Source organism: Micromonospora sp. WMMA1996 (assembly GCF_002573675.1).
Lineage (GTDB): Bacteria > Actinomycetota > Actinomycetes > Mycobacteriales > Micromonosporaceae > Micromonospora > Micromonospora sediminicola.
Map to the genome: position 1 here is coordinate 397,182 of NZ_PDHU01000005.1, position 55,022 is coordinate 452,203.

Annotated in this window: 64 protein-coding genes, 1 pseudogene and 1 riboswitch (2 of these 66 cut by a window edge); of the genes and pseudogenes, 57 read left to right on the top strand and 8 right to left on the bottom strand. The window is 72.2% G+C overall.

Features of this window, described 5'->3' with window-relative positions:
* The 40 genes from COO58_RS27400 to truA form a co-directional block, all read left to right on the top strand.
* A protein-coding gene (locus tag COO58_RS27400; protein WP_091570040.1) for a DNA-directed RNA polymerase subunit beta' crosses the window boundary here: on the top strand, positions 1–1,600 show its 3' portion. Its footprint begins 2,288 nt before the window's first position; 1,600 of the gene's 3,888 nt are visible here — the last part of the coding sequence; the start codon falls outside the window, past its left edge; the stop codon is at positions 1,598–1,600.
* A 100-nt stretch (positions 1,601–1,700) separates the two neighbouring features.
* A complete protein-coding gene (locus tag COO58_RS27405; protein ID WP_176558989.1) occupies positions 1,701–2,069 on the top strand; it encodes a hypothetical protein in 369 nt (122 codons plus the stop codon).
* A gap of 716 nt (positions 2,070–2,785) precedes the next feature.
* A complete protein-coding gene (locus tag COO58_RS27410) occupies positions 2,786–3,166 on the top strand; it encodes a hypothetical protein (RefSeq protein WP_091576935.1) in 381 nt (126 codons plus the stop codon).
* Positions 3,167–3,666: 500 nt separating this feature from the next.
* A complete protein-coding gene (rpsL, locus tag COO58_RS27415) occupies positions 3,667–4,041 on the top strand; it encodes a 30S ribosomal protein S12 (RefSeq protein WP_007465318.1) in 375 nt (124 codons plus the stop codon).
* Position 4,042: 1 nt separating this feature from the next.
* The gene (rpsG, locus tag COO58_RS27420; protein ID WP_013735957.1) at positions 4,043–4,513 is read left to right on the top strand and encodes a 30S ribosomal protein S7; all 471 of its coding nucleotides are present in this window, start codon (positions 4,043–4,045) and stop codon (positions 4,511–4,513) included.
* Positions 4,514–4,588: 75 nt separating this feature from the next.
* Entirely contained in the window at positions 4,589–6,685 is a 2,097-nt protein-coding gene (gene fusA / locus COO58_RS27425) for an elongation factor G (protein ID WP_091570045.1), read from the top strand.
* Between the two features lie 223 nt (positions 6,686–6,908).
* Entirely contained in the window at positions 6,909–8,102 is a 1,194-nt protein-coding gene (gene tuf, locus COO58_RS27430) for an elongation factor Tu (protein WP_091570050.1), read from the top strand.
* A 355-nt stretch (positions 8,103–8,457) separates the two neighbouring features.
* Complete coding sequence (gene rpsJ, locus COO58_RS27435; RefSeq protein WP_007073037.1) at positions 8,458–8,766, top strand: 30S ribosomal protein S10; 309 nt, start codon at positions 8,458–8,460, stop codon at positions 8,764–8,766.
* Between the two features lie 11 nt (positions 8,767–8,777).
* The gene (gene rplC / locus COO58_RS27440) at positions 8,778–9,443 is read left to right on the top strand and encodes a 50S ribosomal protein L3 (RefSeq protein WP_091570055.1); all 666 of its coding nucleotides are present in this window, start codon (positions 8,778–8,780) and stop codon (positions 9,441–9,443) included.
* On the top strand, positions 9,440–10,105 hold the full coding sequence (gene rplD / locus COO58_RS27445) for a 50S ribosomal protein L4 (protein ID WP_098747836.1): 666 nt from the start codon (positions 9,440–9,442) through the stop codon (positions 10,103–10,105). Before rplC ends, rplD begins: the two co-directional genes overlap by 4 nt.
* Positions 10,102–10,404, top strand: coding sequence for a 50S ribosomal protein L23 (gene rplW, locus COO58_RS27450; RefSeq protein ID WP_091317975.1), 303 nt, complete (start codon positions 10,102–10,104; stop codon positions 10,402–10,404). The genes rplD and rplW overlap by 4 nt, the downstream gene beginning before the upstream one ends.
* 12 nt (positions 10,405–10,416) lie before the next feature.
* Entirely contained in the window at positions 10,417–11,256 is an 840-nt protein-coding gene (gene rplB / locus COO58_RS27455; RefSeq protein WP_091570064.1) for a 50S ribosomal protein L2, read from the top strand.
* A gap of 12 nt (positions 11,257–11,268) precedes the next feature.
* Complete coding sequence (rpsS, locus tag COO58_RS27460; protein ID WP_007073032.1) at positions 11,269–11,550, top strand: 30S ribosomal protein S19; 282 nt, start codon at positions 11,269–11,271, stop codon at positions 11,548–11,550.
* A gap of 40 nt (positions 11,551–11,590) precedes the next feature.
* Complete coding sequence (rplV, locus tag COO58_RS27465; RefSeq protein ID WP_091570068.1) at positions 11,591–12,043, top strand: 50S ribosomal protein L22; 453 nt, start codon at positions 11,591–11,593, stop codon at positions 12,041–12,043.
* Positions 12,043–12,924, top strand: coding sequence for a 30S ribosomal protein S3 (gene rpsC / locus COO58_RS27470; protein ID WP_091570073.1), 882 nt, complete (start codon positions 12,043–12,045; stop codon positions 12,922–12,924). The genes rplV and rpsC overlap by 1 nt, the downstream gene beginning before the upstream one ends.
* A 3-nt stretch (positions 12,925–12,927) precedes the next feature.
* Positions 12,928–13,353, top strand: a complete 426-nt coding sequence (rplP, locus tag COO58_RS27475; RefSeq protein WP_073834927.1) for a 50S ribosomal protein L16 — start codon at positions 12,928–12,930, stop codon at positions 13,351–13,353.
* Positions 13,353–13,589, top strand: coding sequence for a 50S ribosomal protein L29 (gene rpmC / locus COO58_RS27480; protein ID WP_013288628.1), 237 nt, complete (start codon positions 13,353–13,355; stop codon positions 13,587–13,589). The genes rplP and rpmC overlap by 1 nt, the downstream gene beginning before the upstream one ends.
* Positions 13,586–13,864 (top strand): 30S ribosomal protein S17, encoded by a 279-nt coding sequence (gene rpsQ, locus COO58_RS27485; RefSeq protein WP_098747837.1) that lies wholly within the window; start codon positions 13,586–13,588, stop codon positions 13,862–13,864. The genes rpmC and rpsQ overlap by 4 nt, the downstream gene beginning before the upstream one ends.
* Positions 13,865–13,961: 97 nt before the next feature.
* A complete protein-coding gene (rplN, locus tag COO58_RS27490) occupies positions 13,962–14,330 on the top strand; it encodes a 50S ribosomal protein L14 (RefSeq protein ID WP_007073026.1) in 369 nt (122 codons plus the stop codon).
* Positions 14,327–14,647: a 50S ribosomal protein L24 gene (rplX, locus tag COO58_RS27495; protein ID WP_172836497.1), complete on the top strand. Its 321-nt coding sequence runs from the start codon at positions 14,327–14,329 to the stop codon at positions 14,645–14,647. Before rplN ends, rplX begins: the two co-directional genes overlap by 4 nt.
* Complete coding sequence (gene rplE, locus COO58_RS27500; RefSeq protein ID WP_091065804.1) at positions 14,647–15,216, top strand: 50S ribosomal protein L5; 570 nt, start codon at positions 14,647–14,649, stop codon at positions 15,214–15,216. The genes rplX and rplE overlap by 1 nt, the downstream gene beginning before the upstream one ends.
* 1 nt (position 15,217) lies before the next feature.
* A complete protein-coding gene (locus tag COO58_RS27505; protein WP_007073023.1) occupies positions 15,218–15,403 on the top strand; it encodes a type Z 30S ribosomal protein S14 in 186 nt (61 codons plus the stop codon).
* 98 nt (positions 15,404–15,501) lie between these two features.
* Positions 15,502–15,909: a 30S ribosomal protein S8 gene (gene rpsH, locus COO58_RS27510; protein ID WP_013288624.1), complete on the top strand. Its 408-nt coding sequence runs from the start codon at positions 15,502–15,504 to the stop codon at positions 15,907–15,909.
* 16 nt (positions 15,910–15,925) lie between these two features.
* Complete coding sequence (gene rplF / locus COO58_RS27515) at positions 15,926–16,468, top strand: 50S ribosomal protein L6 (RefSeq protein WP_098747838.1); 543 nt, start codon at positions 15,926–15,928, stop codon at positions 16,466–16,468.
* Entirely contained in the window at positions 16,465–16,854 is a 390-nt protein-coding gene (gene rplR / locus COO58_RS27520) for a 50S ribosomal protein L18 (protein WP_091570085.1), read from the top strand. Before rplF ends, rplR begins: the two co-directional genes overlap by 4 nt.
* Before the next feature lie 33 nt (positions 16,855–16,887).
* On the top strand, positions 16,888–17,502 hold the full coding sequence (rpsE, locus tag COO58_RS27525) for a 30S ribosomal protein S5 (RefSeq protein ID WP_013288621.1): 615 nt from the start codon (positions 16,888–16,890) through the stop codon (positions 17,500–17,502).
* Positions 17,502–17,684 carry a 50S ribosomal protein L30 gene (gene rpmD / locus COO58_RS27530; protein WP_013473693.1) on the top strand — a complete coding sequence of 61 codons (183 nt, stop codon included), beginning with the start codon at positions 17,502–17,504 and terminating at the stop codon, positions 17,682–17,684. The genes rpsE and rpmD overlap by 1 nt, the downstream gene beginning before the upstream one ends.
* Complete coding sequence (rplO, locus tag COO58_RS27535) at positions 17,684–18,127, top strand: 50S ribosomal protein L15 (RefSeq protein WP_091570089.1); 444 nt, start codon at positions 17,684–17,686, stop codon at positions 18,125–18,127. Before rpmD ends, rplO begins: the two co-directional genes overlap by 1 nt.
* A 234-nt stretch (positions 18,128–18,361) precedes the next feature.
* The gene (secY, locus tag COO58_RS27540) at positions 18,362–19,687 is read left to right on the top strand and encodes a preprotein translocase subunit SecY (protein ID WP_091570092.1); all 1,326 of its coding nucleotides are present in this window, start codon (positions 18,362–18,364) and stop codon (positions 19,685–19,687) included.
* A complete protein-coding gene (locus COO58_RS27545; protein ID WP_091570097.1) occupies positions 19,688–20,341 on the top strand; it encodes an adenylate kinase in 654 nt (217 codons plus the stop codon).
* A gap of 95 nt (positions 20,342–20,436) precedes the next feature.
* Positions 20,437–21,288, top strand: coding sequence for a type I methionyl aminopeptidase (map, locus tag COO58_RS27550; protein WP_091570100.1), 852 nt, complete (start codon positions 20,437–20,439; stop codon positions 21,286–21,288).
* Between the two features lie 526 nt (positions 21,289–21,814).
* Positions 21,815–22,357 carry a DUF1707 domain-containing protein gene (locus COO58_RS27555; RefSeq protein WP_098747840.1) on the top strand — a complete coding sequence of 181 codons (543 nt, stop codon included), beginning with the start codon at positions 21,815–21,817 and terminating at the stop codon, positions 22,355–22,357.
* Positions 22,358–22,617: 260 nt separating this feature from the next.
* Positions 22,618–22,839: a translation initiation factor IF-1 gene (gene infA / locus COO58_RS27560; RefSeq protein ID WP_007073013.1), complete on the top strand. Its 222-nt coding sequence runs from the start codon at positions 22,618–22,620 to the stop codon at positions 22,837–22,839.
* 92 nt (positions 22,840–22,931) lie between these two features.
* A complete protein-coding gene (gene rpmJ / locus COO58_RS27565) occupies positions 22,932–23,045 on the top strand; it encodes a 50S ribosomal protein L36 (RefSeq protein ID WP_012184307.1) in 114 nt (37 codons plus the stop codon).
* 151 nt (positions 23,046–23,196) lie between these two features.
* Positions 23,197–23,577 carry a 30S ribosomal protein S13 gene (gene rpsM / locus COO58_RS27570; protein WP_013288614.1) on the top strand — a complete coding sequence of 127 codons (381 nt, stop codon included), beginning with the start codon at positions 23,197–23,199 and terminating at the stop codon, positions 23,575–23,577.
* Positions 23,578–23,595: 18 nt separating this feature from the next.
* The gene (gene rpsK, locus COO58_RS27575) at positions 23,596–24,003 is read left to right on the top strand and encodes a 30S ribosomal protein S11 (protein WP_014440747.1); all 408 of its coding nucleotides are present in this window, start codon (positions 23,596–23,598) and stop codon (positions 24,001–24,003) included.
* Between the two features lie 14 nt (positions 24,004–24,017).
* Entirely contained in the window at positions 24,018–24,644 is a 627-nt protein-coding gene (rpsD, locus tag COO58_RS27580) for a 30S ribosomal protein S4 (protein WP_091570104.1), read from the top strand.
* A gap of 95 nt (positions 24,645–24,739) precedes the next feature.
* The gene (locus COO58_RS27585; RefSeq protein WP_007073009.1) at positions 24,740–25,762 is read left to right on the top strand and encodes a DNA-directed RNA polymerase subunit alpha; all 1,023 of its coding nucleotides are present in this window, start codon (positions 24,740–24,742) and stop codon (positions 25,760–25,762) included.
* 34 nt (positions 25,763–25,796) lie between these two features.
* A complete protein-coding gene (gene rplQ / locus COO58_RS27590) occupies positions 25,797–26,357 on the top strand; it encodes a 50S ribosomal protein L17 (RefSeq protein WP_091570109.1) in 561 nt (186 codons plus the stop codon).
* 73 nt (positions 26,358–26,430) lie between these two features.
* On the top strand, positions 26,431–27,264 hold the full coding sequence (gene truA / locus COO58_RS27595; RefSeq protein ID WP_098747842.1) for a tRNA pseudouridine(38-40) synthase TruA: 834 nt from the start codon (positions 26,431–26,433) through the stop codon (positions 27,262–27,264).
* A 58-nt stretch (positions 27,265–27,322) separates the two neighbouring features.
* Here truA and COO58_RS27600 read toward each other — a convergent pair whose 3' ends face one another.
* Positions 27,323–28,471, bottom strand: a complete 1,149-nt coding sequence (locus COO58_RS27600) for a hypothetical protein (protein ID WP_255292784.1) — start codon at positions 28,469–28,471, stop codon at positions 27,323–27,325.
* Between the two features lie 126 nt (positions 28,472–28,597).
* On the opposite strand from COO58_RS27600, the gene COO58_RS27605 reads away from it, so the two are divergent.
* The 4 genes from COO58_RS27605 (at position 28,598) to COO58_RS27620 (ending at position 32,944) form a co-directional block, all read left to right on the top strand.
* The gene (locus COO58_RS27605) at positions 28,598–29,203 is read left to right on the top strand and encodes a class I SAM-dependent methyltransferase (RefSeq protein WP_098747888.1); all 606 of its coding nucleotides are present in this window, start codon (positions 28,598–28,600) and stop codon (positions 29,201–29,203) included.
* 41 nt (positions 29,204–29,244) lie between these two features.
* A complete protein-coding gene (locus COO58_RS27610) occupies positions 29,245–30,924 on the top strand; it encodes an ABC-F family ATP-binding cassette domain-containing protein (RefSeq protein WP_091570116.1) in 1,680 nt (559 codons plus the stop codon).
* Positions 30,921–31,718: a nucleotidyltransferase domain-containing protein gene (locus tag COO58_RS27615; protein WP_098747843.1), complete on the top strand. Its 798-nt coding sequence runs from the start codon at positions 30,921–30,923 to the stop codon at positions 31,716–31,718. Before COO58_RS27610 ends, COO58_RS27615 begins: the two co-directional genes overlap by 4 nt.
* A 263-nt stretch (positions 31,719–31,981) precedes the next feature.
* Positions 31,982–32,944 carry an aldo/keto reductase gene (locus COO58_RS27620; protein WP_176558990.1) on the top strand — a complete coding sequence of 321 codons (963 nt, stop codon included), beginning with the start codon at positions 31,982–31,984 and terminating at the stop codon, positions 32,942–32,944.
* A gap of 631 nt (positions 32,945–33,575) precedes the next feature.
* Here the strand turns inward: COO58_RS27620 and COO58_RS27625 are convergent.
* A complete protein-coding gene (locus COO58_RS27625; RefSeq protein WP_098747846.1) occupies positions 33,576–34,487 on the bottom strand; it encodes an endonuclease domain-containing protein in 912 nt (303 codons plus the stop codon).
* 119 nt (positions 34,488–34,606) lie between these two features.
* Positions 34,607–34,718: riboswitch (TPP riboswitch) on the top strand.
* On the opposite strand from COO58_RS27625, the gene COO58_RS27630 reads away from it, so the two are divergent.
* The 7 genes and pseudogenes from COO58_RS27630 (at position 34,713) to thiC (ending at position 40,684) form a co-directional block, all read left to right on the top strand.
* Positions 34,713–35,339 carry a thiamine phosphate synthase gene (locus tag COO58_RS27630; protein WP_091570130.1) on the top strand — a complete coding sequence of 209 codons (627 nt, stop codon included), beginning with the start codon at positions 34,713–34,715 and terminating at the stop codon, positions 35,337–35,339. Its footprint overlaps the riboswitch before it by 6 nt.
* Positions 35,333–36,463, top strand: coding sequence for a glycine oxidase ThiO (gene thiO, locus COO58_RS27635; RefSeq protein WP_176558991.1), 1,131 nt, complete (start codon positions 35,333–35,335; stop codon positions 36,461–36,463). The genes COO58_RS27630 and thiO overlap by 7 nt, the downstream gene beginning before the upstream one ends.
* Positions 36,454–36,654 carry a sulfur carrier protein ThiS gene (gene thiS / locus COO58_RS27640; RefSeq protein WP_013288601.1) on the top strand — a complete coding sequence of 67 codons (201 nt, stop codon included), beginning with the start codon at positions 36,454–36,456 and terminating at the stop codon, positions 36,652–36,654. Before thiO ends, thiS begins: the two co-directional genes overlap by 10 nt.
* A 4-nt stretch (positions 36,655–36,658) precedes the next feature.
* Positions 36,659–37,432, top strand: a complete 774-nt coding sequence (locus COO58_RS27645) for a thiazole synthase (protein ID WP_091570139.1) — start codon at positions 36,659–36,661, stop codon at positions 37,430–37,432.
* Between the two features lie 62 nt (positions 37,433–37,494).
* Positions 37,495–38,091 (top strand): annotated as a pseudogene (locus COO58_RS27650) (thiamine phosphate synthase); the annotation flags it as partial.
* A gap of 194 nt (positions 38,092–38,285) precedes the next feature.
* Positions 38,286–39,074 carry a bifunctional hydroxymethylpyrimidine kinase/phosphomethylpyrimidine kinase gene (thiD, locus tag COO58_RS27655; protein ID WP_091570148.1) on the top strand — a complete coding sequence of 263 codons (789 nt, stop codon included), beginning with the start codon at positions 38,286–38,288 and terminating at the stop codon, positions 39,072–39,074.
* A 17-nt stretch (positions 39,075–39,091) separates the two neighbouring features.
* Positions 39,092–40,684, top strand: a complete 1,593-nt coding sequence (gene thiC, locus COO58_RS27660) for a phosphomethylpyrimidine synthase ThiC (protein WP_098747849.1) — start codon at positions 39,092–39,094, stop codon at positions 40,682–40,684.
* Positions 40,685–40,722: 38 nt separating this feature from the next.
* On the opposite strand, the gene COO58_RS27665 is transcribed toward thiC, so the two are convergent.
* From COO58_RS27665 to COO58_RS27680, 4 genes are all read right to left on the bottom strand, one after another.
* On the bottom strand, positions 40,723–43,386 hold the full coding sequence (locus COO58_RS27665) for a hypothetical protein (protein WP_098747851.1): 2,664 nt from the start codon (positions 43,384–43,386) through the stop codon (positions 40,723–40,725).
* 75 nt (positions 43,387–43,461) lie between these two features.
* A complete protein-coding gene (locus tag COO58_RS27670; protein WP_091570158.1) occupies positions 43,462–43,770 on the bottom strand; it encodes a cupin in 309 nt (102 codons plus the stop codon).
* Positions 43,767–44,717 carry an LLM class F420-dependent oxidoreductase gene (locus COO58_RS27675; protein ID WP_091570161.1) on the bottom strand — a complete coding sequence of 317 codons (951 nt, stop codon included), beginning with the start codon at positions 44,715–44,717 and terminating at the stop codon, positions 43,767–43,769. Before COO58_RS27675 ends, COO58_RS27670 begins: the two co-directional genes overlap by 4 nt.
* 2 nt (positions 44,718–44,719) lie before the next feature.
* Positions 44,720–45,565, bottom strand: coding sequence for an ABC transporter ATP-binding protein (locus COO58_RS27680; protein ID WP_255292786.1), 846 nt, complete (start codon positions 45,563–45,565; stop codon positions 44,720–44,722).
* Between the two features lie 287 nt (positions 45,566–45,852).
* On the opposite strand from COO58_RS27680, the gene COO58_RS27685 reads away from it, so the two are divergent.
* The gene (locus COO58_RS27685) at positions 45,853–46,881 is read left to right on the top strand and encodes an ABC transporter substrate-binding protein (RefSeq protein ID WP_091570164.1); all 1,029 of its coding nucleotides are present in this window, start codon (positions 45,853–45,855) and stop codon (positions 46,879–46,881) included.
* A 102-nt stretch (positions 46,882–46,983) separates the two neighbouring features.
* A complete protein-coding gene (locus tag COO58_RS27690; RefSeq protein WP_091570168.1) occupies positions 46,984–47,826 on the top strand; it encodes an ABC transporter permease in 843 nt (280 codons plus the stop codon).
* 53 nt (positions 47,827–47,879) lie between these two features.
* Here the strand turns inward: COO58_RS27690 and COO58_RS27695 are convergent, their stop codons facing one another.
* The gene (locus COO58_RS27695; protein WP_091570173.1) at positions 47,880–49,061 is read right to left on the bottom strand and encodes an ABC transporter substrate-binding protein; all 1,182 of its coding nucleotides are present in this window, start codon (positions 49,059–49,061) and stop codon (positions 47,880–47,882) included.
* A gap of 447 nt (positions 49,062–49,508) precedes the next feature.
* Here COO58_RS27695 and COO58_RS27700 point away from each other — a divergent pair, with 447 nt between their 5' ends.
* The 4 genes from COO58_RS27700 (at position 49,509) to COO58_RS27715 (ending at position 54,024) form a co-directional block, all read left to right on the top strand.
* The gene (locus COO58_RS27700) at positions 49,509–52,595 is read left to right on the top strand and encodes a sensor histidine kinase (RefSeq protein WP_098747853.1); all 3,087 of its coding nucleotides are present in this window, start codon (positions 49,509–49,511) and stop codon (positions 52,593–52,595) included.
* A complete protein-coding gene (locus tag COO58_RS27705) occupies positions 52,592–52,999 on the top strand; it encodes a roadblock/LC7 domain-containing protein (RefSeq protein WP_013288588.1) in 408 nt (135 codons plus the stop codon). The genes COO58_RS27700 and COO58_RS27705 overlap by 4 nt, the downstream gene beginning before the upstream one ends.
* A 64-nt stretch (positions 53,000–53,063) precedes the next feature.
* The gene (locus tag COO58_RS27710; RefSeq protein WP_030501578.1) at positions 53,064–53,426 is read left to right on the top strand and encodes a DUF742 domain-containing protein; all 363 of its coding nucleotides are present in this window, start codon (positions 53,064–53,066) and stop codon (positions 53,424–53,426) included.
* Positions 53,407–54,024 carry an ATP/GTP-binding protein gene (locus COO58_RS27715; protein ID WP_091570183.1) on the top strand — a complete coding sequence of 206 codons (618 nt, stop codon included), beginning with the start codon at positions 53,407–53,409 and terminating at the stop codon, positions 54,022–54,024. The genes COO58_RS27710 and COO58_RS27715 overlap by 20 nt, the downstream gene beginning before the upstream one ends.
* Before the next feature lie 13 nt (positions 54,025–54,037).
* Here COO58_RS27715 and COO58_RS27720 read toward each other — a convergent pair whose 3' ends face one another.
* Positions 54,038–55,022 carry the 3' portion of a uroporphyrinogen-III synthase gene (locus COO58_RS27720; protein ID WP_091570188.1) on the bottom strand. Its footprint extends 104 nt past the window's final position, so the window shows 985 of its 1,089 coding nt (coding positions 105–1,089); its start codon lies beyond the right edge, outside the window; its stop codon occupies positions 54,038–54,040.

Below are 55,022 nucleotides of genomic sequence, written 5' to 3' on the forward strand. Positions count from 1 at the left end.
CGGCGAGCTCATCGAGATCTGGACCAAGGCGACCAACGAGGTCGCCAAGGAGATGGACACCGCGCTGCCGCAGGAGAACCCGCTGTGGAAGATGATCAACTCGGGTGCCCGCGGTAACCTGCTCCAGCTCCGGCAGATCGCGGCGATCCGTGGTCTGGTGGCCAACCCGAAGGGTGAGATCATCCCGCGGCCGATCAAGGCCTCGTACCGGGAGGGTCTGTCCGTGCTGGAGTACTTCATCTCCACGCACGGCGCCCGTAAGGGTCTCGCGGACACCGCCCTGCGTACCGCCGACTCGGGTTACCTGACCCGGCGTCTGGTGGACGTCTCGCAGGACGTCATCATCCGCGAGGAGGACTGCGGCACCGACCGGGCCATCCCGATGCAGATCGGCGAGCGCGTCGACGGCAAGCTGGTCGTGCACGAGCACGCCGAGACCAGCGTGCACGCCCGGACGCTGGCCGACGACATCAAGGGGCCGGACGGCACCGTGGTGGCCCACCGGGGCCAGGACATCAACTCCATCGGCGTCGACGCGATCGTCGCCGCCGGGACCGAGACGGTGCGGGTGCGCAGCGTGCTCACCTGCGAGTCGAAGCTGGGCGTCTGCGGTGCGTGCTACGGCCGCTCGCTGCCGACCGGCAAGACCGTGGACGTCGGCGAGGCGGTCGGCATCATCGCCGCCCAGTCGATCGGTGAGCCGGGTACGCAGCTGACGATGCGTACCTTCCACACCGGTGGTGTCGCGGGTGAGGACATCACCCAGGGTCTGCCCCGTGTCCAGGAGATCTTCGAGGCCCGGGTGCCCAAGGGCAAGGCGCCCATCGCCGACACCCCGGGTCGCATCCGGATCGAGGACGGCGAGCGGTCCCGCAAGATCGTGGTCATCCCGGACGACGGCAGCGACGAGATCGTCTACGACAAGATCTCGAAGCGGGTCCGGCTCCGGGCGCACGACGGCGACCACGTCGAGGTCGGCGAGAAGCTCACCGAGGGCACCATCGACCCGCACGAGCTGCTGCGCATCCTCGGCCCGCGCGCGGTCCAGGTCCACCTGACCCAGGAGGTCCAGGAGGTCTACCGCTCGCAGGGTGTGCTCATCCACGACAAGCACATCGAGATCATCATCCGCCAGATGCTCAAGCGGGTGACGGTCATCGACTCCGGCTCGACCGAGTTCCTGCCGGGTGTGCTGGTCGACCGGGCGCTGTTCGAGTCGGAGAACCGCCGGCTCGTCGGCGAGGGCGGCGAGCCCGCCGCCGGTCGCCCGGTGCTGATGGGTATCACCAAGGCCTCGCTGGCCACGGATTCCTGGCTGTCGGCGGCCTCCTTCCAGGAGACCACCCGGGTGCTGACGGACGCGGCGATCCACGCCCGCAGCGACTCGCTGATCGGCCTCAAGGAGAACGTGATCATCGGTAAGCTCATCCCGGCCGGTACGGGCATCAGCAAGTACCGCAACGTCCGGGTCGAGCCGACCGAGGAGGCGAAGGCCAAGGTCTACTCGATGACCGGCTACCCCGAGACCGACTACGGCTTCGGGCCGGCCAGCGGCCAGGCCGTGCCGCTGGACGACTTCGACTTCGGGTCGTACCGCTAAACCGCACGAACGACGAGGCCCCCGGCGGATGCCGGGGGCCTCGTCGCGTCCTGGGCGGCTGGCCGGGAACGGGAGTCCGGATCGGGGCATGATGGAGGGCATGACGACCGTGCCCGGGCAGGTGCCCGTCGTGCCGCAGGCGCAGCGCCATCCGCACGATCCTGAGCCGGTCCGCTCCACCAAGGCCCGCGCCGTCTTCGCCCTCGGTCTGATCGGGGCGCTGACCGGCTTCTTCGTCGGCGGGGTGGTGCCCGCGACGCTCGCGCTCACCCTCGCCCGCCAGGCCCGCCGGGAGGCGTACGCGTCGGGGGGTTACCTGACCGGCGCCGACTGGCTGCGCCGCGGCGAGCGGTTGGCCCGGATCGGTCTGGTGCTGACCGCCGTCGCGGTGGTGGCCGCGGTGGTGATCGGGCTGGTCCGGCACGCCGACGCCTCGTTCGGGCACGACTACGCGCCGAACTTCGACTGACCCGGCGGGGGAGCGGCACCGCGCCCGCCCACCCGGTGGTGACCGGCGACGGTAGCCTGGCCGGTGTCCGCCGCGCGGCGGGTGAGCCATGTGGACAGGAGGACCCCGTGACGGAACCGGCTGCGCCGCCGGGAGGCGACCCGAACCGCCCCGGTGCCGGGCCGGATCCCGCCGCCCCGCCGGCCCTTGAGCCGGTGAGCCCGTGGGCGCCGCCGACCACGCACGGGGAGCGCTCCGCCGGTGCTCCCGGCCCGTCGTCCGGGGCGACCCCGCCCGGGTACGCCCCGACGCCGCCGAGCCCGTCGTCCGCGGGCCCGTCTGAGCCGTTCACGGGAGCGCCGGCCGGTCCGTCCTCGGCCCCGCCCGGCGCACCGTATTCCGGAGCGCCCGCCCCCTGGCCGCCGGCCGGCCCGTACCCGCCCGCCGGCCCGGCTCCGGGGCACCAACCCGGGCACGGATTCCCCGCCCCGGCGCCCGGGACCGGGCACCACCCGGGGCAGCCGGGCCACCTCACCGGCCCGCATCCCGGGAGTGGACCGGGCCAGGGATTCGGGGCGTACCCGGGGAGTGGGCCGGGGTTCGGGGCGTACCCGGGGAGTGGGGCCGGGCACGGCGGCGGGTGGCCGGCTCCGGGGAGCGCGCCCGGCGGCGGCTGGGGCCCGGCCGGGCCGGCGCTGCCGCCGCCCCCGAGTGAGGCGCCCCGGCCGCCGAAGCGGGTGGAGCCGGTCCCGGGCACCCCGTTCGGGGTGGTCCACCTGGACGTGCCGCCGGTCACCTCCGGGCTGGCCATCGGCTCGCTGGTCACCGGCGTCGGCTCGATCCTGGTGTCGCTGCTGGTCTTCTGCTTCGGCGTCGCAGGGCCGGACTACGGCGGAGCGTGGGCGGCCGGGGCGTTCACCCTGCTCGGCGGGCTGGCCGGGGTCGGCGCGATCGTGGCCTGGCTGCTGGCGCGGCGGCAGATCCGGCGTCCGGCCCCGCCGCCGGCGGTCCGGTTCACCGGCGGGGGACTGGCGGTGGCCGGGCTCAGCTGCGGCGCCGCGGGCCTGCTGCTGAGCGTGGTCGGGCTGGCGCTGGCCCTGGTGGTGCAGATCACGTGACGCCGTCGGCGCGTCGTCCGGGGCCGATGACCAGCGCCGACCGGTTTGTCCCGGTGTCAGGGAGGCGGGCGCTGCCGGGGGCGACGGGTCGCACGACGGACGAGCCGGTACACTTGTCATCGTAGGTGCCCATCAGGGGCGCACCGACGATCCGGACGTCGACCGGCGGGGCTGTGAACCAGCTTCTCCGGACCGATCCGTTTTGACCGGCGCGCTTGTGGTAGGTACTCTTTCCCCTTGTGCCCGGGCTCGCCCGGGCAATGCGTGCGTGCGCGGGAACCGGTCAGCCGGTCATCCACTGTCGCACCACCACAGACCCAAAGATCCGGTACGCCGCGCGAGCGAACGCACCGGACCGTGACTCGGGCGACACGCCCGACCGCGGGTGCTGGGGCCTCCGTCAGGCGGCCCTGGTTGGAATGTAGGAGAGCCGTCCATCAGGCCGGCTAGAGCAGACGGCGCGGTCGCCTCGCAGCGGCCGAAGGGAGCGGAGAAACCCGGTGCCCACCATTCAGCAGCTGGTCCGAAAGGGCCGTCAGGCCAAGACGACCAAGACCAAGACCCCTGCGCTCAAGGGGTCTCCCCAGCGGCGCGGCGTGTGCACCCGCGTGTACACCACCACCCCGAAGAAGCCGAACTCGGCGCTGCGCAAGGTCGCTCGTGTCAAGCTCAGCAGCCAGATCGAGGTGACCGCCTACATCCCGGGCGTCGGCCACAACCTGCAGGAGCACTCGATCGTGCTCGTGCGCGGCGGCCGTGTGAAGGACCTCCCCGGCGTGCGGTACAAGATCGTTCGCGGCTCGCTGGACACCCAGGGTGTCCGCAACCGCAAGCAGGCTCGCAGCCGTTACGGCGCGAAGAAGGAGAAGAGCTGACATGCCGCGTAAGGGACCCGCTCCGCGGAAGCCGCTGGTCGCTGACCCGGTGTACAACTCGCCGCTGGTCACCCAGCTGGTGAACAAGATCCTGCTGCGCGGCAAGCGTCAGCTCGCCGAGCGCATCGTGTACGCCGCCCTGGAGGGCTGCCGCGAGAAGTCCGGCACCGACCCCGTCGTCACGCTCAAGCGCGCGATGGACAACGTGAAGCCGACCCTCGAGGTGCGCAGCCGTCGTGTCGGTGGCGCCACCTACCAGGTTCCGGTCGAGGTCCGGCCGGCCCGCGCGACCACCCTCGGTCTGCGCTGGCTGGTGACCTACTCCCGGGCCCGGCGCGAGAAGACCATGGTCGAGCGGCTGATGAACGAGCTGCTGGACGCGAGCAACGGCCTCGGTGCCGCCGTCAAGCGGCGCGAGGACACGCACAAGATGGCCGAGTCGAACAAGGCCTTCGCGCACTACCGCTGGTAACACCTGAGGTTCCGGCGCCCCCGGGCGCCGGAACCGCCACCAGTTGTGTCGAGACGACGATAAGTAGGGATTGAAGTGGCCGCCGCAGACGCGCTCGCCAACGTACGCAACATCGGCATCATGGCGCACATCGATGCCGGTAAGACCACTACCACCGAGCGAATCCTGTTCTACACCGGCATCACGTACAAGATCGGTGAGGTCCACGAGGGCGCCGCCGTCATGGACTGGATGGAGCAGGAGCAGGAGCGCGGTATCACCATCACTTCCGCCGCCACCAAGTGCGAGTGGAAGGGCCACACGATCCAGATCATCGACACGCCCGGCCACGTCGACTTCACGGTCGAGGTGGAGCGGTCGCTGCGTGTTCTGGACGGTGCGGTCGCGGTGTACGACGGTGTGGCCGGTGTGGAGCCCCAGACCGAGAACGTCTGGCGCCAGGCCGACAAGTACCACGTCCCGCGGATGTGCTTCGTCAACAAGCTGGACCGCACCGGCGCGGACTTCTTCCGCTGCGTCCAGATGATGATCGACCGGCTGAACGCCACCCCGCTGGTGCTCCAGATCCCGATCGGCCTCGAGGGCGACCACATCGGCGTCGTCGACCTGGTCGGCATGCGCGCCCTCACCTGGCGCGGGGAGACCCAGAAGGGTGAGGACTACGCCATCGAGGAGATCCCGGCCGAGCTGGCCGACTCCGCGGCGGAGTGGCGCGAGAAGCTGATGGAGACCCTGGCCGACGTCGACGACGCGGTGATGGAGAAGTACCTGGAGGGCGAGGAGATCTCCGTCGAGGAGATCAAGGCCGCCATCCGTCGGGCCACCATCGCCAGCAAGGCCAACCCGGTCCTCTGCGGCTCGGCGTTCAAGAACAAGGGCGTGCAGCCCATGCTCGACGCCGTCATCGACTACCTGCCGTCGCCGCTGGACGTCCCGGCGATCGAGGGCACGGCCACCGACGGCGAGACGCCGATGCAGCGGAAGCCGTCGCCGTCCGAGCCGTTCTCCGGCCTGGCCTTCAAGATCCAGACCGACAAGCACCTCGGCAAGCTCACCTACGTCCGGGTCTACTCCGGCGTGGTCGAGTCCGGGTCCCAGGTGGTCAACTCCACCAAGGACCGCAAGGAGCGCATCGGCAAGATCTACCAGATGCACGCCAACAAGCGTGAGGAGCGCGGCTCCGCCAAGGCCGGCGACATCATCGCGGTCCAGGGTCTGAAGCAGACCACCACCGGTGACACCCTGTGCGACCCGGCGAACCCGGTCATCCTCGAGTCGATGACCTTCCCGGAGCCGGTCATCGAGGTGGCCATCGAGCCGAAGACCAAGGCCGACCAGGAGAAGCTCAGCACCGCCATCCAGCGGCTGGCCGAGGAGGACCCGACCTTCCGCGTCAAGCTGGACGACCAGACCGGTCAGACGGTCATCTCCGGCATGGGCGAGCTGCACCTGGACATCCTGGTGGACCGGATGCGCCGCGAGTTCAACGTCGAGGCGAACATCGGCAAGCCGCAGGTGGCGTACCGTGAGACCATCCGCCGCACGGTGGAGAAGGCCGAGTACACCCACAAGAAGCAGACCGGTGGCTCCGGCCAGTACGCCCGCGTGATCGTGAGTCTCGAGCCGCTGCCCATGGGCAACGACTCGCCGACCTACGAGTTCGCGAACGCCGTCACCGGTGGCCGCATCCCCCGGGAGTTCATCCCCTCGGTGGACGCCGGCGCCCAGGACGCCATGCAGTACGGCATTCTCGCCGGCTTCCCGCTGGTGGGTGTCAAGCTGACGCTGCTGGACGGGCAGTACCACGAGGTCGACTCGTCCGAGATGGCGTTCAAGATCGCCGGTTCGATGGTGATGAAGGAGGCGGCCCGCAAGGCCGACCCCGCACTGCTCGAGCCGATGATGGCTGTTGAGGTCACCACTCCTGAGGAGAACATGGGTGACGTCATCGGCGACCTCAACTCCCGGCGCGGGATCATCCAGGCGATGGAGGAGCGCAGCGGCGCTCGTGTCGTCCGGGCCCTGGTCCCGCTGTCGGAGATGTTCGGCTACGTCGGCGACCTGCGGTCGAAGACCCAGGGCCGGGCTAGCTACAGCATGCAGTTCGACTCCTACGCCGAGGTTCCGCAGAGCGTGGCGAAGGAGATCATCGCCAAGGCGACGGGTGAGTGACGCTCACTCCGAGCTGACCCGGTGATCCGGGGCTGGTCGCGGGAGGGTTCTCCCGCCCGCGACCACCTCGGTCGGGTTGTGTGATTCCGGGCCTGTAGGCTTCATCGCCGCAGAACCCACCAAGGCTCTCCGGCCGTCAGGCCGGAAAGGCTGTCGACAGAGTCCTAAGCGCCGACCGGCGCACCGGGGCGAACGAACCAAGAAAGTCCACAGGAGGACACCAGTGGCGAAGGCGAAGTTCGAGCGGACTAAGCCGCACGTCAACATCGGCACCATTGGTCACATCGACCACGGTAAGACGACGCTGACGGCGGCCATCACCAAGGTCCTGCACGACCAGTTCCCGGACCTGAACCCGTACACGCCGTTCGACGAGATCGACAAGGCGCCGGAGGAGAAGGCCCGCGGCATCACGATCTCCATCGCGCACGTCGAGTACCAGACCGAGGCGCGTCACTACGCGCACGTCGACTGCCCCGGTCACGCCGACTACATCAAGAACATGATCACCGGTGCCGCGCAGATGGACGGCGCGATCCTGGTGGTGGCGGCGACCGACGGCCCGATGCCGCAGACCCGCGAGCACGTGCTGCTGGCCCGTCAGGTCGGCGTGCCGTACATCGTCGTGGCGCTCAACAAGAGCGACATGGTCGACGACGAGGAGCTCCTGGAGCTCGTCGAGCTCGAGGTCCGCGAGCTGCTCTCCTCGCAGGAGTACCCGGGTGACGACCTGCCGGTCGTCCGGGTCTCGGCGCTGAAGGCCCTGGAGGGCGACCCGGAGTGGACCGGGAAGCTCATGGACCTGATGAACGCCGTGGACACCGCGATCCCGCAGCCGGAGCGCGAGACCGAGAAGCCGTTCCTCATGCCCATCGAGGACGTCTTCACGATCACCGGCCGTGGCACCGTGGTGACCGGTCGCGCCGAGCGCGGCATCCTCAAGCCGAACGAGGAGGTGGAGATCGTCGGCATCCGCGAGAAGTCGATGAAGACCACCTGCACCGGCATCGAGATGTTCCGCAAGCTGCTCGACGAGGCCCGCGCGGGTGAGAACGTCGGTCTGCTGCTGCGCGGCATCAAGCGCGAGGACGTCGAGCGCGGCATGGTCGTCATCAAGCCGGGCACCACGACCCCGCACACGGAGTTCGAGGCGACGGTCTACATCCTCTCCAAGGAGGAGGGTGGCCGCCACACCCCGTTCTTCCAGAACTACCGCCCGCAGTTCTACTTCCGGACCACGGACGTCACCGGCGTCGTCACGCTGCCCGAGGGCACCGAGATGGTCATGCCGGGCGACAACACCTCGATGTCGGTGAAGCTGATCCAGCCCATCGCCATGGAGGAGAACCTGAAGTTCGCGATCCGCGAGGGTGGTCGTACGGTCGGCGCGGGTCGCGTCACCAAGATCGTCAAGTGAGCTGGGTAACCCCGATTAGCGTCGCCGCCGGTCGTGCGGCATACTAGTCAGGTTGCGTAACGACGGTCGGTCGCCCGCGTCCGGTTGAGGCTGGACCTCCGGGAGTCAGACTGTCTCGCGTTGGGTGGTTGACCGCCATCGGCGGTCAACCACCCTCGCGCGGCGTTCAGGTCGCGGTCCCCGCGATCGGCGCCATGACCCACCGCGTGGTCAGAGAATCGCTCCGGAGTCCCGGGGCGGAGCCTGGCCCACGGGCGCGACACGCCCGACCGCGGGGGTCGGCGGAAGTGGGCCTGTGCCAGCCGGTACAGGCGCCCGCAACACAGCGGCATCGAGAGAAGGAACAGAAGCCACCATGGCGGGACAGAAGATCCGCATCCGGCTCAAGGCCTATGACCACGAGGTCGTCGACTCCTCGGCTCGGAAGATCGTCGAGACGGTGACGCGTACCGGGGCGCAGGTCGCTGGCCCGGTGCCGCTGCCCACGGAGATCAACCGTTTCTGCGTCATCCGCTCGCCGCACAAGTACAAGGACTCGCGCGAGCACTTCGAGATGCGCACGCACAAGCGTCTGATCGACATCATCGACCCGACCCCGAAGACGGTCGACTCGCTCATGCGCCTCGACCTGCCGGCTGGCGTCGACATCGAGATCAAGCTGTAGGGATCGATCAAATGGACAGGCAAGTCAAGGGGATCCTGGGCGCCAAGCTCGGCATGACCCAGGTCTGGGACAACAACAAGGTTGTCCCCGTGACCGTGGTGCAGGCCGGCCCGTGCGTCGTGAGCCAGGTTCGTAGCGCCGACAAGGACGGTTACTCCGCGGTCCAGCTGGCGTACGGGGCCATCGACCCGCGCAAGGTCAAGAAGCCGGTCGCCGGGCACTACGCCAAGGCGGACGTCGCGCCGCGCCGGCACATCGTCGAGCTGCGCACCTCGGACGCCGCGGACTACTCCGCCGGCCAGGAGGTCACGGTCGAGGAGTTCCCGGCCGGCGTCGTGATCGACGTGACCGGCAAGACCAAGGGCAAGGGCTACGCCGGCCCGATGAAGCGGCACGGCTTCCACGGCCTGCGCGCGAGCCACGGTGTCGAGCGCAAGCACCGCTCGCCCGGCTCGATCGGCGCCTGCGCCACCCCGGGTCGCGTCTTCAAGGGCACCCGGATGGCGGGCCGGATGGGTGGCGTTCGCTACACCGTCCAGAACCTGACCGTCCAGGCGGTCGACACCGAGAACAACCTCCTGCTCGTCCGTGGCGCCATTCCCGGCCCCAAGGGCGCGCTCGTCCTGGTCCGTACCGCGGCCAAGGCGAAGGTGAAGAAGGGCGGTGCGGCCAAGTGACCACCGTTGACGTCCTCAACGTCGAAGGCAGCAAGAGCGGCTCCGTCGAGCTGCCGGCCGACATCTTCGACGCGCAGGCGAACATCGCGCTGATGCACCAGGTCGTGGTGGCTCAGCTCGCGGCGGCCCGGCAGGGCACGCACAAGACCAAGACCCGCGGCGAGGTCTCCGGTGGAGGCAAGAAGCCGTACAAGCAGAAGGGCACCGGTCGTGCCCGCCAGGGTTCGACCCGCGCGCCGCAGTTCGCCGGCGGTGGCGTGGTCCACGGCCCGGTGCCGCGCGACTACAGCCAGCGCACCCCGAAGAAGATGAAGGCCGCCGCCCTGCGTGGCGCCCTCTCGGACCGGGCCCGCGCCGGCCAGGTGCACGTCGTCGAGGCGTTCGTCTCGGGCGAGAAGCCGTCGACCAAGGCGGCTCTGACCACGCTGGCGAAGCTGACCACGGCCCGTCGGGTCCTGGTCGTGCTGAGCAGCACCGACGAGCTGAACTGGGTGTCGCTGCGGAACCTGCGCAACGCGCGGGACAGCCGGGTGCACCTGATCGAGGCCGGCCAGCTCAACACGTACGACGTGCTGGTGGCCGACGACGTGGTCTTCACCAAGGAGGCCCTGGACGAGTTCCTGGGCGTTCCCGCCGAGACCACCGAGGAGGGTGGCAAGTGAGCACGATCGCCGATCCGCGCGACATCATCGTCGCTCCGGTCGTCTCGGAGAAGAGCTACAGCGAGCTGAACCGCAACTGGTACACCTTCCTGGTGCACCCGGACGCCAACAAGACCGAGATCAAGATCGCTATCCAGCAGATCTTCAACGTCCGCGTCCTGACGGTCAACACGCTCAACCGTGAGGGCAAGCGCAAGCGCACCAAGACCGGCTTCGGTCAGCGCAAGTCCACCAAGCGGGCGATCGTGAAGCTGGCTGACGGAGACCGTATCGAGGCCTTCGGCGGCCCGGTCAGCTGAGGGGTGTAGACAATGGCTATCCGTAAGTACAAGCCGACGACGCCGGGCCGGCGTGGCTCGAGCGTTGCCGACTTCGCCGAGATCACCCGGTCGACGCCCGAGAAGTCGCTGCTGGCTCCGCTGCCGAAGAAGGGCGGACGCAACGCCCACGGCCGGATCACCACGCGGCACCACGGTGGCGGCCACAAGCGCCAGTACCGTCTGATCGACTTCAAGCGGGTCGACAAGGACGGCGTGCCGGCGAAGGTCGCCCACATCGAGTACGACCCGAACCGCACCGCGCGCATCGCGCTGCTGCACTACGCCGACGGCGAGAAGCGCTACATCCTCGCGCCGAAGGACCTGAAGCAGGGCGACGCCGTGGAGTCGGGCCCGGGCGCCGACATCAAGCCGGGCAACAACCTGCCGCTGCGCAACATCCCGGTCGGTACCACCATCCACAACGTGGAGCTGCGTCCGGGCGGCGGCGCCAAGCTGGCCCGCTCGGCCGGCGTCGGCATCCAGCTGCTCGGCCGTGAGGGCGCGTACGCGACCCTGCGTATGCCGTCCGGCGAGATCCGGCGGGTGGACGTGCGCTGCCGCGCCAGCATCGGCGAGATCGGCAACGCCGACCAGTCGAACATCAACTGGGGCAAGGCCGGCCGGATGCGGTGGAAGGGCAAGCGCCCGACCGTCCGTGGTGTCGCGATGAACCCCGTCGACCACCCGCACGGTGGTGGTGAGGGTAAGACCTCCGGTGGTCGCCACCCGGTCAACCCGCAGGGTAAGCCCGAGGGCCGCACCCGTCGTAAGGGCCAGCCGAGCGACCGGCTGATCGTCCGCCGCCGCTACGCCACGCGTAAGCGCGGCTGAGGGAGATAAGACATGCCTCGCAGCCTGAAGAAGGGCCCGTTCGTCGACGACCACCTGCTCAAGAAGGTGGAGACGCAGAACGACAAGGGCTCGAAGAACGTCATCAAGACCTGGTCGCGACGCTCGACGATCATCCCGGAGATGCTGGGTCACACGATCGCCGTGCACGACGGACGTAAGCACGTCCCGGTCTTCGTGACCGAGGCCATGGTCGGGCACAAGCTCGGCGAGTTCGCGCTGACCCGCACGTTCAAGGGTCACGAGAAGGACGACCGGAAGAGCCGCCGGCGCTGACGCCGCGGGCATACGGATAGAGGAACAAGGGGTTACAGCGATGCCAGGAAAGGGCGACGCTCCGGTGCTTCCGGGCGCGCGGGCGGTTGCGCGGCACGTGCGCATCTCGCCGATGAAGGCGCGCCGGGTGGTCAACCTCGTCCGCGGCCTGCCCGCGAAGGAGGCGCTCACGGTGCTGCAGTTCGCGCCGCAGGCGGCGAGCGAGCAGGTGTACAAGGTGCTCGCTAGCGCGATCGCCAACGCGGAGAACAACGAGCGGCTGGACCCCGATGCGCTGCTCGTCAGCGAGGCGTTCGTCGACGAGGGCCCGACGATGAAGCGGTTCCGGCCGCGGGCGCAGGGCCGGGCCTACCGGATCCGCAAGCGGACCTGCCACATCACCGTGGCGGTCGAGGCCGTGGCTGCGGCCGCGCCGAAGAAGTCGGCCAAGAAGGCCGCTCCGGCCAAGCAGGCCGAGCCGGCGCAGCAGAGCACGACGGAGGGTGCCGAGTAATGGGTCAGAAGGTTCACCCCACCGGGTTCCGGCTCGGCATCTCGACCGACTGGAAGTCCCGCTGGTTCGCGGACAAGCTCTACAAGGACTACATCGGCGAGGACGTCAAGATCCGCCGGATGATGTCCAAGGGCCTCGAGCGCGCCGGGATCTCCAAGGTCGACATCGAGCGCACCCGGGACCGGGTCCGCGTCGACATCCACACCGCCCGGCCGGGCATCGTCATCGGCCGTAAGGGTGCGGAGGCCGACCGGATCCGCGGCGAGCTGGAGAAGCTCACCGGCAAGCAGGTCCAGCTGAACATCATCGAGGTGAAGAGCCCCGAGTCGGACGCGCAGCTGGTCGCCCAGGGCGTCGCCGAGCAGCTGTCCAGCCGGGTCAGCTTCCGTCGGGCCATGCGCAAGGCGATGCAGTCCGCGATGAAGAACCCGGTCTGCAAGGGCATCCGGGTGCAGGTCTCGGGCCGTCTCGGCGGCGCCGAGATGAGCCGGACCGAGTTCTACCGCGAGGGCCGGGTCCCGCTGCACACGCTGCGGGCCAACATCGAGTACGGCTTCTTCGAGGCCCGTACCACCTTCGGCCGGATCGGCGTGAAGGTCTGGATCTACAAGGGCGACGCCGTCCCGGGCCGCGAGGCCCCGGCCGAAGCCGCCCCGTCGCGCGGCCCGCGCCGTGACCGTGGCGACCGGCCGGACCGGCCGCGCCGTGGTCGGTCGGGCTCGTCGGGTACGACCGCCGGTGGCACCGAGGCCGGCCGCGCTGCCGCGACCACCATCGCGCAGCAGGCGGAGACGCCGGCCGGTGAGCCGGTCGACAGCAGCGCTGTCGCCGCAGCCGCCTCGGCTCCGAACCAGCCGGCAGAACAGCAGCAGGAGGGCTGACAGATGCTGATGCCGCGCAAGCCCCCGAAGGGCTTCCGCAAGCCGCACCACCCGGACCGCCACGGCGCGTCCAAGGGCGGTAACCGGGTGGTGTTCGGCGAGTTCGGGATCCAGGCTCTCGAGCCGGCGTACGTGACCAACCGTCAGATCGAGTCGGCGCGTATCGCGATGACCCGTCACATCAAGCGTGGCGGCAAGGTCTGGATCACGATCTTCCCGGACCAGGCCCTCACCAAGAAGCCGGCGGAAACCCGGATGGGTTCCGGTAAGGGTTCGCCCGAGTGGTGGGTCGCCAACGTCAAGCCGGGGCGGGTTCTCTTCGAGATGTCCTTCCCCAACGAGCAGATCGCGCGAGAGGCGATGCGTCGCGCGATCCACAAGCTCCCGATGAAGTGCCGCATTGTTACGCGCGAAGTGGGTGAATCCTGATGGCAGCGGGCGTCAAGCCTTCCGAGCTGCGTGAGCTCTCCGAGGAGGAGCTGGTCACGAAGCTGCGCGAGGCCAAGGCGGAGCTGTTCAACCTCCGCGTGCAGGCCGCAACCGGGCAGCTGGACAACAACCGGCGGCTGCAGGTCATCCGTCGGGAGATCGCCCGGATCTACACGATCATGCGTGAGCGTGAGCTGGGTCTCTCGGCCGCGCCGACTGAGGTGACTGCATCATGAGTGAGAACACCACCACCGCCGCCGCGCGGTCCCGCCGCAAGGTCCGCGAGGGCCTCGTGGTCAGCGACAAGATGGACAAGACCGTCGTGGTCGAGGTCGAGGACCGGGTCAAGCACGCGCTGTACGGCAAGATCATGCGCCGTACGAGCAAGCTGAAGGTGCACGACGAGCAGAACTCGGCCGGCATCGGCGACCGGGTCCTGATCATGGAGACCCGGCCGCTCTCCGCCACCAAGCGGTGGCGGCTCGTGGAGATCCTCGAGAAGGCCAAGTAGCGAAGGCTCGAGCTCGGCCGGTATCGGTCGGGCGCAGGTTCCGCCAGGCTCCGGCCGCCCCCGGCGGCCGGAGAACCGGCAGACATAGGAGATAGACGTGATTCAGCAGGAGTCGCGACTGCGCGTCGCCGACAACACGGGTGCCCGGGAGATCCTGTGCATCCGGGTTCTCGGTGGCTCCGGTCGGCGCTACGCGAGCATCGGCGACGTCATCGTGGCCACGGTCAAGGACGCGATCCCCGGTGCCGGTGTGAAGAAGGGCGACGTCGTCAAGGCCGTCGTCGTTCGGACCGCCAAGGAGAAGCGGCGGCCGGACGGGTCGTACATCCGCTTCGACGAGAACGCCGCCGTCATCATCAAGGACGGTGGGGACCCGCGCGGTACCCGCATCTTCGGCCCGGTGGGCCGGGAGCTGCGGGACAAGCGGTTCATGAAGATCATCTCTCTCGCGCCGGAGGTGTTGTGACCGTGAAGGTCAAGAAGGGCGACACGGTCGTCGTCATCGCCGGCAAGGACAAGGGTGCCAAGGGCAAGGTCATCGCGGCCTACCCGCGGCAGGACAAGGTCCTGGTCGAGGGCGTGAACCGGGTCAAGAAGCACACCCGCATCAGCACCACCCAGCGTGGCGCCAAGACCGGTGGCATCGTCACCCAGGAGGCCCCGATCCACGTCTCGAACGTGATGGTCCTGGACTCCGACGGCAAGCCGACCCGCATCGGCTACCGGATCGACGACAACGGCCAGAAGGTCCGCATCGCGCGTAGCACCGGTAAGGACCTGTGATGACCACGGCTACCGAAACCAAGACCCTGCCGCGCCTCAAGGAGCGGTACCGCAACGAGGTCGTGGCGAAGCTGCAGGAGCAGTACGCCTACGGCAACCCCATGCAGGTGCCCGGCCTGGTCAAGATCGTCGTCAACATGGGTGTCGGCGAGGCCGCTCGGGACGCCAAGCTGATCGACGGCGCGGTCCGCGACCTCGCCACGATCACCGGTCAGAAGCCGCTGGTCCGGCGGGCGACCAAGTCCATCGCGCAGTTCAAGCTCCGCGAGGGCATGCCGATCGGCGCGAAGGTCACCCTCCGCGGCGACCGGATGTGGGAGTTCCTGGACCGGCTGCTGTCGATCGCGCTGCCGCGTATCCGTGACTTCCGCGGTCTGGACGGGCGCAAGCTCGACGGGCACGGCAACTACACGTTCGGTCTGACCGAGCAGTCGGTGTTCCACGAGATCGACCAGGACAAGATCGATCGCCAGCGGGGCATGGACATCACGGTGGTCACGACCGCCACGACCGACGACGAGGGCCGGGCGCTGCTCAAGCTCCTGGGCTTCCCGTTCAAGGAGAACTGAGATGGCCAAGAAGGCGCTGATCCTCAAGGCGGCCGCGAAGCCGAAGTTCTCGGTTCGCGCGTACACCCGCTGCCAGCGGTGCGGGCGTCCGAAGGCGGTCTACCGCAAGTTCGGTCTCTGCCGGGTGTGCATCCGGGAGATGGCCCACCGCGGTGAGCTGCCCGGCGTGTCCAAGGCTTCCTGGTAATAGCCCGGCGCGCTCCGGCGCGTCAGCTGAACTGTCTCTTCGCCGTAGGCCCCGGGCCTGGCCCGGGGAACCCCGGCGAGAAAGGTTGACGAGTTTTCATGACGATGACCGACCCGATCGCAGACATGCTCACGCGTCTGCGTAACGCCAACCAGGCGTACCACGACCGGGTGACGATGCCCTACTCGAAGATCAAGGCGAACATCGCCGAGGTCCTCAAGGCCGAGGGTTACATCGCCACCTGGTCGGTCGAGGAGCCCGAGGAGGGCGCCGTCGGCAAGCGACTGGTCGTCGAGCTGAAGTACGGCCAGAACCGCGAGCGGAGCCTGGCCGGCATCAAGCGCGTGTCCAAGCCCGGTCTCCGGGTGTACGCCAAGTCGGACGGGCTCCCGCGGGTGCTCGGCGGGCTGGGCGTGGCGATCATTTCGACGTCCCAGGGGCTGCTCACCGACCGGCAGGCCCGCAAGCGGAGCGTTGGCGGGGAAGTCCTCGCCTTCGTCTGGTAACGGGAGACAGGTAGAAATGTCGCGTATTGGACGTAAGTCGATCCCGGTGCCATCCGGCGTCGACATCACGATCGACGGCCAGACCGTCAAGGTCAAGGGCCCCAAGGGCGAGCTGAGCCACGTGCTGGCCGAGCCGATCACGGCGGAGCGGGGCGAGGACGGCGCGCTGCACGTCAACCGGCCCAACGACGAGCGCAAGGCCAAGGAGCTGCACGGCCTGAGCCGTACGCTGGTGGCCAACATGATCGTCGGTGTGACCGAGGGCTACCGCAAGAGCCTGGAGATCGCCGGCACCGGTTACCGCGTGACCGCCAAGGGCAAGGACCTGGAGTTCGCGCTCGGGTTCTCGCACCCGGTGCTCGTGCCGGCGCCGGACGGCATCACGTTCACGGTGGAGCGGCCGACGCTGTTCCACGTGGCCGGCATCGACAAGCAGCAGGTCGGCGAGGTCGCCGCCAACATCCGGAAGATCCGCCCGCCGGAGCCCTACAAGGGCAAGGGCGTGAAGTACCAGGGCGAGGTCATCCGCCGCAAGGCTGGAAAGGCAGGTAAGAAGTGAGCGCCACGCTGCTCAAGCGCCGCCGCGGCGTCGCCGCCAAGCGTGCCGTCGGGCGTGCGCGTCGGCACTTCCGGGTCCGCAAGAACGTCAACGGCACGGCCGAGCGTCCCCGCCTGGTCGTCACCCGCTCCCTGCGGCACATGGTCGCCCAGGTCGTCGACGACACCAAGGGTCACACCCTGGCGTCGGCCTCGACCATGGACGCCTCGCTGCGCGGCGCCGAGGGCGACAAGAGCGCCCTGGCCGGCAAGGTCGGCGCCCTGCTCGCCGAGCGTGCCAAGGCCGCCGGCGTCTCGAAGGTCGTCTTCGACCGCGGTGGCAACCGGTACGCGGGGCGGGTCGCCGCGCTTGCCGACGCCGCCCGCGAAGCCGGGCTCGAGTTCTAGAAACCCCGTCACGAGAGAGAAGGAAGGCTGCTGATGCCAGGTCAACAGCGCCGTGGCGGCGGGTCCGGTGGCAACGAGGGTGGTCGCCGCGACAACCGCCGTGAGGGCGGCCGCGGAAACGCGCCCGTCGAGAAGACCCCGCACCTCGAGCGGGTCGTCGCGATCAACCGCGTCGCCAAGGTCGTGAAGGGTGGTCGTCGCTTCAGCTTCACCGCCCTGGTGATCGTGGGCGACGGCGACGGCACCGTCGGTGTGGGCTACGGAAAGGCCAAGGAGGTGCCCGCGGCGATCGCCAAGGGTGTCGAGGAGGCCAAGAAGCACTTCTTCAAGGTGCCGCGGATCGGTCAGTCGATCCCGCACCCGGTGACGGGTGAGGACGCGGCCGGTGTGGTGCTGCTCAAGCCGGCCTCGGCCGGTACGGGTGTCATCGCCGGCGGTCCGGTACGCGCCGTGCTGGAGTGCGCGGGCATCCACGACGTGCTCTCCAAGAGCCTCGGCTCGTCCAACCCGATCAACATCGTGCACGCCACCGTGGCGGCCCTGAAGGGGCTCGAGTCCCCCGAGCAGGTCGCGGCGCGTCGTGGTCTGCCGGTCGAGGACGTCGCGCCGGCCGCCATGCTGGCGTCGCGGGCGGGGGTGGCGTCCTGATGGCACGCCTGAAGGTCACCCAGGTCCGGTCCGAGATCGGGACCAAGAAGAACCAGCGTGACTCGCTGCGTTCCCTCGGTCTCAAGCGGATCAACGACGTGGTGGTCAAGGAGGACCGGCCGGAGATCCGCGGCATGATCTTCACGGTCAACCACCTCGTGAAGGTCGAGGAGGTCGAGTAATGACGATCAAGGTGCACCACCTGCGTCCGGCTCCGGGTGCCAAGACCGACAAGACCCGTGTGGGTCGCGGTGAGGGCTCGAAGGGCAAGACCGCCGGCCGTGGTACCAAGGGTTCGAAGGCCCGCAAGAACATCTCGGCGGCGTTCGAGGGTGGACAGATGCCCATCCACATGCGCCTGCCGAAGATGAAGGGCTTCAAGAACAAGTTCAAGGTCGTGTTCCAGGTGGTCAATCTGGACCGGCTCGCCGAGCTCTTCCCGAACGGCGGCCAGGTCGGCCCCGTCGAGCTGGCCGAGGCCGGTGCGGTCCGCAAGGGCCACCCGGTCAAGGTGCTCGGCACCGGCGACCTCGGCGGTGTGTCCCTCCAGGTGACGGCGCACGCGTTCAGCGCGTCGGCCAAGGAGAAGATCACCGCGGCCGGTGGCTCGGTCACCGAGCTGTAAGGCATGTTCGTGGCGCCCGCTCAGTTGTTCGCAACTGGGCGGGCGCCATGGTCTACCGGCGACGTGTGCGCCGGGTAACATCGGATTCGTTTTATGTAGCCGGGCACATCTGCCCGGACCGGGATCGGGCTGTTAGAGTCCGTTCCCAGCCATGGATACCGGGCGCTCGCCCGGCACCCACCCCGCCCCGCCAGGGATCGTCACCGGCGGCCCGCGTCGCGCAGGAGGAAGAAGTTGCTGTCCGCCTTTCTCAGTGCGTTCCGTACGCCTGACCTGCGCAAGAAGCTGCTGTTCACAGTAGGCATCATCGCGGTCTACCGGCTGGGCGCCACGCTGCCCAGCCCGGGCGTCTCGTACGGCAACGTGCAGAAGTGCCTCGACACCATCCAGGGCAGCACCGGCGTGCTCAACCTGCTGGATCTCTTCTCCGGCGGCGCGCTGCTCCAGCTCTCGGTCTTCGCGCTGGGCATCATGCCCTACATCACCGCGTCGATCATCCTGCAGCTGCTGACGGTGGTGATCCCGCGGCTGGAGCAGCTCCGCAAGGAGGGCCAGGCCGGCCAGGCGAAGATCACCCAGTACACCCGCTACCTGACGCTGGGCCTGGGCATCCTCCAGTCCTCGGCGTTCGTGGCGCTGGCCCGCTCCGGGCAGCTGTTCAACAACCAGTGCGACCAGTTCCCGATCGTGCCCAAGGGCACCGGCATCCCGGACTGGCTGACGCTGACCATCCTGGTCATGACGATGACCGCCGGCACCGGCGTGGTGATGTGGCTCGGTGAGCTGATCACCGACCGGGGCGTCGGCAACGGCATGTCGGTGCTGATCTTCACCTCGATCGCGGCCCGCCTTCCCAGCGAGGGCTGGAAGATCAAGACCACCAAGGGCTGGGGGATGTTCCTCCTCGTCATCGCCCTGGTGCTCCTGGTCATCACCGCGGTGACCTTCATCGAGCAGGCGCAGCGCCGGATCCCGGTGCAGTACGCCAAGCGCATGATCGGCCGGCGGATGTACGGCGGCACCTCGACCTACATCCCGCTCAAGGTGAACCAGGCCGGCGTCATCCCGGTCATCTTCGCCTCGTCGCTGCTCTACCTGCCGCAGCTCGCGCTCCAGTTCTTCGATCCGAACGACCCGGGCAAGGTCCAGGCGTGGATCCAGAACCACATCGTGAAGGCGAGCGCGCCGGAGCACATCGCGATCTACTTCCTGCTGATCATCTTCTTCACCTACTTCTACGTGTCCATCACGTTCAACCCGACCGAGGTCGCGGACAACATGAAGAAGTACGGCGGCTTCGTGCCGGGCATCCGCCCCGGCAAGCCGACCGCCGAGTACCTCGACTTCATCCTCAGCCGGATCACCCTGCCGGGTGCGCTCTACCTGGGCATCATCGCGATCCTGCCGAACTTCTTCTTCATCTGGCTGGACAACCAGCAGTTCCAGAACTTCCCGTTCGGCGGCACCGCTGTGCTCATCATGGTCGGCGTCGGTCTGGAGACCGTGAAGCAGATCGAGAGCCAACTCATGCAGCGGAACTACGAAGGGTTCCTGCGGTAGATGCGACTCGTTCTGGTTGGCCCGCCGGGCGCGGGCAAGGGCACACAGGCGGAGTTCATCGCCGCCCACCTCTCGGTGCCGAAGATCTCGACCGGTGACATCTTCCGGGCCAACGTCACCCAGGGCACGCCCCTGGGTGTCGAGGCCAAGCGGTACATGGACGCGGGCAAGCTGGTCCCGGACGACGTCACCATCAATATGGTGCGCGACCGGCTCGCTGAGCCGGACGCCGGCGAGGGCTTCCTGCTCGACGGCTTCCCGCGCACCACGCCGCAGGCCGCCGAGCTGGACAAGCTCCTCGCCGACCTGGGCTCCGCGCTGGACCTGGTGCTGGAGCTGGTCGTCGACGACGACGAGGTGATCCGGCGGCTGTCCGGCCGGCGCACCTGCCGGGGCTGCGGCAAGATCTGGCACGTCGAGTTCGACGCGACCACCCGTGAGGGCATCTGCGACCGCTGCGGCGCGGAGCTGTTCCAGCGGGACGACGACAAGCCGGAGACCATCGCGGCGCGGCTGCGGGAGTACGCCGAGAAGACCGCGCCACTGGTGGACTACTACGGCGCCCAGGGCAAGCTGGTCGGCATCGACGCGACCGGGCCGGTGGAGGACGTCACCGTCCGCGCCATCGACGCGCTGCGCTCCTACGGCGGCTGACGACCCACCGCCGTCCGGCGGATAGAGTGCGAACGGCGGGGTACGCGCGACGTGCCCCGCTGTTCCGCGTACGCGCGACGAAAGGTTAGACCGCCATGCGCCGTCCCCAGCTGGACATCCAGCTGAAGACCCCCGAGCAGATCGAGCTGATGCGGGCCGCCGGTCTGGTGGTCGCCCGTGCCCTGCGCCGGATGCGTGAGGCGGTCGCCCCCGGCGTGACGACGGCCGACCTCGACGCGATCGCCGAGGCCACCATCCGGGAGGCGGGCGCGGTCCCGTCGTTCAAGGGCTACCACGGGTTCCCGGCGTCGATCTGCTCCTCGGTCAACGAGCAGGTGGTGCACGCCATCCCGTCGGCCCAGCAGGTGCTGCGCGAGGGCGACCTGATCTCGATCGACTGCGGCGCGGTGCTCGATGGCTGGCACGGCGACGCGGCCGTCACGGTGGCGGTGGGGGAGGTCGACCCGGCACTGCTGCGGATGGCCGAGGTGGCCGAGGACGCGATGTGGGCCGGCATCGCCACCGCCGCCCGGGGCGCGGCCTCCGGCAGGGGGCGGCTCACCGACATCTCCCACGCGGTGGAGAGCGCGGTCCGCAAGGGCGGCCGGTACGGGATCGTCGACGGCTACGGCGGCCACGGCATCGGCACCGAGATGCACCAGGACCCGCACGTGCTGAACCACGGCCGCCCCGGCAAGGGCCCGCGCCTGGTTCCCGGCCTGGCGCTCGCCATCGAGCCGATGATCACGATGGGCTCCCCGCGCACGGCGGAGCTGGCCGACGGCTGGACCGTGGTGACGCGGGACGGCTCGATGGCGGTGCACGTCGAGCACTCGATGGCGCTGCTGGACGACGGCGTCTGGGTGCTGACCGCCGAGGACGGCGGCCGGGCCCGCCTCGGTGACCTGGTCACCGCCCGCCAGCCCGCGGACTCCCCGGCCCGCTGACCCGTCCGTCGCCCGGCCGAGCCGCCGCTCACCCTGGCGCCGCCGGCCGTCCCGGTGCCTGTCGGGCCGGGCGGCCGGGCGGCCGCGGTGTGTGTCGGGCCGGGCGGCCGGGCGGCCGCGGTGTGTGTCGGGCCGGGCGGCCGGGCGGCCGCGGTGTGTGTCGGGCCGGGCGGCCGGGCGGCCGCGGTGCTTGTCGGGGGCGGCGGTTGCGGTGCCGTCGGGCTCGGCGACTCGGCGGGTGTGCGATGTTCGGCCAGGCGGGGCCAGGCAACCCGACGTTCCGTGGGCCATCCGGCATTCCCAGGGCCGGTGGGCCACGGCGATTTCCCGGGCGGGCGGGTCGTCACTTCACCCCGATATACCTCTGAGTCATATTTATGACCAGGCGGTATATCGGCGCGGGGTCGCATCTGTGTCAGCCCGGTCACGCCACGTGACGGGCGTCGACAGGCTGGAGGGCGCGGTCCGGGTGCGGGCCGGGCGGCGGGTTTCCGTCCGGTGGCGGGCCGGTGGCATCCTTGCCGTCATGGACGGGCAGCGGGAGATGCGGGCGGCCGACCGTGACCGGGAGGCCACGGCGGAACGGCTCCGGGTGGCGCTGGAGGAGGGCCGGCTCGGCCTGCACGAGTACGACGAGCGGCTGGCCCGCGCGTACGGCGCCCGCACCTACGCCGACCTGAACGAGGTGGTGGCCGACCTGCCGGGCCCGGCGTCGGCCGAGCGGTCCGCCGTGGTGCCCGCCACCCCGACGCCGCCGCCCGCGACGCCACCACTCGCGCCGGCGCCACCCGCGCCCGCAGCGGCCGTTCCGAGCGGCGAGCCGGCCGCCGGGGCCGGGACGCCGGTCGCGCCGGACACCCGCTCGCGGCTGCTCGGCCTCTGGATGCCCTGGCTGCGGGTGGCCGCGCTGCTGCTGCCGATCTGGCTGATCAGCGTGATCGCCACCGGCCACACCGCCGGTGTCTGGCCGCTCTGGGTGCTGGGGCCGTGGGGCGGCCTGGTGCTGATGCAGTCGGTCGGGCTGATCGGCGTCGACCACGGTCGGAAGCGACACGACCGCCGCCGCTGAGGCGGCCGGAGCTGTGCCGCTGGTCACAGCCGCGCCGGAAATCCCCCGTCGGGGGGACCGGACGGCCGGCCGGTTTGGCGACGGTGCGCGTGCGGGCGTACACTTTCAGATCGGCGCACAGCGTCCACTCCGCCATGCCCACCCTGCGCTTCGGTGGGAGTCGGAGCCGCGGCTGGCGCGGGTTACCTGATCTTGGTCAGTTCACCCGTGTAAGACGTTGTGGGCCGTCCGGAGTAACCGACGTCAGGACAGCGGAGTACATGCCGAAAAAAGACGGAGCCATCGAGATCGAGGGTCGGGTCATCGAGCCCCTGCCGAACGCCATGTTCCGGGTGGAGCTCGCGAACGGCCACAAGGTGCTGGCTCACATCAGCGGCAAGATGCGGCAGCACTACATCCGCATCCTGCCGGAGGACCGGGTCGTCGTCGAACTGTCGCCGTACGACCTGACCCGCGGGCGCATCGTCTACCGCTACAAGTAAGCCTGACGACGGCCGGGACGTCCCCGTGTCCGTCTTCGACGTCCGGGTCGCGCTCCGTCGCGTCTCCGGGCCAGATGGGAAGTAAGGCAACCGTGAAGGTCAAGCCGAGCGTCAAGAGGATCTGCAACAAGTGCCGGGTGATCCGCCGGCACGGCCGGGTCATGGTCATCTGCACCGACCCGCGCCACAAGCAGCGCCAGGGCTGACGCCCCACACGTCACCAGCTCGTCCCAGCCGCGGACGGTGCGCAGCGCGTACCTCTCGTGGTTGACCCCCGGTCGGAGGCCGGGGCCCGCTCGGGCAGCGGGGTGGGACGGGTCCACACCTCCGCCACAATCATGAGGAGTACGCCCGCACATGGCACGTCTAGTCGGCGTGGATCTCCCCCGCGAGAAGCGGATGGAGATCGCGCTCACCTACATCTTCGGGGTCGGTCGCACCCGCGCCCTGGAGACGCTCGCCGCGACCGGCATCTCGCCGGACAAGCGCGTTCGCGACCTCACGGACGAGGAGCTCGTCGAGCTCCGGAACCACATCGAGGGCAACTACAAGGTTGAAGGCGACCTGCGCCGCGAGGTCGCCGCTGACATCCGCCGCAAGGTCGAGATCGGCTGCTACGCCGGTATCCGGCACCGCCGCGGTCTGCCCGTGCGTGGCCAGCGCACCAAGACCAACGCGCGGACCCGGAAGGGCCCGAAGCGGACCGTGGCCGGCAAGAAGAAGCCCGGCAAGAAGTAACTAGGAGCGCACAGACTTATGCCACCGAAGGCTCGTGCCGGAGCCGCCGTCAAGAAGGTCCGGCGCAAGGAACGCAAGAACGTCGCCCACGGGCAGGCGCACATCAAGAGCACCTTCAACAACACCATCGTGTCCATCACGGACCCGACCGGTGCGGTCATCTCCTGGGCCTCGTCCGGCCAGGTGGGCTTCAAGGGCTCCCGCAAGTCGACCCCGTTCGCCGCGCAGCTGGCCGCCGAGGCCGCCGCGCGTCGGGCCATGGAGCACGGCATGCGCAAGGTCGACGTGTTCGTCAAGGGCCCCGGCTCCGGCCGGGAGACCGCCATCCGTTCGCTGCAGGCCGCTGGGCTGGAGGTCGGGCAGATCTCCGACGTCACCCCGCAGCCGCACAACGGGTGCCGTCCGCCGAAGCGTCGCCGGGTCTGAGAGGTTAGAGAGAGATGGCTCGTTACACCGGTGCTGACTGCCGCCGTTGCCGGCGGGAGAAGATGAAGCTGTTCCTCAAGGGCAGCAAGTGCGATGGTCCGAAGTGCCCGTTCGAGTCCCGGCCGTTCCCGCCCGGGCAGCACGGCCGCGGTCGGACCAAGGAGACGGAGTACCTGCTCCAGCTCCGTGAGAAGCAGAAGGCCCGTCGGGTCTACGGCGTGCTCGAGAAGCAGTTCCGCGGCTACTACGAAGAGGCCGTGGGCAAGAAGGCGAAGACCGGTGAGGTCCTCCTTCAGATCCTCGAGTCGCGGCTCGACAACGTGGTCTACCGGGCCGGCTACGCCAAGTCCCGGGACATGGCCCGTCAGCTGGTCAAGCACGGTCACTTCATGGTGAACGGCAAGAAGGTCGACATCCCGTCGTACCGCGTCAAGGAGCACGACATCATCGAGGTCCGGGGCAAGAGCAAGGAGCTCACCCCGTTCATCGTCGCGCAGGCCGAGGCCGGCTCCAAGACCGTTCCGGCGTGGCTCGAGGCCATCCCCAGCCAGATGAAGGTCCTCGTGCACTCGCTCCCGGCCCGTCAGGTGATCGACACCCAGGTCCAGGAGCAGCTGATCGTCGAGCTCTACTCCAAGTAAGGGCTCGCTGCGGTGGCCCGCCCTGCGGGGCGGGCCACCGGAACAGTTGTGTCGTGGGCGTCAAATAGCGGGCGCCCCGGAAGAGAAGAGAAAAGATGCTCATCAGCCAGCGACCGTCTCTCTCCGAAGAGTCGATCAACGAGACCCGCTCCCGGTTCACCATCGAGCCGCTGGAGCCCGGCTTCGGCTACACGCTGGGCAACTCGCTGCGGCGCACGCTGCTGTCGTCCATCCCGGGCGCGGCGGTCACCTCGATCAAGATCGACGGTGTGCTGCACGAGTTCACCACGATCCCCGGGGTCAAGGAGGACGTGGTCGAGCTCGTCATGAACATCAAGGAGCTGTGCGTCAGCTCCGAGCACGACGAGCCGGTCAGCATGTACCTGCGCAAGCAGGGCCCGGGCGACGTGACCGCCGGTGACATCCAGCCCCCGGCCGGTGTCTCGGTGCACAACCCGGACCTGAAGCTCGCCACCCTCAACGGCAAGGGCCGGCTCGACATGGAGCTGACCGTCGAGCGGGGTCGGGGCTACGTCACCGCGGCGCAGAACAAGCAGGCGGGCGCCGAGATCGGCCGGATCCCGGTCGACTCGATCTACTCGCCGGTGCTCAAGGTGACGTACCGCGTCGAGGCGACCCGGGTCGAGCAGCGGACCGACTTCGACCGGCTGATCATCGACGTCGAGACCAAGCCGTCGATGGGCCCGCGCACCGCGCTGGCCTCGGCCGGCTCGACGCTGGTGGAGCTGTTCGGGCTCGCCCGCGAGCTGGACGAGACCGCCGAGGGCATCGACATCGGCCCGTCCCCGCAGGACGCCCAGCTGGCGGCGGACCTGGCTCTGCCGATCGAGGAGCTGGACCTCACCGTCCGCTCCTACAACTGCCTCAAGCGCGAGGGCATCAACTCCGTTGGTGAGCTGATCGGGCGTACCGAGGCCGACCTTCTCGACATCCGCAACTTCGGTCAGAAGTCGATCGACGAGGTCAAGATGAAGCTCGCCGGGATGGGCCTGGGGCTGAAGGACTCGGCTCCGAACTTCGACCCGGCGCACGTCGTGGACGCCTTCGGCGAGGCCGACTACGACACCGACGACTACCGCGAGACCGAGCAGCTCTAGTCCGCGCTGCCGCCACACCTGAGGAGCACCAAGCATGCCCACGCCCACCAAGGGCCCCCGCCTCGGCGGCAGCCCCGCGCACGAGCGGCTGATGCTGGCCAACCTGGCCACCGCGCTGTTCCAGCACGGCAAGATCCAGACCACCGAGACGAAGGCCCGGCGGCTGCGTCCGCTGGCCGAGCAGCTCATCACCAAGGCCAAGCGCGGCGACCTCGCCTCGCGTCGCCGGGTGCTGGGCGTCGTCAAGGACAAGGACGTGGTCTACTCCCTGTTCGACCAGATCGCGCCCCGGTACGCCAACCGCAACGGTGGCTACACCCGGATCGTGAAGACCGGCCCGCGCAAGGGTGACGCCGCTCCGATGGCGATCATCGAGCTGGTGGAGGAGCTTCAGGTCGCCGAGCCGAAGGCGAACAAGAAGACCGCCGCCCGCAAGGCCGCCCAGCAGGACAAGGTCGAGGCCCTGGCCCCGGCCGAGGAGGCCCCGAAGTCCAGCGCCGGTGACCAGGACGCCGAGGCTCCGGTCTCCGCTTCGGGCGACACCGCCGCCGCCCGTGAGGACAGCGACGAGGCCACCGAGAACGACAAGGCCTGATCGCAGGCAGCATCGTCGGGCCCGGCACCCCCTCGTGGGGTGCCGGGCCCGACGCCGTCAACGGAGGTACGAGGTGAGCGAGCGGACCCGGCTGCGGCTGGACGTCTCGTACGACGGCACGGAGTTCTCCGGCTGGGCACCCCAGCCCACCCGGCGCACGGTGGCCGGGGTGCTCATGGAGGCCCTGGACCTGGTGCTCGGCGCGGGCACCGCGACCGGGCTGACCGTGGCCGGGCGCACCGACGCCGGGGTGCACGCCACCGGGCAGGTCTGCCACCTGGACCTGCCCACCGAGGTGTGGCGCGAGCACGACGGGCGGCTGCTGCGCCGGTTGGCCCGCCTCCTCCCGCCGGACGCCCGGGTCCGCGCGATGACCGAGGTCCCCGCCGACTTCGACGCCCGGTTCTCGGCCACCTACCGGCGCTACGAGTACCGGGTCACCGACGCGCCCTGGGGCGCCGAACCGCTGCGCCGCCGGGACACCCTGGCCTGGCCGAAGCCGCTGGACCTGACCGCGCTCAACGCCGCCGCGGCCGGGCTGGTCGGCGAGCACGACTTCGCCGCGTACTGCCGGCGCAAGGAGAACGCCACCACGCTGCGCGAGGTGACCCGGCTGGACTGGCGGCGCGACCCGGACGGGATCCTGGTCGCCACCGTGCAGGCCGACGCGTTCTGCCAGAACATGGTGCGCAGCCTGGTCGGCGCCATGCTGGTCGCCGGGGACGGGCGGCGGCCGGTGGAGTGGCCGGCCGGCCTGCTGAGCCGCCGGGAGCGGTCCAGCGAGGTGACCGTGGCGCCGGCACACGGCCTGGCGTTGGTCGAGGTCGGCTACCCGACCGACCCCGCCGAGTACGCCCGCCGCGCCGACCTCACCCGCCGGCTGCGCGTGCCCGTCGCGGAGGGCTGAGCGGACACGGAACAGCCCGCCGCCCCGCGTGGGGTGACGGGCCGTCGACGGGGCGGGGTCAGTCGTCCGAGCCGCGTTGTCCGGCGCTGTCCTCGGTCGGACCGTCGGTGGGCTGGCCGGCCGTCCCGCCGGCGGCCCGGCGGTCCAGCACGCTCCGGTTCAGGTGCAGCTCGATCAGGTCGTACATGATCTCGCGGGCGGTGGTGTCGTCGGTCGGGATGCGCTCCCCGTCGGCGCGGGTGACGAGGCAGTACGCGACGTAGTGGCCGCGTACCTGCCAGCCGACCCGGGCGGCGGCCTTCTCCACCGCCTCGGTGTCGTCGCCCGCCTTCATGCCGCGGAAGCGGCCCTGCCGCTCGTCCAGCAGCGGCCGGATCCGGTCGCGCACCCGCTGGGCGCTGGCCACGTCGGTCAGGTTGAACAGGCCGGCGGTGAGCAGGTGGTCGCCGTCGGGGGAGCGGAGCGTGCCCCGGACCACCTGGTTGCAGCCGAGCCGGACCAGCAGGTCGGCGATCTCGCCGGTGGCGGCGGAGGCGCAGTTGCCGCTCGCCTGGGTCTTGAGCACCCGGTAGGCCGGCTTGCCGTCGGTGATCACCAGGCTCTTGGCCGGGAAGACCTCCTTGGCGGTCAGCGCCGCCTGGTCGGTGTCCCGGGAGTCCAGGTCGGACCCGGCGGGCGCGGTGGTCTGCTCGACCGTCGGTTGCGGCGTCGGCTGGCCGGCCGGTGGGGTGGTGGCCCGCTCGTCGAGCAGCGCCGCGACGGCCAGCCCGGTCAGCGAGAGCAGGAGCAGCACGGCGGCGCCGCCGATCAGCGTCTGCAGGACCCGGCCGCCGCGCCGGCGGTCGGTGTGCCGGGTCCGCGGCGGGTCCCACAGGTCGCCGGTACGCGCGGTCGGGCTGGCCGGGATCGGCACGGTCGGCCGGGTGGTCGCGGCCGGCACGGGCTGCGGGACCGGCGGCGCGGGCTGTGGCACCGGGGACGGCTCCCGGGGCGGCGCGGGGCGGCCCGGCGTCGGCGCCGGCGGCGCGGGCGCGGGGGCGCGGGCGGCGTCGCCGGCCGGCCGGGCCGGTGGCAGCGACGGGGTGGGGAAGCGGGAGGGCGACGGGCCCGCGGGCGGCGGCGTCGCGGCTCCGGACCCGGTGGGGGCCGACCCGGGCTTCGGGTACTCCAGGAAGGCGTCCTCGTCGGACTCGTACCGGTACACCATGTGGGATAGAGTAGGGCTGATTGTCCCTTTCAGGGGTAATATCGGGAAATTCTGGCGGAGTGGCGTCCGATGCTCCCCGCCGCACCGTCGCCGGGCCCGCTGCCGGCCGGTGCGACAATGCCGGACGTGACCGGCGACCACTACTTCACCGCTGAACCGACGACCCCGGCCCGCCCGCGCGAGGTCGAGTTCTCCGTCGCCGGGCGCGACTACACCCTCACCTCGGCCGGCGGCGTCTTCTCCGCCGACCGGCTCGACCCCGGCACCGCGGTGCTGCTGCGCAAGGCGGCACTGCCCTCCGCCGGCGAGACCGGTCCGCTGCTCGACATCGGCTGCGGGTTCGGCCCGATCACCTGCGTCCTGGCCACCGTCGCGCCGGCCGCCACGGTCTGGGCGGTGGACGTCAACGAGCGGGCCCGCGCCCTCACCACCACCAACGCGGCCCGGGTGGACGCCGCCGACCGGGTCCGCGCCGTCGCCCCGGACGAGATGCCGGCGGACGTCACGTTCACCCAGATCTGGTCCAACCCGCCGATCCACATCGGCAAGGCGGAACTGCACGACCTGCTGCTGCGCTGGCTGCCCCGGCTCACCCCGGACGGCGTGGCCTGGCTGGTCGTCGCCCGCCACCTCGGCGGCGACTCGCTGCACCGCTGGCTGGTCGAGCAGGGGTGGCAGGTCGACCGGCACGCCAGCCAGAAGGGCTACCGGGTGCTCCGGGTCACCCGGTAATCGGGTGTCGCCCGCGTGCCCCGCTCGGGCAGGATGCCCGCGTGGGATACGTGGACGTGGCAGGGGTCGGGCACATCCTCCCGGACGGCCGGGAGTTGTTCGGCGACGTGTCGTTCCGGGTCGGTGAGGGCGCCAAGGTGGCGCTCGTCGGCCCCAACGGCGCCGGCAAGACCACGCTGCTGCGGATGGTCGCCGGCGACCTGCCGGTCAAGACCGGCGCGATCGCCCGCAGCGGCGGGCTCGGCGTGATGCGGCAGTTCATCGGCATGATCGGCGACGAGTCGACGCTCGCCGACCTGGCCCTGTCGCTGGCGCCGCCGGCGCTGCGCGACGCCGGGCGGCGGCTCGCCGAGACCGAGGCGGCCATGCGGTCGGCCGAGGTCCGCGGCAAGTACAGCTCCGCCGCCGCCAGGACCCAGCTCGCGTACGCGGACGCGCTGGCCGCCTGGGGCGAGACCGGCGGGTACGACGCCGAGGTGCTCTTCGACACTGTCGCCACCGTCGTGCTGGATCTGCCCTGGGACAGCGCCCGGGAGCGGCCGGTGCGGACGCTCTCCGGCGGCCAGCAGAAACGCTTCGCGCTGGAACTGCTGCTGCGCGGCCCGGACGAGGTGCTGCTGCTCGACGAGCCGGACAACTTCCTCGACGTGCCCGGCAAGCGGTGGCTGGAGGCGCGACTGCGCGAGTCCGGCAAGTCGGTGCTCTACGTCTCGCACGACCGCGAGCTGCTGGCCCAGACCGCCGACCGGGTGGTGGCCGTCGAGGGCGGCAGCGCCTGGGTGCACCCGGGTGGCTTCGCGAGCTGGCACTCCGCGCGGGTGGCCCGGCACGACCGCCTCGACGAGCTGCGCAAGCGCTGGGACGAGGAGCACGAGAAGCTGCGCGAGCTGATGCTGATGTACAAGCAGAAGGCCGCGTACAACTCGGGAATGGCCTCGCGGTACCAGGCCGCGCAGACCCGGTTGCGCAAGTTCGAGGAGGCCGGGCCGCCGCCCGTACCCCCGAAGGACCAGGACATCCGGATGCGGCTGACCGGCGGGCGGACCGGCAAGCGGGCGGTGATCGCCGAGCAGTTGGAGCTGGACGGCCTGACGTACCCGTTCGACCTGGAACTCTGGTACGGCGACCGGGTCGCCGTGCTCGGCGCGAACGGCACCGGCAAGTCGCACTTCCTGCGGCTGCTGGCCCGCGGCGGCACCGACCCGGACCCGGGCAACACGCCTGTCGACGGCGCCGCCGCGCTCGCGCCGGTCGCGCACGGCGGCGTGGTCCGGCTGGGCGCGCGGGTCCGGCCGGGTCACTTCTCGCAGACCCACGACCGGCCCGAGCTGATGGAGAAGACGCTCGTCGAGGTGCTGTGGCGGGGCGACGAGCACCGGGCCGGGATGGACCGGCACGCGGCCATGGGGGCGCTGTCCCGCTACGAGCTGGCCGGCCAGGGCGACCAGCGGTTCGGGACGCTCTCCGGCGGCCAGCAGGCCCGGTTCCTGGTGCTGCTGCTGGAGCTGTCCGGCGCGACGCTGCTGCTGCTCGACGAGCCCACCGACAACCTCGACCTCGCCTCGGCCGAGGCGTTGGAGGCCGGGCTGACCGCGTTCGAGGGGACGGTGATCGCGGTGACCCACGACCGCTGGTTCACCCGGACCTTCGACCGGTTCGTGCTGTTCCGCGGCGACGGCGACGTGGTGGAGACGTCGGAACCGGTCTGGGACGTCGGATGATCGACCAGGGACTGGTCGACCGGCTGTGCGCGGTCGACGGCGTGGTCGCGGTGGCGCTCGGCGGCAGCCGGGCCCGCGGCGACCACCGGCCCGACTCCGACTGGGACCTCGGGCTCTACTACCGGGGCGAGCCGGACCTGGCCGCGCTGCGCGCGGTGGCCGCCTCGGTCGCCGACGGGCCGGTGGACCTCACCTCGCCCGGCGACTGGGGGCCCTGGGTCGACGGCGGCGGCTGGCTGCGCGTCGGCGGGGCGGCGGTGGACTGGATCTACCGGGACCTGGACCGCGTGCGGCGGATCTGGGCGGACTGCCGGGCCGGCCACTACACGGTGCAGGTACAGGCCGGTCATCCGCTCGGCTTCTACTCGCACGCGTACGCGGGGGAGGTGGCGCTCGGGCAGGTGCTCGGCGACCCGACCGGTGAGCTGACCGCGTTGCGGGCCGAGACCGTCGACTACCCGCCCGCGCTCGGCGCCGCGCTGCTGGCCGGCGGCTGGGAGACCGGGCTGCTGCTCGACGGCGCGGCGAAGGGGGCGGCCGGGGGCGACGCCGGCTACGTCGCCGGGTGCCTGTTCCGCGTCGTCGGGGTGCTGGCGCACGCGTTGCACGGCCGGGCGGGGCGGTGGCTGGTCAACGAGAAGGGCATGATCACTGCCGCCGGCCGGTTGCCGGACGCGCCGCCGGCCTTCGCCGACCGGGCGCACGCGCTGTTCGGCGCGGTGGGGCGTACCCCGGTGGAGTTGGCGGCGACGGTCGCCGACGCCCGCGCGCTGGCCGCCGACGTGCTGGGCTGAGCGGTCAGCGGCGGTCGAGCGGCGTGGCGCGTGGGCGGGCGGACGTTCGGTGCTGGTCGTGCGGCGTGGCGCGTGGGCGGGCGGACGTTCGGCGATGGTGGCGCGGCGGCGGCGTGGCGTGGCGGCGGCGTGGCGTGGCGGCGGCGTGGCGGCGTGGCGCGGGGCGTCCGCCGGAGGCCTATGGAGCTGATGCCGCGGACGACTCACCTCGGCGGTGACCCGGCCCGGCGCTCGCCCGGTGGCGGCACGGGCGCGGGCATAGGGTGGATCTCGTGAGTGAGATGACCTACCGCCGGCTGGGCGACTCCGGACTCGTGGTGTCCGTGGTCGGCATCGGCTGCAACAACTTCGGCCGCAAACTCGACACCGACGGCACCCGGGCAGTGGTGGACGCCGCGCTCGACGCCGGGATCACCTTCTTCGACACCGCCGACATCTACGGCGAGCCGCAGGGCGGCTCCGAGGAGCTGCTCGGGCAGGCGCTCAAGGGACGTCGCGACGACGTGGTGGTCGCCACCAAGTTCGGCATGGACATGCACGGCGCGAACGGGCCGGATCACGGCGCCCGGGGCGCCCGCCGCTACATCGCCCGCGCGGTCGAGGCGTCGCTGCGCCGGCTCGGCACCGACCACATCGACCTCTACCAGATGCACGAGCCGGACCCGGGTACGCCGATCGACGAGACGCTCGCCGCGCTGGACGACCTGGTGACCGCCGGCAAGGTGCGCTACCTCGGCAACTCCAACTTCGCCGGGTGGCAGATCGCCGACGCCGACTGGACCGCGTCGTCGCAGGGCCGCACCCGGTTCATCTCCGCGCAGAACCACTACTCGCTGCTGGAACGCGGCGTGGAGGACGAGGTGATCCCCGCCTGCGAGCGGTTCGGCCTCGGCATGCTGCCGTTCTTCCCGCTCGCCAACGGGCTGCTCACCGGCAAGTACAAGCGGGACGAGGCGCCCCCGGCGGGCAGCCGGCTGGCCGGCGGCGGCCGGTACGCCGAGCGGCTGGCCGCCGCGCGCTGGGACACCATCGAGGCGATCGAGGCGTACGCGGCCGAGCGCGGGATCAGCATGCTCCAGGTGGCCATCGGCGGCCTGGCCGCCCGGCCCGCGGTGACCTCGGTGATCGCCGGCGCCACCACGCCCGAGCAGGTACGCGCCAACGCCGAGGCGGGCACCTGGCAGCCCTCCGACGAGGACCTGGACGCCCTCGACGCTCTCCTCTGACGGATCCCCGCCGGCGTGGCCGCCTCCGCGGTCCGCCGGCGTGGTCGCTCGTTGGCGTGGTGGTCCGCCAGCGAGACGGCGTGGCCGTTCCTCGCGTGGCGGTCCTGGTGCGGGCTGACCTTCCAGCGTGGCAGCCTTCGGCGGCCACCCTCCAGCGTGGCAGCCTTCGGTGGCCACCTTCCAGCACGGCGGCCTGCGCCGTGGCCACCCGCGACGCGTCACCTCTCGTGGCGATCCACCGGCGAGTGCCGCCAGGCAGACACCCATGGTGTTCCACTCAGCGCCAGCGCTCACCGTGAGTGGAACGGCATGGGTGTCAAACGAGCGCTGAGGCACCCATGGTGTTCCACCCACGGCCGGTCCTGGCGGCGGGTGGAACGTTGTGGGTGTCTGCGGGCGGGTCTGACGTCCGTGGCGCCTCAGGTCCGAGGAGTGCGACGACCGCCCGGACGACTTCGACCTGGCCGCCTACCGCGGGGCGGGGGCGTCGGGCGGGGCGGGCCCGGCGGGCGGGGCAGAGCTGACGGGCGGCGGCGGCACGTCGGGCGGAGGCGGGGGCGTCGGGTGGGGCGGCACGTCGGGCGGGCCGAGGGGCGGGGCATTCGGGTGTGGGCGCGTGGGGGACACCGGGTCAGTGCGGCGGTGCGGTGGCGAGGCGTTCGGCGAGTGCCTGGCGGACCAGGGCGACGGTGGCGTCCGGACGGCGCAACACGTCGTCGGCGGTGAACCGGAGCACCACCCAACCGGCCGCGCGGAGCGCGTTCAGGCGCGCCACGTCGCGACGGAAGTGAGCCCGCTCGCGGTGGTGGTCGCCGTCGTACTCGATCGCGAGGCGGAGCGCCGGCCAGGCCAGGTCGACCCGGGCCACGAAGCGCCCGCCCGCGCGTACCTCGTGCTGCGCGACGAGCGGGCCGAGGCCGGCGTCGAGGAGGAGCAGCCGCAGGCGGGTCTCCATCGGGGACTCGCTCGACGGCTCGGCCAGGGCCAGCACCTCGCGCAGCAGCGGAGCGCCCGGCCAGCCCGGTCGGTCGGCGGCGTAGGAGCGCAGGGCGGGCAGCGTCACCACCCGGCGGCGGAGCAGCGCTTCGACGGCGACCAGCGCGTCGGCGCGTGACCCCTGCCGACCAAGGTCGAACGCGGTGCGCAGCGTGGTGGTGACCGGGAGCCCGCCGAACCGGGTCCGATCCCCACCGGGCAACGGGGACCGGGCGACCGACAGACGCGGGTGCGGGCGCAGTCGGGCGGGGCGCGGCAGCAGCACCGTCACCGGCGCGTCCCGGCCCAGCAGGTCCACCCGGAACAGCCAGGCGGCGCTGCGTCCCGCCAGTGCGGCACCCGGCGGCAGGCGCAGCGCCACCGCCTCGCACCACATCCGGTGGTCGTCGGCGCGGTGTCCGTCCCGGTGCACGTACACGTCAGGCAGCAGACGGACCCATGTCGGCCCGCGCAACATCGTCCAGGTCAGCAGCCCTTCGGAGACGGCACGGCTGCCCCGGAACGGCAGGGCGGACAGGCCGCCGGGCACTCGGGCGTGAGCGGGCATCCGCACAGCGTGTCGTGACGCGACGGTCACCGTACGCCCCGATCCGGCGCGCGGCGGGTTCCTGGGAAAAACGTCACCCGGTCTTCCGTCCGGCGGGGGAGGCGTCGTACGGTAGGCCGCAAGTGACCCACGGGAGCCCGGTGTGGACCGGGCTGAGAGGGGGGCTGGGAGCCCCCGACCGTCGAACCTGATCCGGGTAATGCCGGCGCAGGGAGGAGCGTTGCCGTGCCGTCCCTGGGACGACTGCATCTCATCACCGACACCCGGCCGGGGCGTGACCCGCTCGCCGTGCTGCGCGCCGCCCTGCCGGTGGCCCGCGCCGACCTCGTCGTGCAGGTCCGGGTGGAGGACGACGCCACCGACCGGGAGGCGTACGAGCTGGCCCGCCTGGTGGTCGACGCCTGCCGGCCGTACGGGGCGCGGTGCCTGGTCAACGACCGGTTGCACGTGGCGGTGGCGGTGGTCGCTGCCGGGGGCCACGTCGGGGCGGACGACCTGCCGGTGGCCGCCGCGCGTCGGGTGCTCGGCCCGGACGCCGTGCTCGGCGCCACCGCCCGCGAGCCGGGCGGCGCCCGAGCGGCCGTCGCCGCCGGCGCGAGTTACCTGGGCGTCGGCCCGTGCCACGCCACCACCACCAAGTCCGGCCTGCCCACGCCGATCGGCCCGGCGGGGGTACGCGCCGTCGCCGGGGCGGTGGACGTGCCGGTGATCGCCATCGGCGGGGTGACCGCCGCCACCGTGCCGGCGCTGCGGGCCGCCGGGGCGTACGGGGTGGCGGTGGTGGGGGCGGTCAGCGGGGCGGCCGACCCGGCCCGGGCCACCGCCGAGCTGCTCGGTGCGCTGACGTGTTAAGCAGGGGCCCTTCCTCTACCGGAGGCGTTAACAGGGGGCCCTTCCTTACCGACGTGGCGGTGGTGGGTGGCGGGCCGATCGGGTGGGCGATCGCGTGGCGGTGCGCCCAGCGCGGGCTGCGCGTGGTGGTGCACGACGACCGGCCCGGGTCGGGTGCCTCCTCGGTGGCCGCGGGGATGCTCTCGCCGGTCGCCGAGGCGTACTTCGGGGAGCACGAGCTGACCGGGCTGCTGGTCTCGTCCGCCGCCCGCTGGCCCGCGTTCGCCGCGGAGCTGACCGCGGCGAGCGGCGTCGACCTCGGGCATCGCACCGAGGGCACGCTCGTCGTCGGGCTCACCGCCGACGACCTGGCCGAGGCGCGGCGGCTGTGGTCGTACCAACAGGGTCTGGCACTGCCGATCACGCCGCTGCGCCCCTCGGAGCTGCGCGACCGCGAGCCGGCGCTGGCCACCCGGGTGCGCGGCGGCGCCGTGGCGCCCGGCGACCACCAGGTCGACCCGCGCCGGCTGGTCACCGCGTTGCGCGCGGCGGCCGGGCGGGCCGGCGTCGCGCTGCGGCCGGTGCGGGTCGGCGCGCTGTCCGAGGTGGACGCCCGGGTCACCGTGGTCTCGGCGGGCTGCGGCGCGGCGGCGTTGACCGGCCTGCCGGTCCGGCCGGTCAAGGGCCAGGTGCTGCGACTCCGCGCGCCCGCCGGCGGCCCGCCGGGCTTCCGGCACGTGATCCGGGGGTACGCCGACGGCGAGGCGGTCTACCTGGTGCCCCGGGACAGCGGCGAGGTGGTGGTCGGCGCGACCGTCGAGGAGCGCGCGGACACCGAGGTCACCGCCGGAGGCGTGCTGACGCTGCTGCGCGCCGCCGCCGAGCTGGTGCCGGAACTCGTCGAGTACGAGCTGGTGGAGGCCGTCGCCGGGCTGCGCCCCGGTACGCCGGACAACGCCCCGGTCATCGGGCCGCTGCCCGGCCTGCCCGGTGTGGTCGTGGCGACCGGCCACCACCGGCACGGCATCGTGCTCACCCCGGTCACCGCCGACCTGGTCGCCGAGCTGATCGTCACCGGCGAGCCGGGTCCCGCGCTCGCCCCCTTCACCCCGGACCGCTTCGGGAAGGAGCGCACGTGGAACTGATCGTCAACGGCACCGGCCGGACGCTGCCCGAGGGCGTCACCGTCGCCGAGGTGGTCCGCACCGTCACCGACCGGGAGCGCGGGCTCGCGGTCGCGGTGAACGGCGAGGTGGTGCCGCGCGGTGGCTGGTCGGCGAGCGTGCTGCGCGACGGCGACCGGGTCGAGGTCCTCAGCGCCACCCAGGGCGGGTGAGCGGATGTCCACGTTGGAGATCGGCGGGGTCTCGTTTGGCTCCCGGCTCGTCCTCGGCACCGGCGGCGCGGCCAACCTGCACGTGCTGGAGCAGGCGATCCGCGCCTCCGGCACCGAGCTGGTGACACTGGCGCTGCGCCGGGTGGACACCGCGCCCGGCGGGTCGGTCGGGCTGCTGGACCTGGTGGAGCGGTGCGGCGTACGGCTGCTGCCGAACACGGCCGGCTGCCGCACCGCCGTCGAGGCGGTGAAGACCGCGCACCTGGCCCGGGAGGCGTTCGACACCGACTGGGTGAAGCTGGAGGTGATCGGCGACGAGCGCACGCTGCTGCCCGACGGGGTGGAGCTGCTGCGCGCCGCCGAGGAGCTGGTCGCGGACGGGTTCACCGTGCTGCCGTACACCTCGGACGATCCGGTGCTGGCCCGGCGGCTGGCCGACGTGGGGTGCGCGGCGGTGATGCCGGCCGGGTCGCCGATCGGCTCCGGTCTGGGCATCGGCAACCCGCACCACATCCGGCTGATCCGACAGGCCGTCGACGTCCCGGTGGTGCTCGACGCGGGCATCGGCACCGCCTCCGACGCCGCGCTCGCGATGGAGCTGGGCTGCGACGCGGTGCTGCTGGCCAGCGCCGTGACCCGGGCCGCCGACCCGGTGGCGATGGCCACCGCGATGCGGTACGCGGTGGAGGCCGGCCGCCTGGCGTACGGCGCGGGCCGCATCGCCCGCCGCTTCCACGCCCTCGCGTCCACGCCGGACGAGGGACGGCCCGACCTGTGACCGCCGTACGCCCTGCGGATCTTGGTACGGACGCGTCCCTGGAGGGGCGGCCGCGTACCAGGATCGAGGGCTGCCCGAGTGGGCTTGTGCTGCTCACCGATCGGCGCGTCGCGCGGGGGGCGCTCGTCGACGTGGTGGCGGGTGCCGTGGGCGGGGGAGTGCGGTGGGTGGTGCTGCGGGAGAAGGACCTGCCCCGCGCCGAACGCCTCGCGCTCGCCGTCGACCTGCGCGCGATCCTCGCCGAGGCGGGCGGCACGCTCGTCGTGGCCGGACCGGATCCGCTCGACGGGGACGCGGTGCACCTGCCCGCCGCCGGCCCCTACCCGCCGCCCGCCGTCGGACTGGTCGGCCGATCCTGCCACGACACCGCCGAGCTGGCCCGGCTCACCACCGAGCACTACGCGACGCTGTCCCCGGTCTACGAGACGAGGACGAAGCCCGGCCACGGCCCGGCACTGCGCCCGGCCGGGCTCGCCGTGCTGGTGAAAGCCAGCCCGGTCCCGGTGCTCGCCCTGGGCGGCATCGAAACCCCGGATCAGGTCACCGCATGCGTCGAGGCGGGCGCCGCCGGCGTAGCCGTGCTGGGCGCGATCATGCGCGCCCAGGACCCCACCGAAACCGCCACCACGCTGGGCAGAGCCTTCCAGGAGGCGGCCACCCGCCTTGTCACCAGCCCTGCGCGTCGCGGCGAACGTCCCCCCGAGACAGGGCTGCGGCCGACCGTGACCACGGAGGGATCAAGCCTGACCGCCCGGAGTGGGCACGGTCGGCCGCAGCCCCGACCGCAACCACCGAAGAACGCCAGTGGGCACGGTCGGCCACAGCCCTCAACCGTAACCACCGGAGAAGACCAGTGACGCCGAGAACAGTTCTCACCATCGCCGGCTCCGACTCCGGGGGCGGCGCCGGCATCCAGGCCGACCTGAAGACGTTCGCCGCGCTCGGCGCGTACGGCACGAGCGTGCTCACCGCCGTCACCGCGCAGAACACCCGGGGCGTCGACGCGGTCCTGCCGCTGCCCCCGCAGACCGTGCGCGACCAGCTGGACAGCGTGCTCGGCGACTTCGCCGTCCGCGCGGTGAAGACCGGAATGCTCGGCACCCCGGCCGTCGCCGACGCGGTGGCCGACGCGGCCCGGGCCGGGCGGCTGCCGCACCTGGTCGTCGACCCGGTGCTGGTCGCCACCAGCGGGCACCGGCTCGGCGTGGTGGAGGCGGTCGAGCGGCTGCTCCCGTACGCCGAGGTGGCGACGCCGAACTGCGCGGAGGCCGCGGCCCTCACCGGAGGCCCGGTGGGCACCGTCGAGGAGATGGTCGCGGCGGCCGAGGCGCTGGCGGCGCGCGGACCGGCGTTCGTGGTGGTGACCGGCGGCGACGTGGACGCGGCCGGCGAGTCGGTGGACGTGCTGGCGGGCGGGGGGACTACGCGGCTGCTGCGCGCGCCCCGGGTGGACACCCGGCACAACCACGGCACCGGCTGCTCGTTCGCGGCCGCCGTCGCGGTCCGGTTGGCCGCCGGCGACCCGGTGCCGGTCGCGGTGGAGGCCGCCAAGGAGTACGTCACCCGCGCGCTGACCGGCGCGCGGAGCTGGGAGCTGGGCGCGGGACGCGGCCCGCTGGACCACTTCGGCTGGTCCGCTTGACCGACAGGGAGGCTGTCATGCAGGCACGTCGCAAGGTGTACGTGGAAGGGTCCCGGCCGGACGTCCGGGTGCCGTTCGCCGAGGTGGCGCTGACCGGGGACAACCCGCCGGTCCGGCTCTACGACACCTCCGGCCCCGGCTCCGACCCGGAGGTCGGGCTGCCCGCGCTGCGCGGGACGTGGATCGCCGAGCGCGGCGACGTGGCGCCGGTCCGGGGCGCCGGCACCCCGCTGGCCGGGGTGGACGGGAAGCGGCCGACGCAGCTCGCGTACGCCCGGGCCGGGATCGTCACCCCGGAGATGGAGTTCGTGGCGATCCGGGAGTCGGTGGCGCCGGAGTTCGTCCGGGACGAGATCGCGGCCGGGCGGGCGGTGCTGCCGTTGAACGTCAACCACCCGGAGTGCGAGCCGGCGATCATCGGCAAGGCGTTCCTGGTCAAGGTCAACGCGAACATCGGCACCTCGGCGGTGACCTCGTCGGTGGCGGAGGAGGTGGAGAAGCTCACCTGGGCGACCCGGTGGGGCGCGGACACCGTGATGGACCTGTCCACCGGCAAGCGGATCCACGAGACCCGCGAGGCGATCGTGCGCAACGCCCCGGTGCCGATCGGCACCGTGCCGATCTACCAGGCGCTGGAGAAGGTCGGCGGCGACCCGGTGAAGCTGAGCTGGGAGGTGTTCCGCGAGACGGTGATCGAGCAGGCGGAGCAGGGCGTCGACTACATGACGGTGCACGCCGGGGTGCTGCTGCCGTACGTGCCGCTCGCGGTGGACCGGGTCACCGGCATCGTGTCCCGGGGTGGCTCGATCATGGCGGCCTGGTGCCTGGCGCACCACGAGGAGAACTTCCTCTACACGAACTTCGCCGAGCTGTGCGCGATCCTGGCCCGCTACGACGTGACGTTCTCCCTCGGTGACGGCCTGCGCCCCGGCTCCATCGCGGACGCCAACGACGAGGCGCAGTTCGCCGAGCTGCGCACGCTCGGCGAGCTGACGAAGGTCGCCTGGGAGCACGACGTCCAGGTGATGATCGAGGGCCCGGGGCACGTCCCGATGCACAAGATCAAGGAGAACGTGGACCTCCAGCAGGAGTGGTGCCACGAGGCGCCGTTCTACACGCTCGGGCCGCTGACCACCGACGTCGCGCCCGCGTACGACCACATCACCTCCGCGATCGGCGCGGCGATGATCGGCATGTTCGGCACCGCGATGCTCTGCTACGTCACGCCGAAGGAGCACCTCGGGCTGCCGGACCGGGACGACGTGAAGGCGGGCGTGATCGCCTACAAGATCGCGGCGCACGCGGCCGACCTGGCCAAGGGGCACCCCGGCGCGCAGGCGTGGGACGACGCGCTCTCCAAGGCCCGGTTCGAGTTCCGCTGGGAGGACCAGTTCAACCTGGCGCTCGACCCGGAGACCGCACGGGCCTACCACGACGCGACGCTGCCGGCGGAGCCGGCGAAGACCGCGCACTTCTGCTCGATGTGCGGGCCGAAGTTCTGCTCCATGAAGATCACCCAGGAGCTGAAGGACTACGCGGCGCGCGGCATGCGCGGCAAGTCCGAGGAGTTCGTCGCCTCCGGTTCCCGGGTCTACCTGCCGCTGGCCTGAGCGTTTCCGGGGCCGGGGAGAGCCCGGCCCCGGAGGGCTCAGTCGCGGTGGTGCCGGCCGGTCCGCAGCGAGCGGGTGTCGTCGGCGTTGTCGTCCGAGGCGAGACCGGCGACCCAGTCGACGTACTCGTCGTCGGTCGTGGCGTCCGGCTCGACCGTCCGGTCGGCCGGCTCCGGCTCGCCCTTGGCCCGGTTGCGCCGGAACAGGCCCCGCCGGGCCCTGGTCTTCCCGCCGACCGCGTCGGCGTCCTCCGGACCGGCGTGCCGCCCCCGCTCCCCGGTCGGGTCCGGCTCGGCGCCGTCCGGACCGGGACCGGCCTGCGCCGGCACGGTCGTCTCGGCGGCGGCGGTCCGGGGCGGCTCCGGAGCGGTCGGGCCGGCGGGCTTGGCGTTGGTGGCCAGCGCGTCCCAGCCGGTGCTCCGGCCCGGCTCGGGCAGTCCCTGGTGCCGGGGGCGGGGGGCCGGCTCGGCGCGGGCGGCCCGATCGTCGCCGTCCCGGCCGATGGCCGGCCCGCTCGGCCCGGTCGCGCTGTCCGGACGCGGCGGCCGGCTGGCGATCGGCCAGGCCGGCCGCACCTCGCCCGGCCGTTCGGCGACGTCCTCGAAGATGGGGAACCGGGGCCGGGGCGACGGGGGCGCGGCGGGTGGGCCGGCCGGCTCGGCGTCGTCGAAGAAGAAGCTCCGGGCGCGAGCCAGCTTCGGCTCGACCGGTGACTCGGCGGCCGGCGGGGCGATCGGCATGTCCGCGTCGCCCGGCGTCGCCGCGCCTCCCGGCTTCTCCGTGGCGGCCGGCGCCGGGTCGGCCGGCGTTCCCGTGGCGGCTGGCGCCGAGGCGGTCGGTGCCGGGTCGGTCGGTGTCGGGCCGGGCGGTGTCGGGTCGGCGGTGTCGCGCGGGGCGGAGGCGGTGGCCGCGGCGATCGGGCCCGCCGGCGGGACGTCCCCGGCCGGTGGCGTGGTGGCGGACACCGGCGCGGCGTCGCTCCGGCTGGTCCGGGCGGCGCGCGTGCGGCGCGACCGGGTGGGCCGGCCGGTGCCCTCGTCACCCGGTACGGCAGCGTCCACCGCCGGTACGGCGGCGTCGCGCGTCGGGCTCCGCGTCGCGTCGGGCGCCGTGACCGGCTCGGGCGTATCGCTCCCGGCGACGGGGCTGTCTCCGGTCGGCGTCCGGTCGTCGGTGGACCGCTCGGCCGCCCGGCCGCGTCGCGCCCGCGCGCCGCGTGCCGGGGCGGAGGGCGTCTCGGCCGGGCGGGGGGCGGACGCCGCCGGGTCGGTCCGCGGCTCGGGTTCCGGCCCGACGGCCCCGGTGGTCGAGGCGGTAGCCCCGCCGGTGGCCGTCGGCGCGTCGGCGGCCGCGCTGCCGGCGGTCGCGGTCCCCGCGACCGCCGGGGCCGGCTCGGTGACCGGCGCCGGCTCGGTGAGCGGGGCCGGCTCGGCGGCGGCATCGGTCCGGGGACGCGGTGGGGTGTCGTCCGGGTCCGGCCCGGCCGACGGCTGCGGCCCGGGCCGGCCGGCGGCCAGCACGTCGATGGCCGAGGTCCGCCGGCCCGGGGACAACAGGCCGGACACCGCGCGGGTGCGGGCGTGGTCCTCGTCGTCCGGCTGGCCCGGCGCGGTGGGCGGCCCGGGAACGGTGGGCTGTTCCGGGGCGACGTGCCGAGGGCCGGGGGACGCGCCGGCGGCGCCGCCGGTCTCCGGCCAGTCCCAGTGCGCGGGTGCGGGCCCGCCGGGCGCGGCCGGGGACGCCGCCGCGCCGGTGGCCGCGACCGTGGTGCCGGTGGCCGGCGCGGCGCCGGTCGCCGTGGGCGGCAGCGGCGCCAGGATGTCGGTCGGTTCCACGGCGTCGCCGGCCGCGCCGATCGGCCGGGGAAGCACCGTGGTGGCGGTCGAGCCGAGCGCTCCGGCGACAACCGCGATCAGCGCGCCGTAGTAGGGCGCGAGCTGGTAGCGGTCGGTCGCGGTGCCGGGGCCGGCGGTCAGGTAGGCGAAGGCGACCAGCACCGGGCCGGCCGCCCCGGCCGCGCCGCCGACCAGCGGCGGGTGCCCGGCCCGGCGGGCCAGCACGCCGACCGCGCCGCCCGCGAGCAGGGCCAGCACCGGTAGCAGCAGCATGGCCAGCCGCTGCGCCGCGGCCGGGTCCAGCCAGGACGGTTCGAGGACCCCCAGCCGTACGGTGGCCAGCGGGCGGTTGGCGACGATCGTCGGCGCGACGGAGAGCAGGGCGAGCAGCCAGACGATCCCGGCGGTGCCCGCGACGCCCCAGCCGAACGGCGGCTTGAGCAGCACGGTGATGGCCGCGCCCGCGCCCACCACCGCGCCGAGGGCGGCGCAGATGCCGGCGGCCCACACCGGGTCGACCGAGCCGCCCAGTTCGGCGGCGCGGGCCGGCTGCATGCAGAGCGGGGCGACCACGATCGCGCCCAGCGCGCTGACGCCGGCGATGGAGAGCAGCTCGGTGGTGCCGGCGGGGACCTCGTCCCGGCGGGCGAAGCGCTCGGTGAGGACGGCCCCGGCGACCGTGGCGACCGCGGCGAACCAGCCGACCCAGGCGAGCTGGGCGGGCCACCGGTTGACCGAGGCGTCGACGAACGCGCCGTCGAGACGGACGACGCCGAAGCCGTACGCGATGCCGAGCTGGCCGGCACCGGCGAGCACACTCACCCCGAGCGCCGTGAGCAGCAGCCTGCCCCACGTCCGAAAGGCCATGTCGGGCACGTTACGGCCCGGTGGGGTGGTTCGCCACCTTGCCACCGCGCGGCGCGGCGAACCCCGCCGGCGTGGCTACGTCAACTCGACCAGACGGGCGAGGTAGGTGGTGTCACCGACGTTGGTCAGCATGTGCACCGCGCCCGGGTCGCGGTAGACCACCCCGCCGGTGGGCTCGTCGGCGTCGATCGTGACGCCGTCGATCGTCTGCACCACGTTCTTCGCGCCCTGGACCGCCACCACCAGGTACGGGTGGTCGTGCCGATGCAGCGGCTGCCGCTCGCCCGGCTCCAGCCGGATGTGCCAGACGCGTACCCGGTCGTTCTCGAAGACGATCTCCTGGCCCACCGGGCCGAGTTCGGGTTCGGCGGAGAGGTCGGTCATCGTGGTCCGTCCAGTTGGGGGAGCACCTCGGCGGCGATCAGCTCCACGTGGTCGAGGTCGTCGAAGTCGATCAGCCGCAGGTGGACCCGGGTGGTCCCGACCGCGGCGAACTCGCCGAGCCGGTCGACGAGCTGGGCCGGGGAGCCGACCACCGGGTCCTCCGGCGGGAGCGCGCTGGTGACGTGCAGCGGCGCGGCCCGGCGCCGTGCCTCGGCGTCGGTGCGTCCGATCGCCACCACGACGCCGGCGGAGAGCGTCAGCGGCGCGCGGCCGGAGGCGTCACGGCCGGTGCGGTCGCACGCCTCGCGGACCCGCTCGTACGCGGCGGCCGTCTCGGCGACGCTCTTGAACGGCATGTTGAACTCGTCGGCGTACCGGGCGGCCAGCTCGGGGGTGCGCTTCGGGCCGCGGCCGCCCACGATCACCGGCGGGCCGGGCTGCTGCACCGGCTTGGGCAGCGCGGGCGCGTCGGCCAGCCGGTAGTGCTCGCCGGTGAAGCTGTACGTCTCGCCGAGCGGGGTGCGCCACAGCCCGGTGACGATCTCCAACTGCTCGGCCAGGCGGTCGAACCGCTCGTTGACCGGCGGGAACGGGATGCCGTAGGCGGTGTGCTCGCGCTCGAACCAGCCGGCGCCGATGCCCAGCTCGACCCGGCCGCCGCTCATCCGGTCGACCTGGGCGACCATGACGGCCAGCGGTCCGGGCAGGCGGAAGGTCGCCGAGGTGACCAGCGTGCCGAGCCGGATCCGGGAGGTCTCCCGGGCCAGCGCGGCGAGCGTGAGCCAGGCGTCGGTGGGGCCGGGCAGCGCCGGCTCGTCTCCCATGGCCCGGTAGTGGTCGGCCCGGAAGAAGCCCTCGAAGCCGGTCTCCTCGACCAGGCGGGCGAACCGGAGCTGGTCGTCGTAGTCCGCTCCGCGGTGGGGTTCGGTGAAGACCGAGACCCGCATGGTCACCGTCCTCCCGCCGCCGCGGCCCGCGGCGGCGTCTCGGTCGACGCGGCCGGCGGGTCCGCCGGGCCGGCCGACGCGGGTACGCCCGGGGCGTCCCGCTCCATCAGCAGTTCGTGCAGCTCGGCGCTGATCCGCGCGACGTCGGCCAGGTGCGCGTGCCGGCCCAGGGTGCGGGGCCGGGGCACGGTCACCTCGACCACCTCGCGGATCCGGCCGGGGCGGGGGCTGAGCACGACCACGCGATCGGCCAGCAGCACCGCCTCGTCGATCGAGTGGGTGACGAAGACGATGGTGGCCTTCGTGTCCATGTGCACCCGCTGCAGCTCCCCGGAGAGCTCCTCCCGGGTCAGCGCGTCGAGCGCGGAGAACGGCTCGTCCATCAGCATCACCCGGGGTGAGCCGATCAGCGACCGGCAGAGCGAGACGCGCTGCTGCATGCCGCCGGACAGCTCGTGCGGCAGGCGCTTCTCGAAGCCGCCCAGCCCGGCCATCTCCAGCAGCTCGCGGGCCCGGTCGCGGTGCTTGGCCCGGCTCCAGCCGAAGATCTCCACCGGCAGCAGGACGTTGTCGAGCACCGTGCGCCAGGGCAGCAGGGCCGGCCGCTGGAACAGCATGGCCACGTCCCGCCGCGGCTTCGTGATCGGCGTGCCGGCGACGGTGATCTCGCCGGCGGTGACCGGCAGCAGACCGGCGATCATGCGCAGCAGCGTGGACTTGCCGCAGCCGGACCGGCCCAGCACGGCGACGAACTCACCCTCGGCGACGTCGAGGTCGATGCCGCGCAGTGCCTCCACCCGCCCCGAACGGCCGTCGAAGGTGCGGGACACCCCGGACAGTCGGATCATCTCCCGCCGGCTCCCTTCCACCGTCGTCGCGAACGTGAGCCGGGCTAGCGTAGCGGGGATCGTGCTTATAGCACCGTCCGGGGTGGACGTCAGTCCGCTTTCCGTCACGCAACTTCGTTTCCTTTCCGCAACCCGGACGGTTGCGGCGCGTCATCAGCCTTCTCGTACGCTGTTGCGCGCGAAGAGTCCCCTCACGACGGTCCAGTCGGCTGCCCCTCCTGCCGACCCCGTCGGACCCACGACCCGACCGGCGAAGAAGTCCTGGTCGGAAAGGACATGGTGCACTGATGAGAAGGTTGACCCGTACGGTCGCCGCCGCGGCGCTGGCGACCGCCCTCGCCCTCGTCGGCGGCTGCAGCAGCGACTCGGACAAGTCCGAGGGCGGCGGCGGCAACGGCGCGGCGCTGGAGAAGGTGACCTACCTCACCTCGTTCGGCAACTTCGGCCGTGACTCCTACGCCTGGGTGGCGAAGGACAAGGGCTTCTTCAAGGAGGCCGGCTTCGACGTCGACATCAAGCCCGGCCAGGGCACCGGTTCCGTCATCCAGACCATCACCGGCGGTCAGGCCGACTTCGGCCCGATCGACCTGACCGGCGGCATCCTGCAGCTCGGCAACGGCCAGGCCAAGGACTTCGTCGCGGTGGCCGCGATCCAGCAGCGCACCATGGCGGCCATCGTCACGGTCGAGGGCAAGAACATCGCCACCCCGAAGGACCTCGAGGGCAAGAAGCTCGCCGACACCCCGACCTCCGTCGTGCGCAACCTCTTCCCGACGTACGCCCGGCTGGCCGGCATCGACGGCAGCAAGGTGACCTGGGTCAACGGTGAGGCGCAGGGCCTGATCGGCATGCTCGGCTCGGGCTCGGTGGACGGCATCGGCCAGTTCGTCGTCGGCCAGCCGACGGTCGAGGCGGTGGCCAAGAAGAAGCCGGTCGTGCTGCCTTACAGCAACGTGATGCAGGACCTCTACGGCAACGCGCTGATCACCTCCACGAAGATCGCCAAGGAGAAGCCGGAGATGGTCAAGAAGTTCACGGCCGCTCTGCTCAAGGGCCTGGAGTACTCCCTGGAGCACCCGGAGGAGGCGGGCGAGATCCTGAAGAAGAACGTGCCGGCCGCGAACCCGGGCGCGTCCGCCGCGGAGCTGCAGCTGATGGCCGCGTACGTCCGGTCGAGCAACTCCGGCACCGCGATCGGCACGCTGGACAGCGGCCGGGTGGCCAAGAGCATCGCGCTGCTGCAGGGCGCGGGCGCGCTCAAGCAGAACCTCACCCCGGACCAGATCATCGACTTCAACCTCGCGCCGAAGGCCTGACCGGTCGGCTCGGGTCACGGGGGTGCGCCCCGCCGGAACACCCGGTGGGGCGCACCCCCTTCGCGTGCCGGTCGTCCTGACCGGCCGAGAGAGGAGGACACGTTGACGCAGTTGACCGAGGCCCGGCCGGGGGCGCCGGAGGAGCCGGCCCCGACCGCGCGGCCCCGTCGCGGCCCGGCGGTACGCCCGGCGGCGGTCGGGTTGCCGGCGCTGGGGCTGGTCATCGCGGTGGCCGCATGGTGGCTGGTCACCTCGGGGCTGCACCTGGTGCACCCGGTGGCGTTGCCGCCGCCGCAGGACGTGGCCCGCTCGCTGGCCGCCACCACCGACGTGCTGCTGCCGGCGCTGGGCATCACCACCTGGATGACCCTCGCCGGCTTCCTGCTCTCGGCGGCCGTCGGCGTGCTGATCGGGATGGCGCTGGCCGCGTCCCGCCGGGTGGAGCGGATGTTCGCGCCGCTGCTGGTGGCGGTGAACGCGGTCCCGAAGATCGCCTTCGGTCCGCTGCTCGTGGTGGCCGTGGGTTTCGGCCAGAAACCCATCCTGACGATGGTGTTCCTGCTCTGCTTCTTCCCGATCGTGCTCTCCACCGCCACCGGGCTGACCACCACCCCGGCCGACCTGGCGGAGCTGGGCCGGTCGCTCAACGCGTCCTGGTGGCAGTCGTTCCGCAAGGTGCGTTTCCCGGCCGCCCTGCCGCAGATCTTCGTCGGCCTCAAGGTGGCCATGCCGCTGGCCGCGATCGGCGCGGTGATCGGGGAGTTCTACTCGGACCGGCCCGGCCTGGGCTACCAGATCCTGCAGTACAACGGCGTCGGCGACACCGCGACCGCCTGGGCGGCCATCGTGCTGGTGGCGCTGATGAGCATCGTGCTCTACGCGGTGCTGAGCCTGATCGAGCGCCTCGCCCTGCCCTGGGTCCGGGCCACCACCTCCGCCCGCTGACCCACCCCGAGGGGAGGTGGGCCCCGGCGCCGGGGCCCACACCCCCACGGTGACTACCCGGCGAGCCGCCAGCGACCACCACGAGCGACAAGCGTCGTCAACGCCTGCGGCATCAGCCCGGAGTGGTTGTCCGGGGTCATCCGGATCGGCCCGGAGAGGCCGTCGAGCTGTGCGGTCTCCAGGACGTCGCGCAGCGCGTCCCGGTTCACCTCGCCCGGCTTCCCGCCGGCGCGCTGCTCGGCGTCGGCGATGAGCTGCACCGCGTCCGCGGCGAACGAGGAGAAGCCGTTGTAGCCACCGAACCGGGCGGTGTAGTCCTGGAACCACTGCCGGCGGGCGGCCTTGGCCGGGGTGGTGGCGATGACGTCGTCGATCACCATCGTCTGGGTGAAGATGAGCGTGGCCTGCTCGGTGGAGCGGGCCGACGGGCCCAGGAACAGGTCACCGGCGGCCGAGGCGTCGAAGAAGAACGAGCCGCCGAACTTGCTCTGCCGGGCGGTGGTGGCGGCCAGCGTCGCCTGCTCCGGCGTGGTCCAGAGGACCAGGGCCTGCGGCTTCTTGGCGATCAGGTCGCTGATCTGGGTGCTCACCTCGGTGTCGGTGGTGCGCACCGACTCGGCGCCGACGAGCCGTACCGAGGTCTTGCCGAACTCGCGCCGCAGCGCGGTCAGCCCCTCCTGGCCGTAGCCGTCGGCGCTGTGCAGCACGGCCACCTTGCGGATCTGACGCCGGCTCAGTTCGGTGGTGAGCGCCGCCGCGCTGTCGGCCGCATTCGGCGCGAGCTTGAAGACGTATCGGCGCTGGCCGACCGGCTCGGTGACCGCGCCGGCGGAGGCGAGCGCGATGGTGGGAATGCGCTTGTCGCCGATCGTGCGGGCGGCGCCGACGGCGCATTCGTTGCAACTGCCCATGATGACGGCGCTCACCTGTGCGTCACCACTGAAATCGTTGATGTTCCGCAAGGACTCGGCCGCGTCGGAGCGGTTGTCCTTCACCCTCAGCTTGATCTGCCGGCCACCCAGCGCGCCCGAGGCGTTCAACTGGTCGACCTTCAGTTCCAGAGCCCTTTGGTAGACCTTGCCGATCGGCGCGGAAGCGCCGGAGAGTTCGAGGTCGGCGGCGATCACGATCGGGCTGGTGTCCTGCGGTTCCCCGCCGATCCCACAGCCGGTGAGCGTGGTGGCCAGCACGGCCGATGCGAGCACCGCGATGCGCGCGGAGCGGATGGGGCTCAACTCAGTCCTCCAGGTGCGGCGCGGGTCGACGCCCGATCACCGCCGCTCGTCCGTCCTCAGTGGAGGAACGGGATTGGTGTGCCGTACGGTGTGCGCGAAGCCTGCAAAACCTTGCCAATGCCGGGCCCTGTGGTCAAGCGCGGACGCCGGAAGCCGTTTCGGGACGCTCATCCCACATGCTGGGGACACGAAACGTTAACCGACAATTACTGCCCAGATGCGCGTGACCACTCTGGAGTGACATCCCCTGTTCAGGGGGTTGGAGAAAAGAAGGTATTAGGTGATCGGATCTCGGGTTGAGTCGACCCCGACCGTTTCCTGCCTCACTGCGGCTTCCCAAACAGGATCTCGTCTGATGAAATCGCGGCCGTGCCGCGCGTGGCGCTGGCCGCTGCACCAGGCACGGGTCAGCGGGTCGCGCGTGGAAGAAACGACGGAGGCGATGTCGTGAGCACCGGACCTACGACCCTGCCCGGGAGCCCCAACGCCGAACAGCGGAACCGGCGACGGCGCCTGCCCAGGCTGCGCGACGCGCGGATCCGCTCCAAGCTCGCCCTCATCCTGGTCGTTCCGGTAGCCGCTGTCATCGCACTGGCAACTATCCGACTCATTTCCGTGGGCCAGGGCGCGTACGAGGCGGACCAGGTCCGCGCGCTCACCGCGGTCTCGGTCGACGTCTCGGCGCTCACCCAGGACCTGCACAAGGAGCGGATGGCGGCGGCGGCCTTCCTGGCCGACCCGGAGCAGAAGCCCGACGACTACAACCTGCGGGTGCGTCGCACGGACGAGCGGATCGCGGCGTACCGCGAGGAGCGCGACAAGCTCGGCGACGTGTCGGCCGCGATCCGGGACCGGCTGAAGGTGATCGACGACCACCTGGCCACGCTCAACGGCACCCGCCAGGAGGTGCTCGACCGCCTGCAGATGCCGGTGGCCGAGGCGAGCCTGCGTTACGGGATCGTCCTCGACGACCTGGTCTCGTACGGCGACGCGCTGGCCCAGCAGCCCGGCGCGGAGAGCCTCGCCGACGCCCGCCGGGCGGTGGCCGCGTTCGCCCACGCCAAGGCCGAGGTCGCGGAGGAGCAGGCGGTCGCGTTCACCGCGCTCGCCGCCGGCGGCCGGATCGACGAGGAGCAGTTCTCCTCCTTCGTCGCCACCCTGACCGGCCAGCAGGAGGCGCTGCTCGCCTTCTCCCGGGCCGCCGCGCCGGAACAGCGGGGCCTGGTGGACCGCACCGTCTCCGGCGACGCGGTCCAGCTCGCCGACCGGGTCGCCAACGACCTGTCCCGGTCGGTCGGCAAGCCCACGCAGGTCACCCGGGACGAGGCGTCCGCCGCCATCGGCGCGGTCGACGACCTGATGCGGTGGGCGGAGATCCAGCTCCTGGACGAGCTGCTGGCCGACGCCGACGCGGTGCGCGCGGACGTGATCCGGCAGGCCTTCGTGGAGAGCCTGCTCGTGCTGCTCACCCTGGCCGTCGCCGTCACGCTCGCGGTGGTGCTCGCCCGCTCGCTCAACGACTCGCTGCGCCGGCTGCGTGAGGGCGCGCTCTCGGTCGCCAACCACGACCTGCCGGACGCGGTGAGCCGGCTGCAGAACGTCAACGCCATCGGCGACGGCGGCGTGGACGAGATCGTCCAGCAGGTCCGCGACCCGATCAAGCTGTCCAACCGGGACGAGGTCGGCCAGGTGGCGGTGGCCTTCAACGTGGTCCACCGCGAGGCGGTCCGGGTCGCGGCCGAGCAGGCCGCGCTGCGGACCAGCGTCTCGGCGATGTTCCTCAACCTGGCCCGCCGCTCGCAGAGCCTGGTCGACCGGATGATCGGCGAGCTGGACGCGATCGAGCGCGGCGAGGAGGACCCGAAGCGGCTGGCCCAGCTCTTCGAGCTGGACCACCTGGCCACCCGGATGCGCCGCAACGACGAGAACCTGCTGGTCCTGGCCGGGGCCGACTCGGCGGTGCCGCGCCGCGACGACGCGCTCCTGGTCGACGTGCTGCGCGCCGCCCAGTCCGAGGTGGAGCTCTACAACCGGATCGAGTTCGGCACGGTCGACACCGACATCTCGGTCGCCGCGCACGCCGTCAACGACGTGGTCCGCCTGGTGGCCGAGCTGCTCGACAACGCCACCCGGTTCTCGCCGCCGAACACCTCCGTGGTGGCCGACGGTCGCCGGATCCGCGACTACGTGCTGATCCAGATCGAGGATCGGGGTCTCGGCCTCAGCGACGAGCAGCTCGACTCGCTCAACCGACGCCTGGCCGCGCCGCCGACCGTCGACGTGGCCGCGTTCCGGCTGATGGGTCTGGCCGTGGTCAGCCGGCTCGCCTCCCGCTACGGGATCCGGGTCGAGCTGCGCCGCAACGTCGAGGGCGGCACGGTCGCCCAGGTGACGCTGCCGAACCCCACCGTGGTGCTGCCGGTCAACCGGGGCCAGGCCCCGCTGACCCGGCCGCGTCAGCCGCTCGCCGTGGAGCAGTCGCCGTTGAGCCAGGTCGGCGCCGCCGACGCGCTGGCCGGCGCCGGCCGGGGCGCGACCGCGACCCTCGCCGAGCAGTGGCGCGGGGCGACCACCCCACCGCCCGCCCGCTGGCAGGCCCCGGCCGAGGCGCGGGACACCGCCGCGCCGGTCGTGCACCTCGGCGGGGCGACCGGCGCGATGCCCACCGTCTCCAGCCCGGTTGCCGCCGCGCCGACGACCGCGCCCACGCCGGTGTCCGGCGCCGGCTGGTCGGCGGGTGGGCCGACGGTCGCGTACCCCGCTCTGGACCCGCTGCCGCAGCGGGCGCCGAGCAGCGACACGGCGGCCACCGCGGCACCGCCGGCCTACCAGCCGCCGGCCGTGCCGCCACCGGCGGAGCCCACCCCGGCCGCACCGGTGGTGGCCCGGCCGGAACGGCCGGCCGAGGCGCCGATATTCCGGGAGATGGAGGCGGTCTGGTTCCGCTCACACGGAGAGGACGAGACCACCATCTTCACCCGGCCCCGGTTCGACGAGCCGCCCGCACCGACGCAGCCGGCGGCGCCGTCACCCGCACCGGTGCCGCCCGCAGTGCCGGAGCCGGCCGCGTCGATGCAGCCCACTGCCGCGACGCGACCGCCGCTGCCCACCCGCACCCCCGGCGCCCAGGCGGCCGGGATCACCACGCCGCCGCCGTACAGCCCGCCGCCGGTGCCGCCCACCCGGCCCGCCGCGGCGGCCCCGCCGCCGGCGAACCCGGTGTCGCCGGCCCCCGCGCCCGCCTCGCCCGTCGACCCGGAGGCCTGGCGGACGGCGGCCGACGAGGGGTGGACCCGGGCCAGCCGGGCCGCCGAGCCCACCACCGGCGGCACCACCCGCTCCGGCCTGCCCAAGCGCGTGCCGCAGGCCCAGCTCGTGCCCGGTGGGATCGAACCGAAGAGCGGGCGGGACCGCAGCCGACGTACCCCGGACGAAGTGCGGGGGCTGCTCTCCGCGTACCACCGCGGCGTCCAGCGGGGCCGTACGGCCGGCGCCGACCCGACCAGCACCTCGACCAAGGAGACGAACCGATGAACAGGCCGGCTGCCATGCAGGACATGGGTTGGCTGCTCACCAACTTCGCCGACAGCGTGGCCGGCATCGCCCACGTGGTGGCGGTGTCCGCGGACGGGTTGCTGCTCGCCTCCTCCCGGGACCTCCCCGGGGACCGGGCCGACCAGCTGGCCGCGATCACCTCCGGCGTGGTGAGCCTGACCGAGGGCGCGGCGCGGATGTTCAGCGCCGGCGGGGTGTTGCAGACCGTGATCGAGATGGACAGCGGATACCTGTTCCTGATGTCCATCAGCGACGGCTCGTCGATGGCCGTGCTCGCGGCGCGCAGCTGCGACGTCGGTCAGGTGGGCTACGAGATGGCACTGCTGGTGGAGCGGGTCGGCCAGGCGTTGGTCCCGTTGCCGAGGGACGCCGTCCGGTCCTGACCGGGCCGGTCGACCTGGTGATCCGGAGCCGCTTCGGCTCCGTACGAGGGGAGGTGATCGCGAGTTGGAACCGCGACGTGATCCGCGTGGCGCGCTGGTGCGACCGTACGCGGTCACCCGGGGCCGCACCGAGCCGTTGCAGAACATCGCGCTCGAGGCGGTGCTGTCCAGCACGCCGACGCAGTCGGCCGAGGCGCGCTTCGCCGGGCACGACAAGTACCGCATCTCCTCGGTCTGTGAGGGCCGGGCACAGTCGCTGGCGGAAATCGCCGCTTACACCCGGATGCCGCTGGGCGTCACCCGGGTGCTGGTCGCCGACATGGTGGCCGAGGGCCTGCTGACGCTACACACTGCCGCTCCCGCGACGGGCTTCGCGGCGCGCATGAACCTGCTTGGAAGGGTGCTAAGTGGACTTCGCGAACTATGACCCCGACGGGGCGAACCGCGGCCGGGAGATCATCTCCGCGAAGATCGTGATCGCGGGCGGCTTCGGGGTGGGCAAGACCACCCTGGTCGGGGCGATCTCCGAGATCCAGCCGCTGACCACCGAGGCCCTGATGACCGCGGCCGGGGTGGGCATCGACGATCCGTCGAAGGTGCCGGGCAAGGAGACCACCACGGTCGCCATGGACTTCGGGCGTATCACCATGGCCGAGGACCTGATCCTCTACCTCTTCGGCACCCCCGGCCAGACCCGGTTCTGGTTCATGTGGGACGAGATCATCCGGGGCGCGGTGGGCGCGGCGGTGCTGGTGGACACCCGCCGGATCACCGACGCGTTCGCGCCGCTGGACTACTTCGAGAACCGCAAGCTGCCGTACGTGGTGGCGCTGAACCGCTTCGACGACGCGCCGCACTACGAGCTGGAGGAGATCCGGGAGGCGCTGGCCATCTCGCCGGACGTGCCGCTGGTGATGTGCGACGCCCGGCGGCGGGAGTCGGTCAAGCAGGTGCTGGTCACGGTGGTGGAGCACGCCATGCTCCGGCTCCAGGCCGAGCACGGCTTCCCGGCCTCGGTCGGCTGAGACCGCCTGCGGGTCAGTCGACCCGCAGGCGGTAGCCGCGCTTGACCACCGTCTGCACCACGCGGGGGGCCTTCAGGCCGACCCGCAGGCGGGCGACCGCCATCTCCACCGCGTGCTCGTCGGCGCCGCGCGGCAGCGTGCGCAGCAGCGCGGTGCGCGACAGCACCTTCCCGGGCGACGCCGCGAGCGCCCGCAGCACCGCCATCGGGGCCGGCGCCAGCGGGCGCAGCTCGCCGTCGACCACCGCGGCGTGTCCGCGCAGCGTGAGCACGTGCCCGGCCGCCTTCACCGAGACGGTACGCCGGGGCAGCTCCTCGACGATCGTGCGCACCAGGGCACCCAGCCGGGCCCGGCTCGGCGCGCTCACCGGCACCCCCCGCCGCACCAGCGGCTCGGCGGTGACCGTGCCGACGCATCCGGCCAGCACGTCGCCGCGCAGCGCCTCCAGCACCGTCTCGGCGCGGTCCCCGGCCGCCCGCAGCAGGGCCTCGGCCGCCGGCGCGGAGGTGAACGTGACGGCGTCGACCAGCCGTCCCGCGACCAGGTCGATGAGCCGGTGCAACGGCGCCGGGTCGGCCGGCGGCGCCCAGCGGTAGACCGGCACCTCGATCACCGTCGCCCCGGCCGTGACCAGCGCCTCGGTGCACTCCGGCTGCCGGTCGCCGTGCAGTTGCAGCGCCACCACCTGGCCGGCGACGCCGCGCCGGACCAGGTGCTCGACCACCTCGTCGCAGCTCTCCGACGCGGGCGACCAGTGCTCGCGCAGCCCGGCGGCACGGATCGCCCCGGTCGCCTTGGGTCCGCGGGACACCACGTAGGCGCGGGCGAGGGTGGCGCGCAGCGGCTCGGCCAGCCCCCACCCCTCGGCGGCCTCCAACCAGCCCCGCATCCCGATGCCCGTGTTGGCCATCAGCACGTCCGGCGGGTGCGCCAGGCAGGCCCGGGTGGCCTCACGCAGGTCGGTGTCGTCGGCGAGCGGCACGATCCGCAGCGCCGGG

Bases quoted from the DNA above. Each gene is read 5' to 3' on its own strand.
- COO58_RS27405 (WP_176558989.1), top strand. From the start codon at position 1,701: ATGACGACCGTGCCCGGGCAGGTGCCCGTCGTGCCGCAGGCGCAGCGC.
- rpsG (WP_013735957.1), top strand. From the start codon at position 4,043: ATGCCGCGTAAGGGACCCGCTCCGCGGAAGCCGCTGGTCGCTGACCCG.
- rpsJ (WP_007073037.1), top strand. From the start codon at position 8,458: ATGGCGGGACAGAAGATCCGCATCCGGCTCAAGGCCTATGACCACGAG.
- rplC (WP_091570055.1), top strand. From the start codon at position 8,778: ATGGACAGGCAAGTCAAGGGGATCCTGGGCGCCAAGCTCGGCATGACC.
- rplB (WP_091570064.1), top strand. From the start codon at position 10,417: ATGGCTATCCGTAAGTACAAGCCGACGACGCCGGGCCGGCGTGGCTCG.
- rpsS (WP_007073032.1), top strand. From the start codon at position 11,269: ATGCCTCGCAGCCTGAAGAAGGGCCCGTTCGTCGACGACCACCTGCTC.
- rplV (WP_091570068.1), top strand. From the start codon at position 11,591: ATGCCAGGAAAGGGCGACGCTCCGGTGCTTCCGGGCGCGCGGGCGGTT.
- rpsC (WP_091570073.1), top strand. From the start codon at position 12,043: ATGGGTCAGAAGGTTCACCCCACCGGGTTCCGGCTCGGCATCTCGACC.
- rplP (WP_073834927.1), top strand. From the start codon at position 12,928: ATGCTGATGCCGCGCAAGCCCCCGAAGGGCTTCCGCAAGCCGCACCAC.
- rpmC (WP_013288628.1), top strand. From the start codon at position 13,353: ATGGCAGCGGGCGTCAAGCCTTCCGAGCTGCGTGAGCTCTCCGAGGAG.
- rpsQ (WP_098747837.1), top strand. From the start codon at position 13,586: ATGAGTGAGAACACCACCACCGCCGCCGCGCGGTCCCGCCGCAAGGTC.
- rplE (WP_091065804.1), top strand. From the start codon at position 14,647: ATGACCACGGCTACCGAAACCAAGACCCTGCCGCGCCTCAAGGAGCGG.
- COO58_RS27505 (WP_007073023.1), top strand. From the start codon at position 15,218: ATGGCCAAGAAGGCGCTGATCCTCAAGGCGGCCGCGAAGCCGAAGTTC.
- rpsH (WP_013288624.1), top strand. From the start codon at position 15,502: ATGACGATGACCGACCCGATCGCAGACATGCTCACGCGTCTGCGTAAC.
- rplF (WP_098747838.1), top strand. From the start codon at position 15,926: ATGTCGCGTATTGGACGTAAGTCGATCCCGGTGCCATCCGGCGTCGAC.
- rpsE (WP_013288621.1), top strand. From the start codon at position 16,888: ATGCCAGGTCAACAGCGCCGTGGCGGCGGGTCCGGTGGCAACGAGGGT.
- rpmD (WP_013473693.1), top strand. From the start codon at position 17,502: ATGGCACGCCTGAAGGTCACCCAGGTCCGGTCCGAGATCGGGACCAAG.
- rplO (WP_091570089.1), top strand. From the start codon at position 17,684: ATGACGATCAAGGTGCACCACCTGCGTCCGGCTCCGGGTGCCAAGACC.
- COO58_RS27545 (WP_091570097.1), top strand. From the start codon at position 19,688: ATGCGACTCGTTCTGGTTGGCCCGCCGGGCGCGGGCAAGGGCACACAG.
- map (WP_091570100.1), top strand. From the start codon at position 20,437: ATGCGCCGTCCCCAGCTGGACATCCAGCTGAAGACCCCCGAGCAGATC.
- COO58_RS27555 (WP_098747840.1), top strand. From the start codon at position 21,815: ATGGACGGGCAGCGGGAGATGCGGGCGGCCGACCGTGACCGGGAGGCC.
- infA (WP_007073013.1), top strand. From the start codon at position 22,618: ATGCCGAAAAAAGACGGAGCCATCGAGATCGAGGGTCGGGTCATCGAG.
- rpsM (WP_013288614.1), top strand. From the start codon at position 23,197: ATGGCACGTCTAGTCGGCGTGGATCTCCCCCGCGAGAAGCGGATGGAG.
- rpsK (WP_014440747.1), top strand. From the start codon at position 23,596: ATGCCACCGAAGGCTCGTGCCGGAGCCGCCGTCAAGAAGGTCCGGCGC.
- rpsD (WP_091570104.1), top strand. From the start codon at position 24,018: ATGGCTCGTTACACCGGTGCTGACTGCCGCCGTTGCCGGCGGGAGAAG.
- COO58_RS27585 (WP_007073009.1), top strand. From the start codon at position 24,740: ATGCTCATCAGCCAGCGACCGTCTCTCTCCGAAGAGTCGATCAACGAG.
- rplQ (WP_091570109.1), top strand. From the start codon at position 25,797: ATGCCCACGCCCACCAAGGGCCCCCGCCTCGGCGGCAGCCCCGCGCAC.
- COO58_RS27600 (WP_255292784.1), bottom strand. From the start codon at position 28,471: ATGGTGTACCGGTACGAGTCCGACGAGGACGCCTTCCTGGAGTACCCG.
- COO58_RS27615 (WP_098747843.1), top strand. From the start codon at position 30,921: ATGATCGACCAGGGACTGGTCGACCGGCTGTGCGCGGTCGACGGCGTG.
- COO58_RS27625 (WP_098747846.1), bottom strand. From the start codon at position 34,487: ATGCCCGCTCACGCCCGAGTGCCCGGCGGCCTGTCCGCCCTGCCGTTC.
- COO58_RS27645 (WP_091570139.1), top strand. From the start codon at position 36,659: ATGTCCACGTTGGAGATCGGCGGGGTCTCGTTTGGCTCCCGGCTCGTC.
- thiC (WP_098747849.1), top strand. From the start codon at position 39,092: ATGCAGGCACGTCGCAAGGTGTACGTGGAAGGGTCCCGGCCGGACGTC.
- COO58_RS27665 (WP_098747851.1), bottom strand. From the start codon at position 43,386: ATGGCCTTTCGGACGTGGGGCAGGCTGCTGCTCACGGCGCTCGGGGTG.
- COO58_RS27670 (WP_091570158.1), bottom strand. From the start codon at position 43,770: ATGACCGACCTCTCCGCCGAACCCGAACTCGGCCCGGTGGGCCAGGAG.
- COO58_RS27675 (WP_091570161.1), bottom strand. From the start codon at position 44,717: ATGCGGGTCTCGGTCTTCACCGAACCCCACCGCGGAGCGGACTACGAC.
- COO58_RS27680 (WP_255292786.1), bottom strand. From the start codon at position 45,565: ATGATCCGACTGTCCGGGGTGTCCCGCACCTTCGACGGCCGTTCGGGG.
- COO58_RS27685 (WP_091570164.1), top strand. From the start codon at position 45,853: ATGAGAAGGTTGACCCGTACGGTCGCCGCCGCGGCGCTGGCGACCGCC.
- COO58_RS27705 (WP_013288588.1), top strand. From the start codon at position 52,592: ATGAACAGGCCGGCTGCCATGCAGGACATGGGTTGGCTGCTCACCAAC.